Annotated in this window: 43 protein-coding genes and 1 pseudogene (1 of these 44 running past the window's edge); 24 read left to right on the forward strand and 20 right to left on the reverse strand. The window is 62.5% G+C overall.

The window, feature by feature from the left end:
- From mqo to ACK2SD_RS13245, 9 genes are all read left to right on the forward strand, one after another.
- Positions 1-580, forward strand: partial view of a malate dehydrogenase (quinone) gene (mqo, locus tag ACK2SD_RS13205; RefSeq protein WP_412459964.1) — the 3' portion only. Its footprint begins 1,070 nt before the window's first position; the window shows 580 of its 1,650 coding nt (coding positions 1,071-1,650); its start codon lies off the left edge, out of view; its stop codon occupies positions 578-580.
- Positions 581-777: 197 nt separating this feature from the next.
- On the forward strand, positions 778-1,284 hold the full coding sequence (locus ACK2SD_RS13210; protein ID WP_029612606.1) for a (2Fe-2S)-binding protein: 507 nt from the start codon (positions 778-780) through the stop codon (positions 1,282-1,284).
- Positions 1,281-2,282 (forward strand): FAD binding domain-containing protein, encoded by a 1,002-nt coding sequence (locus tag ACK2SD_RS13215; protein ID WP_412459965.1) that lies wholly within the window; start codon positions 1,281-1,283, stop codon positions 2,280-2,282. Before ACK2SD_RS13210 ends, ACK2SD_RS13215 begins: the two co-directional genes overlap by 4 nt.
- Entirely contained in the window at positions 2,279-4,480 is a 2,202-nt protein-coding gene (locus ACK2SD_RS13220; protein ID WP_412459966.1) for a xanthine dehydrogenase family protein molybdopterin-binding subunit, read from the forward strand. The genes ACK2SD_RS13215 and ACK2SD_RS13220 overlap by 4 nt, the downstream gene beginning before the upstream one ends.
- A 229-nt stretch (positions 4,481-4,709) precedes the next feature.
- Positions 4,710-6,605, forward strand: a complete 1,896-nt coding sequence (mrdA, locus tag ACK2SD_RS13225) for a penicillin-binding protein 2 (protein ID WP_295487070.1) — start codon at positions 4,710-4,712, stop codon at positions 6,603-6,605.
- Positions 6,606-6,734: 129 nt separating this feature from the next.
- Positions 6,735-8,087 (forward strand): pyoverdine-tailoring dipeptidase-like protein PvdM, encoded by a 1,353-nt coding sequence (gene pvdM, locus ACK2SD_RS13230; protein WP_412459967.1) that lies wholly within the window; start codon positions 6,735-6,737, stop codon positions 8,085-8,087.
- A gap of 171 nt (positions 8,088-8,258) precedes the next feature.
- Positions 8,259-9,062 carry a 2,5-didehydrogluconate reductase DkgB gene (gene dkgB / locus ACK2SD_RS13235; protein WP_412459968.1) on the forward strand — a complete coding sequence of 268 codons (804 nt, stop codon included), beginning with the start codon at positions 8,259-8,261 and terminating at the stop codon, positions 9,060-9,062.
- A gap of 75 nt (positions 9,063-9,137) precedes the next feature.
- Positions 9,138-10,319 carry an MFS transporter gene (locus ACK2SD_RS13240; RefSeq protein WP_412459969.1) on the forward strand — a complete coding sequence of 394 codons (1,182 nt, stop codon included), beginning with the start codon at positions 9,138-9,140 and terminating at the stop codon, positions 10,317-10,319.
- A gap of 142 nt (positions 10,320-10,461) precedes the next feature.
- Positions 10,462-10,926 carry a DUF1348 family protein gene (locus tag ACK2SD_RS13245; protein ID WP_412459970.1) on the forward strand — a complete coding sequence of 155 codons (465 nt, stop codon included), beginning with the start codon at positions 10,462-10,464 and terminating at the stop codon, positions 10,924-10,926.
- A 26-nt stretch (positions 10,927-10,952) separates the two neighbouring features.
- Here the strand turns inward: ACK2SD_RS13245 and ACK2SD_RS13250 are convergent, their stop codons facing one another.
- Complete coding sequence (locus ACK2SD_RS13250; RefSeq protein WP_412459971.1) at positions 10,953-11,873, reverse strand: LysR substrate-binding domain-containing protein; 921 nt, start codon at positions 11,871-11,873, stop codon at positions 10,953-10,955.
- 162 nt (positions 11,874-12,035) lie between these two features.
- Here ACK2SD_RS13250 and ACK2SD_RS13255 point away from each other — a divergent pair, with 162 nt between their 5' ends.
- The 5 genes from ACK2SD_RS13255 to ACK2SD_RS13275 all read left to right on the forward strand — a co-directional run bounded on the left by ACK2SD_RS13255 (position 12,036) and on the right by ACK2SD_RS13275 (position 16,414).
- Positions 12,036-12,812, forward strand: coding sequence for a YqcI/YcgG family protein (locus tag ACK2SD_RS13255; RefSeq protein ID WP_412459972.1), 777 nt, complete (start codon positions 12,036-12,038; stop codon positions 12,810-12,812).
- 2 nt (positions 12,813-12,814) lie between these two features.
- The gene (locus ACK2SD_RS13260) at positions 12,815-13,456 is read left to right on the forward strand and encodes a LysE family translocator (RefSeq protein ID WP_304484917.1); all 642 of its coding nucleotides are present in this window, start codon (positions 12,815-12,817) and stop codon (positions 13,454-13,456) included.
- A 25-nt stretch (positions 13,457-13,481) separates the two neighbouring features.
- The gene (locus ACK2SD_RS13265) at positions 13,482-14,564 is read left to right on the forward strand and encodes a hypothetical protein (RefSeq protein WP_412459973.1); all 1,083 of its coding nucleotides are present in this window, start codon (positions 13,482-13,484) and stop codon (positions 14,562-14,564) included.
- Between the two features lie 204 nt (positions 14,565-14,768).
- The gene (locus ACK2SD_RS13270) at positions 14,769-15,422 is read left to right on the forward strand and encodes a hypothetical protein (RefSeq protein ID WP_052192037.1); all 654 of its coding nucleotides are present in this window, start codon (positions 14,769-14,771) and stop codon (positions 15,420-15,422) included.
- A gap of 155 nt (positions 15,423-15,577) precedes the next feature.
- Positions 15,578-16,414 carry a bifunctional allantoicase/(S)-ureidoglycine aminohydrolase gene (locus tag ACK2SD_RS13275; RefSeq protein ID WP_412459974.1) on the forward strand — a complete coding sequence of 279 codons (837 nt, stop codon included), beginning with the start codon at positions 15,578-15,580 and terminating at the stop codon, positions 16,412-16,414.
- 76 nt (positions 16,415-16,490) lie between these two features.
- Here the strand turns inward: ACK2SD_RS13275 and ACK2SD_RS13280 are convergent, their stop codons facing one another.
- Together ACK2SD_RS13280 and ACK2SD_RS13285 are read right to left on the reverse strand one after the other, a co-directional pair.
- Positions 16,491-16,766: a DUF1652 domain-containing protein gene (locus ACK2SD_RS13280; protein ID WP_412462314.1), complete on the reverse strand. Its 276-nt coding sequence runs from the start codon at positions 16,764-16,766 to the stop codon at positions 16,491-16,493.
- A gap of 216 nt (positions 16,767-16,982) precedes the next feature.
- Positions 16,983-17,869 (reverse strand): annotated as a pseudogene (locus ACK2SD_RS13285) (pirin family protein).
- Between the two features lie 205 nt (positions 17,870-18,074).
- Between ACK2SD_RS13285 and ACK2SD_RS13290 the strand changes: the two are divergent.
- Together ACK2SD_RS13290 and ACK2SD_RS13295 are read left to right on the forward strand one after the other, a co-directional pair.
- Positions 18,075-19,133 (forward strand): tetratricopeptide repeat protein, encoded by a 1,059-nt coding sequence (locus ACK2SD_RS13290; protein ID WP_412459975.1) that lies wholly within the window; start codon positions 18,075-18,077, stop codon positions 19,131-19,133.
- Between the two features lie 109 nt (positions 19,134-19,242).
- Entirely contained in the window at positions 19,243-20,826 is a 1,584-nt protein-coding gene (locus ACK2SD_RS13295; protein WP_412459976.1) for a response regulator, read from the forward strand.
- Between the two features lie 6 nt (positions 20,827-20,832).
- Here the strand turns inward: ACK2SD_RS13295 and ACK2SD_RS13300 are convergent, their stop codons facing one another.
- A complete protein-coding gene (locus ACK2SD_RS13300) occupies positions 20,833-22,899 on the reverse strand; it encodes an ATP-binding protein (protein WP_412459977.1) in 2,067 nt (688 codons plus the stop codon).
- Between the two features lie 283 nt (positions 22,900-23,182).
- Between ACK2SD_RS13300 and ACK2SD_RS13305 the strand changes: the two genes are divergently transcribed.
- Positions 23,183-23,659, forward strand: coding sequence for a CSS-motif domain-containing protein (locus ACK2SD_RS13305; protein WP_412459978.1), 477 nt, complete (start codon positions 23,183-23,185; stop codon positions 23,657-23,659).
- A 353-nt stretch (positions 23,660-24,012) separates the two neighbouring features.
- On the opposite strand, the gene hppD is transcribed toward ACK2SD_RS13305, so the two are convergent.
- Positions 24,013-25,089 (reverse strand): 4-hydroxyphenylpyruvate dioxygenase, encoded by a 1,077-nt coding sequence (gene hppD, locus ACK2SD_RS13310; RefSeq protein WP_412459979.1) that lies wholly within the window; start codon positions 25,087-25,089, stop codon positions 24,013-24,015.
- Positions 25,090-25,393: 304 nt separating this feature from the next.
- On the opposite strand from hppD, the gene ACK2SD_RS13315 reads away from it, so the two are divergent.
- Positions 25,394-26,980 (forward strand): EAL domain-containing protein, encoded by a 1,587-nt coding sequence (locus ACK2SD_RS13315; RefSeq protein WP_412459980.1) that lies wholly within the window; start codon positions 25,394-25,396, stop codon positions 26,978-26,980.
- A gap of 34 nt (positions 26,981-27,014) precedes the next feature.
- On the forward strand, positions 27,015-27,899 hold the full coding sequence (gene rarD / locus ACK2SD_RS13320; protein ID WP_412459981.1) for an EamA family transporter RarD: 885 nt from the start codon (positions 27,015-27,017) through the stop codon (positions 27,897-27,899).
- On the opposite strand, the gene ACK2SD_RS13325 is transcribed toward rarD, so the two are convergent.
- Positions 27,865-29,433: a TerC family protein gene (locus ACK2SD_RS13325; protein ID WP_039577642.1), complete on the reverse strand. Its 1,569-nt coding sequence runs from the start codon at positions 29,431-29,433 to the stop codon at positions 27,865-27,867. The genes rarD and ACK2SD_RS13325 overlap by 35 nt on opposite strands.
- A 259-nt stretch (positions 29,434-29,692) precedes the next feature.
- On the opposite strand from ACK2SD_RS13325, the gene ACK2SD_RS13330 reads away from it, so the two are divergent.
- The gene (locus ACK2SD_RS13330; protein ID WP_412459982.1) at positions 29,693-30,277 is read left to right on the forward strand and encodes a LysE family translocator; all 585 of its coding nucleotides are present in this window, start codon (positions 29,693-29,695) and stop codon (positions 30,275-30,277) included.
- A 9-nt stretch (positions 30,278-30,286) separates the two neighbouring features.
- On the opposite strand, the gene ACK2SD_RS13335 is transcribed toward ACK2SD_RS13330, so the two are convergent.
- Entirely contained in the window at positions 30,287-31,066 is a 780-nt protein-coding gene (locus ACK2SD_RS13335) for an AraC family transcriptional regulator (protein WP_412459983.1), read from the reverse strand.
- Between the two features lie 208 nt (positions 31,067-31,274).
- Between ACK2SD_RS13335 and ACK2SD_RS13340 the strand changes: the two genes are divergently transcribed.
- Complete coding sequence (locus tag ACK2SD_RS13340) at positions 31,275-33,011, forward strand: hypothetical protein (protein ID WP_412459984.1); 1,737 nt, start codon at positions 31,275-31,277, stop codon at positions 33,009-33,011.
- 25 nt (positions 33,012-33,036) lie between these two features.
- On the opposite strand, the gene ACK2SD_RS13345 is transcribed toward ACK2SD_RS13340, so the two are convergent.
- From ACK2SD_RS13345 to ACK2SD_RS13360, 4 genes are read right to left on the reverse strand one after another with little or no spacing between them, the layout of a single operon-like run.
- Entirely contained in the window at positions 33,037-33,771 is a 735-nt protein-coding gene (locus tag ACK2SD_RS13345; protein ID WP_412459985.1) for an amino acid ABC transporter ATP-binding protein, read from the reverse strand.
- Positions 33,758-34,405 (reverse strand): amino acid ABC transporter permease, encoded by a 648-nt coding sequence (locus ACK2SD_RS13350; RefSeq protein ID WP_029612583.1) that lies wholly within the window; start codon positions 34,403-34,405, stop codon positions 33,758-33,760. The genes ACK2SD_RS13345 and ACK2SD_RS13350 overlap by 14 nt, the downstream gene beginning before the upstream one ends.
- Positions 34,406-35,071, reverse strand: coding sequence for an amino acid ABC transporter permease (locus tag ACK2SD_RS13355; RefSeq protein WP_116888185.1), 666 nt, complete (start codon positions 35,069-35,071; stop codon positions 34,406-34,408). It lies immediately after the preceding gene.
- 22 nt (positions 35,072-35,093) lie between these two features.
- On the reverse strand, positions 35,094-35,879 hold the full coding sequence (locus ACK2SD_RS13360) for a transporter substrate-binding domain-containing protein (RefSeq protein WP_317870408.1): 786 nt from the start codon (positions 35,877-35,879) through the stop codon (positions 35,094-35,096).
- A gap of 275 nt (positions 35,880-36,154) precedes the next feature.
- Here ACK2SD_RS13360 and ACK2SD_RS13365 point away from each other — a divergent pair, with 275 nt between their 5' ends.
- From ACK2SD_RS13365 to ACK2SD_RS13375, 3 genes are all read left to right on the forward strand, one after another.
- The gene (locus ACK2SD_RS13365; protein ID WP_412459986.1) at positions 36,155-36,838 is read left to right on the forward strand and encodes a FadR/GntR family transcriptional regulator; all 684 of its coding nucleotides are present in this window, start codon (positions 36,155-36,157) and stop codon (positions 36,836-36,838) included.
- A gap of 160 nt (positions 36,839-36,998) precedes the next feature.
- Positions 36,999-38,339 carry an MFS transporter gene (locus tag ACK2SD_RS13370; RefSeq protein WP_412459987.1) on the forward strand — a complete coding sequence of 447 codons (1,341 nt, stop codon included), beginning with the start codon at positions 36,999-37,001 and terminating at the stop codon, positions 38,337-38,339.
- 163 nt (positions 38,340-38,502) lie between these two features.
- Positions 38,503-39,363: a shikimate dehydrogenase gene (locus ACK2SD_RS13375; protein ID WP_412459988.1), complete on the forward strand. Its 861-nt coding sequence runs from the start codon at positions 38,503-38,505 to the stop codon at positions 39,361-39,363.
- Between the two features lie 71 nt (positions 39,364-39,434).
- Here the strand turns inward: ACK2SD_RS13375 and ACK2SD_RS13380 are convergent, their stop codons facing one another.
- The 9 genes from ACK2SD_RS13380 to ACK2SD_RS13420 all read right to left on the reverse strand — a co-directional run bounded on the left by ACK2SD_RS13380 (position 39,435) and on the right by ACK2SD_RS13420 (position 57,633).
- Entirely contained in the window at positions 39,435-39,989 is a 555-nt protein-coding gene (locus ACK2SD_RS13380) for a DUF4174 domain-containing protein (RefSeq protein WP_029612575.1), read from the reverse strand.
- Between the two features lie 179 nt (positions 39,990-40,168).
- Positions 40,169-44,956: an NEL-type E3 ubiquitin ligase domain-containing protein gene (locus ACK2SD_RS13385; protein WP_412459989.1), complete on the reverse strand. Its 4,788-nt coding sequence runs from the start codon at positions 44,954-44,956 to the stop codon at positions 40,169-40,171.
- A 91-nt stretch (positions 44,957-45,047) separates the two neighbouring features.
- Positions 45,048-46,538: an efflux transporter outer membrane subunit gene (locus ACK2SD_RS13390; protein ID WP_412459990.1), complete on the reverse strand. Its 1,491-nt coding sequence runs from the start codon at positions 46,536-46,538 to the stop codon at positions 45,048-45,050.
- Positions 46,535-49,645 (reverse strand): multidrug efflux RND transporter permease subunit, encoded by a 3,111-nt coding sequence (locus tag ACK2SD_RS13395; protein WP_317870414.1) that lies wholly within the window; start codon positions 49,643-49,645, stop codon positions 46,535-46,537. The genes ACK2SD_RS13390 and ACK2SD_RS13395 overlap by 4 nt, the downstream gene beginning before the upstream one ends.
- Positions 49,646-49,772: 127 nt before the next feature.
- Positions 49,773-52,868, reverse strand: coding sequence for an MdtB/MuxB family multidrug efflux RND transporter permease subunit (locus tag ACK2SD_RS13400; protein ID WP_412459991.1), 3,096 nt, complete (start codon positions 52,866-52,868; stop codon positions 49,773-49,775).
- On the reverse strand, positions 52,865-54,136 hold the full coding sequence (locus tag ACK2SD_RS13405) for an MdtA/MuxA family multidrug efflux RND transporter periplasmic adaptor subunit (protein WP_295487155.1): 1,272 nt from the start codon (positions 54,134-54,136) through the stop codon (positions 52,865-52,867). Before ACK2SD_RS13405 ends, ACK2SD_RS13400 begins: the two co-directional genes overlap by 4 nt.
- A 222-nt stretch (positions 54,137-54,358) precedes the next feature.
- A complete protein-coding gene (gene tpx, locus ACK2SD_RS13410) occupies positions 54,359-54,859 on the reverse strand; it encodes a thiol peroxidase (protein WP_029615159.1) in 501 nt (166 codons plus the stop codon).
- A 91-nt stretch (positions 54,860-54,950) separates the two neighbouring features.
- The gene (locus ACK2SD_RS13415) at positions 54,951-56,231 is read right to left on the reverse strand and encodes a serine/threonine transporter (protein WP_412459992.1); all 1,281 of its coding nucleotides are present in this window, start codon (positions 56,229-56,231) and stop codon (positions 54,951-54,953) included.
- A 202-nt stretch (positions 56,232-56,433) separates the two neighbouring features.
- Positions 56,434-57,633, reverse strand: a complete 1,200-nt coding sequence (locus tag ACK2SD_RS13420) for an aromatic amino acid transaminase (protein ID WP_412459993.1) — start codon at positions 57,631-57,633, stop codon at positions 56,434-56,436.
- Positions 57,634-57,671 lie beyond the last annotated feature (38 nt).

Here is a 57,671-nt window from a genome sequence, read left to right on the forward strand (position 1 = left end):
CGCCAGCATGAGCGTGCACAACACCTGGCCCATGGTTCGCGTCGGGGTCCGTGAGTTCGACCTGGTCAAGTACTTGGTCGGCCAAGTCATGCAGTCCGACGACGATCGTTTCGAAGCGCTGCAGACTTACTTCCCCCATGCCAAGAAGGAAGATTGGCGACTGTGGCAGGCCGGCCAGCGCGTGCAGATCATCAAGAAAGACCCGGACCAGGGCGGTGTACTCAAGCTCGGTACCGAAGTGGTCGCCTCCAAGGACGGCAGCATCGCCGGCCTGCTGGGCGCCTCGCCGGGCGCCTCGACCGCGCCACCGATCATGCTCGACCTGCTCAACCGAGTGTTCAAGGACAAGCTCGCAACACCTGAATGGCAACAGAAAATCAAGCAGATCATCCCGTCCTACGGCCTGCACTTGAACGATCACCCGGACAAGGTCCAGCAGGAGTGGGACTACACCAACGAGGTGCTGCAACTGTCTCCGGCACCGAACATCGACACGCGCCAGGACCCGCGTAACCCGGGCGACATCGATCCCATCGGTCAGAAAAACACCAAAGACACCAATCCAGACCTCAAACCCTGAGTATCGAGACCTTTCCGGCAGACCTCGCACAGGCTGCCGGAGCCCCCTCCAGCCGCTTCTGCGGCTTAGCCAAGCCCGTTCAACGCCAGCACCTTCAATCAGCGTTCCGGCAAACAGGCTGAACCTTCATCGGATCACGTCAGTCGCTGTTTAGAGACACAGTCCACTGTGCACGACCGTAACCGTGAGGAATTTCCATGAATGCCACCTCTGTCGAGGGCGCTACGGCGCACCCCGTTTCCCTGACCGTCAACGGTCAGGCCCGTACCGTACAGGTGCATCCCTGGACTACGCTGCTGGACCTGCTGCGCGAACAACTCGACCTGACGGGATCGAAGAAGGGCTGTGACCACGGTCAGTGCGGCGCGTGTACCGTGTTGCGCGACGGCAAGCGAGTCAACGCCTGTCTGACCTTGGCGATCCGCTGCGAAGGGGCCGATTTGGTCACCATCGAAGGATTGGCTGACGGCGATACATTGCATCCCCTGCAACGCGCCTTCATCAAGCAGGACGCGTTCCAGTGCGGCTACTGCACGCCTGGGCAGATCTGCTCGGCGGTCGGACTGGCCCGCGAAGGCCGTGCCCATACCCGGGAGGCCATCCGCGAGCACATGAGCGGCAACCTGTGTCGCTGCGGGGCTTACAGCAACATCATCGCGGCGGTCGAAGAAGCCCTGCCGCAGATGCGCGAGGTGAGCGAATGACGCCCTTCAGCTATCAGCACCCCACCTCCATCGCCGAGGCCCTGAACAGTGTCGGGCCGGGCGCACGCTTCATCGCTGGCGGCACCAACCTGGTCGACCTGATGAAGGAAAACATCGAGCGTCCCGAACGCCTGATCGACCTTTCCGGCCTGGGCCTGGACAGCATCCAGTCCACCGCCGACGGTGGCGTGCTGATCGGCGCTCTGGTGAGCAACGCCGACCTGGCCTGGCATCCGCTGATAGAACAGCACTATCCGTTGCTATCCGAAGCCATCCTGGCCGGCGCTTCGCCGCAGTTGCGCAACATGGCCAGCACCGGCGGCAACCTGTTGCAACGCACCCGGTGCTACTACTTCTATGACACTGGCACGCCCTGCAACAAACGCGAACCCGGCAGCGGCTGCCCGGCGCGCACAGGCCTGAACCGCATTCACGCCATCCTCGGTGCCAGCGAAGCGTGCGTTGCGACTCACCCTTCGGACATGTGCGTGGCCCTGGCGGCGCTGGAGGCCGTGGTGCACGTGCAGAGTCTTCGCGGCACGCGCTGCGTCGCCTTCAAGGATTTCCACCGCCTGCCCGGCGATGCACCTGAGCGTGACAATCAACTCGACAACGATGAACTGATCACCGCCATCGAGCTGCCCCCGGCGCGGTTCGCCGAACACGCTCGATACCTGAAGATTCGTGACCGGGCGTCCTATGCCTTTGCCTTGGTATCGGTCGCAGCAGCCCTGGATTTGCGCGGCGACGTCATCCAGCAAGCGCGCCTGGCACTCGGTGGCGTGGCGCACAAGCCCTGGCGCAACGAGGCGGCTGAGGCGCTGATGCAGGGACAGACCGTCTCGCCAGCACTCTTCGCCCGGGTGGCCAAGTTGGTCCTCGAAGACGCCGTTCCGCTCGATCACAACGGCTTCAAAGTCGAACTGGCCGAGCGCGCGATCATTCGCACCTTGACCGAAGCAGCGCTTGGTACCCCGCACAGAGGAAACACCCCATGAACAGTTTTACCTCCGCCATGGGCAAGCCCCTGGACCGCGTCGATGGCGTGGCCAAGGTCACCGGCCAGGCGCGCTATGCCGGCGAGTACCACGAAGACGGCCTGCTGCATGCCAGTGTGGTGTCGAGCACCATCGCCAGCGGCCGTATCCGCGCAATCGACATCGCCGCCGCCCTGCAGGTGCCTGGCGTGATTGCTGTGCTGCACCACCTGAACAGACCCCATGTCTCCAGTTACGACGATGATTACAGCGATGACGACTCGGCTGACGGGTCCCCTTTCCGTCCGCTGTACAACGACAAGGTCCTGTACAGCGGCCAGCCGATCGCGCTGGTGGTGGCCGACACGCTGGAGCTCGCCCGACATGCCGGGGCGTTGGTGACCGTGGAGTACGATCAGGATGACCATCGCACCGATCTGCTCGGTGCGCTTGCAGCCAGCCACGAAGCGCCGGCCGAGCTCCCCGAGCCGCGTGGTGATTTCGCCGGTGCCTATGCCACTGCGAGCACCACGCTGGACGCTACTTATGTCACTGCCAACGAATACCACAACCCGATGGAGCCACACGCCTCCACGGTGTTCTACAGAGCCGGCGATGCCCTGGAAATCCACGACAAGACCCAGGGCACGCAGAACTGCCAAGACTACTTGCACAACGTTTTCGGCCTGCCCAAGGACCGTATCCGCGTGCTGGCCGCGTTCGTCGGCGGGGCATTCGGCTCGGGTCTGAGACCTCAGTATCAACTGCCTCTGGCGGTGATGGCGGCGCTGCACCTCAAGCGATCGGTGCGACTCACCCTTACCCGCCAGCAGATGTTCACCTTCGGCTATCGCCCAAGGACTCAGCAGCGTGTACGGCTGGGTGTGGATGGCAGGGGCAAGTTACTGGCAGTCGGCCACGACGCAATTGGCCAGACCTCGCGCTTCGAAGACTTCACCGAGCACTTGGTGGAATGGAGCGGCATGCTCTACCAGTGCGACAACGTGGCACTGGGCTATCGCCTGGTGGACCTGGATGTTTACACCCCGCTGGACATGCGTGCCCCTGGGGCCGGATCAGGGATGATCGCGCTGGAATGCGCGATGGACGAACTGGCCTGCGCAGCGGACCTGGACCCGGTGGAACTGCGACGGCTCAACTTTGCCTCGCACAACGGCAATGAAGGCAAGCCCTACTCCAGCAAAGAACTGCTGGCCTGCTACGACCAAGGCGCCGAGCGCTTCGGCTGGGCCAAGCGCAACCCGCAGCCGCGCAGCATGCGCAGCGGCAAGCAATTGCTGGGCTGGGGCATGGCCACCGGCGTGTGGGAAGCCATGCAGATGAAAGCCAGCGCCAAAGCCCGGATGGATGCCTCCGGACACCTGACGGTCAGCAGCGCTACCACTGATATTGGCACCGGCACCTACACCGTCATGACCCAGATCGCGGCCGATGCCATGGGCCTGGACACGGCTGAGGTGACCTTCGAGCTTGGCGACTCCTCGTTGCCCACCGCGCCCCTGCAAGGCGGCTCGTTCACCGTGTCCTCGGTCGGCTCGGCGGTGCGCCAGGCCTGCCTGGTGTTGCGCGCCAAGGTGCTGGAATGCGCACGTCAGGCGTACCCGGCGCTGTCGGCAGTGGCGGTCGAAGACATTCGCTTCGCCGACGGCCATCTGCACGCCGCCGGCCAGCGCATCGCCCTGGCAGACATCGTTGCACGCGCCGAGCATGGCGTATTGCAGGTGCAGATCGACGCCGAGCCTGGGAGTCGACGCCAGGCCTTTTCCACCGCGACCCACTCGGCCGTGTTCGTCGAAGTCGCTGTCGATGAGGATCTGGGCTCGATCAAGGTGACCCGCGTGGTCAGCGCCGTGGCGGCAGGTCGCGTGGTCAACCCCAAGACCGCCCGTAGCCAGATCCTCGGCGGCGTGGTGTGGGGTTTGGGCATGGCGCTGCACGAGGAAGGCCAAACCGACCATGGGCTGGGTCGCGTCCTCAACCACAACCTGGCCGAGTATCACATTCCCGTGCACGCCGATATCGGCGACATCGAGGTGATTTTCGTCGAGGAGCAAGACGACATCGTCAATGAGCTCGGCTCCAAGGGCGTCGGGGAAATCGGCGTGGTCGGCGTCGCCGCTGCCATTGCCAACGCCATCTATCACGCCACGGGCAAGCGGGTGCGCGAGTTCCCGATCACCCTCGACAAAGTGCTGTAGACCGCGGCGGGTTGCGCCCTGCTTCTCTCAACGTCGAGGCAGGGCGCAACCCACGCTCCATCTGGCCGAATGAATAAATCTTCATGTTCTCGACAACCCCTTCCACAGCGGCTCGACAGCCCTGCGACACGGTGATCGCAGGGCAAGCCTGGGTTGAGACGCGCCGCGGCCTTGCGTAGCATCGCGAACCCCGCGCCGTTGCCCTCACCGATACGTCACCCGAGACCCCATGCCACAACCGATCCCCCTCAAGGACCACGAAACCGAAAAAGGCCTGGTCAACCGCCGCCTGTTGGTGTGCGCCGCGCTGACCCTGAGCCTGGTCGCGGTCCTGGTGGGTCGACTGTACGTGTTGCAGGTGCTGCAGCATGACCAGCAGTCGGCCGTTTCGGAGAACAACCGGGTGCACGTGCTGCCGATTCCCCCGGAACGTGGCCTGATCTACGACCGCAACGGTGTGGTGCTGGCCGACAACAAACCCAGCTTCAACCTGACCTTGACCCGTGAGCGCACCAACGGCCAGACCCCGGCCGTGCTCGATGCCCTGGCCCAGGTGCTGAACCTGTCCGAGGACGACCGCGCCCAGTTCGACAAGGACCTGCGGCGGGGGCGCAAGCCCTTCGAGCCGGTGACCCTGATGGTCGGTCTGAGCGAGGAGCAAATCGCCCAGATCGCGGTCAATCAGTTCCGCCTGCCAGGGCTGGAAGTCGAGCCACAGTTCATCCGCGAATACCCGTTGGCCGAGCACTTCGCCCATTCGGTGGGCTACGTGGGGCGGATCAACGAAAAAGAAGCCAAGAGCCTCGATAACACCGAGTACCGCGGTACCCAGTCGATCGGCAAGACTGGCGTAGAGCGCTTCTACGAGAACGAGCTGCACGGCCATGTGGGCTACGAAGAAGTCGAGACCAATGCCCAGGGCCGGGTGATGCGTGTGTTGCGCCATCATGACCCGATACCGGGCAAGGACATCGTGCTCAGCCTCGATGCCCACCTGCAGCAGGCCGCCGAGAAAGCCCTGGGCGAGCGGCGTGGCGCGGTGGTCGCGCTGGACCCGGCTACAGGCGATGTGCTGGCCATGGTCAGCAACCCCAGCTTCGACCCCAACCTCTTCGTCAAGGGCATCAGTTTCAAGCAGTATGCGGCCCTGCGCGACTCCATCGACCGGCCGCTGTTCAACCGCGTGCTGCGTGGTCTGTATGCGCCCGGCTCGACTGTCAAGCCGGAGGTGGCCATCGCCGGACTGGACAGCGGCGTCATCACCCCCGGCAGCCGGGTATTCGACCCGGGCTACTACGAACTGCCCAACTACGACCACAAGTACCGCAACTGGAACCGCAGTGGCGATGGCTGGGTGGACCTCTACGCCGCCATCATGCGCTCCAACGACACCTACTTCTATGACCTGGCGCACAAGCTGGGCATTGATCGCCTGCACGACTATATGGCCGAGTTCGGCCTGGGGCAGAAAGTCTCGCTGGACATGTTCGAAGAAGCGCCGGGCCTGATGCCGTCGGCGCAGTGGAAGCGCGCCACCCGCCGCCAGGCCTGGTTCCCGGGCGAGACGCTGATTCTGGGTATCGGCCAGGGCTACATGCAGGTCACCCCGCTGCAGCTGGCCCAGGCCACCAGCCTGCTGGCCAGCAAGGGCGTGTGGCATCGCCCGCACTTGGCCATGACGGTGGGCGGCGAGAAGCCGGTAGACCCCAACCCGATGCCCGATATCGTGCTGCACGACAAGCGCGCCTGGGACCAGGTCAGTCAGGGCATGCAGATGGTCATGCACGATCCGCGCGGCATCGCCCGCGCCGCCGCAGCAGGCGCGCAGTATCGGATCGCCGGCAAGAGCGGCACGGCGCAGGTGGTCGCGATCCGCCAGGGCGAGCGCTACAACCGCGACAAGACCTTGGAGCGGCACCGTGACAACGCCCTGTTCGTCGGCTTTGCCCCGGCCGATCACCCGTCGATCGTGGTGGCGGTGATGATCGAGAACGGCGAAGCGGGCGGCCGAGTTGCCGGCCCCGTGGTGCGCGAGATCATGGACGCTTGGTTGCTGGACGATCAGGGTCATCTCAAGGCGCAGTACGCCGGCACCCCCGACAAGCGCGCAACCCCGCACGGCTGAGGCCGGCACCGACAACCGCCTGCCACGTAAATCTGCGTCGACGCCATTCGTCCACCTGATACCCGAACCCTGTCCCGGCACGTCGTGCACCTGCCGGGCGGTTGCGATCAGCCCTGCACCGAGATGGCAATGACCAAGACCCGTTCCCGCAAAGCCTTGTACATCGGCCTGCCCTTGGCCCTGATAGTCGCCCTGGGCAGCGCTGCCGGCTATTTCTACTGGCAACACCGCACTGCCGGTTACCCGCAAAAGATCGTCGAGCAGGCCGAGGCGCTGCACGAGCACATGCTCTCGTTCGACAGTCACATCACGGTTCCTCTGAGCCTGGGCAGCACGGGCGAGGAAGTCGACAAGGACGGCCCTGGTCAGTTCGACCTGGTCAAAGCCAACCGCGGTCGGCTCTCCGGCGCGGCCCTGACCCTCTTTGGCTGGCCCGAGATCTGGAACGGCCCCAATGCACCGCACCGCCCGACGCCTGGCTTCGTCGACGAGGCCAGGCAGCAGCAAGAGGTGCGCTGGAAGATCATCAGTGGCATGGTTCGCGATTTCCCCAACCAGGTCGGCATTGCCTACACCCCAGAGGACTTCCGCCGCTTGAATGGCGAGGGCAAGTTCGCGATCTTCATCAGCATGCTGAACGCCTATCCGCTGGGCCACGACCTGTCGCAACTGGACCTGTGGACGGCCCGTGGCATGCGCATGTTCGGTTTCAGCTACACCGGCAACAACGATTGGGCAGACTCCTCGCGCCCGCTGCCGTTTCTCAACGACACCGCCGACGCGCTGGGCGGTCTGTCGCCGCTGGGCCAAGCGGCGGTGAAACGACTGAATGACCTGGGCGTGATCATCGACGTGTCGCAGATGTCCACCCTGGCTTTGGAGCAGGTCGCGCGCCTGAGCCGTGCGCCCATCGTTGCCTCGCACTCTGCGCCCCGGGCCCTGGTGGACATTCCGCGCAACCTGTCCGACAAGGAAATGCAGCTGATCAAGGACAGCGGCGGCGTGATCCAGGTAGTCGGCTTTGGGCAGTACCTCAAACCGCTGAGCAAGCCGGTATTGGAGAAGCTCGAAGCCCTGCGCGCGCGCTTCGACCTGCAGCCGTTGCAAGGCTTGGCCAACGCGTTGATGCCGGGCGATGCAGTGATCGCCATCTGGCCCGAATCACGCTTCGGCGAATACGCCAGCAGCCTCTACGCGATTCTCGAAGAAGAGCCCAAGGCGACGCTCAAGCAGTACGCCGACGCCATCGACTACACGGTCAAGAAGGTCGGTATCGACCATGTGGGCCTGAGTTCGGACTTCAACGATGGCGGCGGCCTGGAAGGCTGGAAAGACGTCAGCGAGATCCGCAACGTCACGGCCGAACTGCTCAGCCGCGGCTACAGCGAGACCGATATCGCCAAGCTCTGGGCCGGCAACTTCCTGCGGGTCTGGGAGCAGGTGCAGAGCGACGCACGCCCGCTGGCGGAGGCGCAGCCCTGATCGCATTCACCGTGCCGGGCGTGTATTTCGCGCCCGGCAGGCCAGACGGTCGGATTGATGATTTGAACGCAAAAGTGCTTGCCTGGCAGCGTGCTTAATCATTTGCGCTGCAACCTTCACACTGCTCCCGGCTCGAATGAATTCGATCATCCTTTGCGTGGAGCACCTTGCATGACTATCCCTGCCTTCGGCCTCGGCACCTATCGCCTGACCGGTCAAACCGTCATCGACTCGGTCAAGACGGCCCTGCAACTGGGCTATCGCGCCATCGATACCGCGCAGATCTACAAGAACGAAGCCGATGTCGGCCAGGCTCTCGCCGAGAGTGGCGTGTCTCGCGACCAGTTGTTCCTGACCACCAAGATCTGGACCCACAATTACGCTGCCGACAAGCTGATCCCCAGCCTGCGCGAAAGCTTGAGCAAACTGCGCACCGACCAGGTCGACCTGACCCTGATCCATTGGCCGGCACCGGGCAACGGTGTGGAACTGCGTGAATTCATGACCGCACTGGCCGAGGCCAAACGGGCAGGATTGACCCGACAGATTGGTATTTCCAATTTCAACATCGAACTGACGCGTCAGGCCATCGAGGTGGTCGGCAAGGGCGAAATCGCCACTAACCAAATCGAACTGAGTCCCTATCTGCAAAACCGTCGATTGGCCGATTTCCTCGGTGAGCAAGGCATCGCCGTGACCTCGTACATGACCCTGGCCTATGGCAAGGTGCTCAAGGATCCGGTGCTGGCCGAGATCGCCAGCAAGCACCAGGCCAGCGTCGCTCAAGTTGCTCTAGCCTGGGCCTTGCAGCTAGGCTATGCGGTCATTCCCTCCTCCACCAAACGTGAGAACCTGGCCAGCAACCTGCTCGCCCGCGACCTGCGCCTGGACGAACAGGACATGGCGCGCATCGCCGGACTGGAGCGCAACGGCCGTGAGGTCAGCCCGGCGGGGCTGGCGCCTGCCTGGGATTGATCCTGTACCACCCGGCGCCGGCGTGACCGGCGCCCTCCTCCTTTGTCGTTCCACCGCCATCACCTGGAGTTCTCGATGAGCGTCCTGCATCCCAAACGTGTCTTGTTTGCCTTGGCTATCGGCGCCTTCGGCATCGGCACCACCGAATTCGCCCCAATGGGCCTGCTGCCGGTCATCGCCGAAGGCGTCAACGCCAGCATTCCCAGCGCCGGCATGCTGGTCACCGCCTATGCGATCGGTGTGATGGTCGGCGCGCCGATCATGACCCTGCTGTTCAGCCGCTTCGGCAAGCGCGCGGCGCTGATGCTGCTGATGAGCATCTTCACAGTAGGCAACCTGCTGTCGGCATTGTCGCCGGATTACTACACCCTGCTGATCTCCCGCCTGATCACCAGCCTCAACCACGGGGCATTTTTCGGCCTCGGCGCGGTGGTCGCCGCCAGCGTAGTGCCCAAGGAACGGCAGGCGAGCGCCATCGCCAGCATGTTCATGGGCCTGACCATCGCCAACATTGGTGGGGTGCCTGCTGCCACCTGGATCGGCCAGCAGATTGGCTGGCGCATGGCTTTCGCCGGCACCGCCGTGCTGGGCCTCATCGCCATCGCTGCCTTGTGGTATGCCCTGCCCAAAGGTGAACGCGGCAGTGTGCCGCCTGTGCGCAAGGAGCTGGCGGTGATCGGCCGTGCAAATGTGCTGCTGGCCATGGCCACCACCGTACTCGGCGCCGGCGCGATGTTCACGCTGTACACCTATGTCGCGCCAGTGCTCACGGCGCTCACCGGCGCCTCGGCGGCGTTCGTGACCCTCGGGCTGGTGCTGATCGGCGTGGGCTTCACCCTGGGCAACAGCCTTGGCGGGCGCCTGGCCGACTGGTCGCTGGACGGTGCCGCGCGCATCGTGCTGGCCATTCTGGCGGTGATCATGCTGTCGATGCCGTTGGTGCTCGGCACTCACGTCGGTGCGGCGCTGGCGCTGCTGGTGTGGGGCGTCTTCACCTTCGCCGTCGTCCCGCCGCTGCAGATGCGGGTCATGACCGCCGCCGCCGAGGCGCCTGGGCTGGCGTCGTCGATCAACGTCGGCGCGTTCAATCTGGGTAACGCACTCGGCGCGGCCTTGGGCGGCGCGGTGATCAGTCTGGACCTTGGCTACGCAGCCGTGCCGATGGCCGGTGGATTGCTCGCCGCCAGCGCGCTCCTGCTGGTGTGGCTGGGTGGACGCACTCACGTAGCGCGACGGGGAATGGGCGAAGCGCTCTGACGCACCACAGGTAACAATCGGCGATTGTTCCGCCCGGCGAAATGATGAACTGACACGCGGGCGGATTCTCGTGCTAGCCGTGAAAGCTTAGGCTTCACTCCATCAGGTCGCCTACTCGATCTGCACTCAGAGGAGTTTCGCCATGTCCCGTCCACCCCTGCCACCGTTCAGCCGTGAAACCGCCATCGAGAAAGTCCGCCTGGCCGAAGACGGCTGGAACAGCCGCGATCCGGCAAAAGTCGCCCTGGCCTACACGCTCGACACCCGCTGGCGCAATCGAGTCGATTTCGTCAGCAATCGCGACGAGGCTCAGGCTTTTCTCACCCGCAAGTGGAACCGCGAGCATGACTACCGGCTGATCAAAGAGCTCTGGGCCTTCACCGACAACCGCATCGCGGTGCGCTATGCCTATGAGTACCGCGACGACAGCGGTCAGTGGTATCGCGCCTACGGGAATGAAAATTGGGAGTTCGCATCCGACGGCCTGATGCAGCATCGCCACGCCAGCATCAATGAGATGCCGATCAACGAAGAAGACCGCCAATTCCGCTGGTCACTGGGGCGCCGACCGGACGATCACCCAGGCCTGAGCCATTTCGGCTTCTGAGGTCAGTGCCACGATCCAGGGACGGATCAGCCATACAGGTAGGTGATGTCCTTCAATGCCAGAGGCGGCACCTGACCGATGAGATAATCGCGCAACTTGGCCATCTGCTTGGCCTTGGGGCTGGCCTTGAGCCAAGTCATGTAATAGCCGTCACCCGTCGACACCGCCTGCCTGAACGGGGTGATCAGGCGCCCGGCATCAAGGTCGGCGCTGGCCAGTACCAGATCGACCACCGAAATCCCCAACCCTTGCTGGGCAGCGGAGATGCCCTGGTCCAAGGTATCGAACACCTGGCCTTGGTCGATGCTGATGTCCGGGGCATCCACCCGCGCCAGCCAGCGGCGCCAATCGCGGCGGTCGGATGACGGGTGCAGAAACTCACATTCGCGCAGCACCGACAAGGGCGGTGCCGGGTCGCTCAGATAGTCCGGATGACACACGGGGATCAGCCATTCGTCGAACAGCTTCACGCTTTCGACGTCGGCTGCAAAGCGGCCATTGCCCAGCAGGATGGCGCAGTCATAGGGCTCGGAATAGAAATCCACCGTGTCGATATCCATCCACACGCTGGAGAGTTGCACGCTGCAACTGTCGTCGGCCCTCTTGAAGCTGTCCACCGCCCTGAGCAACCAGCGTACGGTGAGGGTCGATGCGGCCTTCAAGCGCAGGCCGTAGCGGTCCTGACGCAACAGCGCACAGGCGTTCTCGATGATTTTGAACCCGACCTTGAGCTCTTGGGCCAGCAGACGGCCGTGCTCGGTGAGGCGCAGCTTGGGGCCTCGGCGCTCGAACAGGTCGCAGCCGAACAAGGCTTCCAAGGTCTTGATGTGGTGGCTGACGGCACCCTGAGTCAATGCCAGCTCTTGCGCTGCACGGGTGAAGGATCCGTAGCGCGAGGCCACCTCGAAGGCACGCAAGGCGTGCAAAGCCTGAATCCGTTCTGACATCTTCGCCGCCAAACCATGAGTGAAACTAATAGTTACTCATAGTTCCAGGCGTTTTACAACCGAGTCCTGCTTCCAGAAAATGCAGGTAAATAACAATTACATTCAGCCAATACGCCGCGATAAGGCAGAAAAACCACTTCATAGCATTCTTCTGGGGAAAACATGTTTACGGGTTATGGAAACTGCTATCGCCTGGATGCGCTAGAGCTGGCCGACGAACATGTCCAGAGCAAACAGCATTGGACGTACACCACGTTGCAACACTTCAAAGCCATTCTTGCCAATCCTGGCTTTCCCTGCCTGTTCGGGCGCAAGGCGGTGGCCGCCGGCACCTGCCATATCCTGTTTGCCCGCGCCGAGGATCCGGCCAACGATATCGCTCGCGGGCTGGCCGACTACGTACAGACCATTGCGCCGATCCCGCTCAAGCAGCGGATCGGCTGTCCACTGCTGGTGTTTCTCGAAACCCGCGAACACGGCACGCTGGCAGAACAGCAGGCGCTTGCGTGGAAGATTCTGCAGCAAGTACACGCTCGCGACCCTCACCCCTGGCCCCAAGACGTGCCACGTGATCCTCACGACACGCAATGGTCGTTCTGCTTCGCCAGCATGCCGCTGTTCATCAACATGAGTTTTCCGGCTCACCGGCAGATGAAAAGCCGCAATTTGGGCCATAGCATCGTTTTCGTGATCAATCCGCGTGAGAGTTTCGACGAGGTGGCCAGCGCCACGACCCAGAGCGGGCAACGGATTCGCGCTCGAATCCGCGAACGGGTCGCGCGCTACAACGATGGGCGAGTGCCCCAGAGCCTGGGGTTCTTCGGCGAGCCCGACAACTACGAATGGACGCAGTACCAACTCCAGGAAACCGGCTCACTCAACCCCGCGCGCTGCCCTTTCAATCCTGGCCCCCCTATCGAACATAAGATCGAGAACTGAACGTGAATACCGCACTGACCGCCACCTATGCCTTGACCGTCTTGCTGCTGATCGCCACCCCTGGCCCAGTAGTGGCGTTGGTCGTCAACACCGCTGCCGCGGCAGGCGCACGCAAGGCACTGTTCACGGCAGTAGGCACCAATTGGGCATCGCTGGTACTGATTGGCGCCGCCGCCTGGATCATCATGACCAGCGCGGCCATCGACAAGGCCTGGCTCAGCGGCATGAGCCTGCTGGGCTGCCTGTTCATCGGCTACATCGCCTCGGGCACCTTGCGCGAGGCCCTCAAGCCCCCAGCGAGCTCCGCTGCTGCTGCCGAACAGAGCGCGATGGCGACGAGTGGAGGCCGCGGCGGGTTATTGCAGGGTTTCATGGTCGGCATCTCCAACCCGAAGGACATCATCTTCTTCATTGCCTTCTTTCCGCAGTTCATCCAGATCACCGAGTCGTTCGGAAAAAGCATGGTGGTGCTGTCGCTGCTGTGGATTGCCATCGATTTTGCCGTGCTGAGCCTGTACATCTTCGCGATCGGCAAGATCGCCTCGCAGCGCAGCAGCCGGATGATCAGCCTGGCCTCAGGCATCGCGCTGCTGCTGATTGCTGCAGGCGGCCTGCTGTACAACCTCAGGGAGCTGGCCGGCTGAACAGGCCCGGCCCACAGGAGCGCCTATGGCACCGATCGACCACACGCTGGAGATGAACTGCGGCCAGGCGCTGCGCGAAGACTATCAGCGCTTCCTGCTGCTGGGCGGACGCCGTGCCCCCCTCACGCTCTACGTTCATGAGCGAGGCTATCGCTCAGACATCATCAATACCGATGCGCTGGGCCTGCGCTACAGTCACCTCGGCGGCAAGCGCTATTCCCTGGCCGAGCGTGGCGGCTCGGCACGCGTCAACCTGCTGGTGGGCGGCTCGACCGCATTGGGAATCGGCGCGAGCTCCGACCAGCAGACGGTGGCCTCCTGCCTGGCCCTGCTGACTGGCGAGGTGTGGCTGAGTCTGGCAGGTTGCGGGCTCGACGCCACCCAGGAGTTACTGCTGTTCCTGAGCCACCAACCTCGACTGGGGCGGATCGGTCATGTGGTGATCCTGAGCGGACTCAATACGCTGGCACACGAGGGCATGTGCGAAATGCTTGCTGACGATCAGCAAGCGAATATGCGTGTCGATGCGCCCGAACACCGAACCTCAGATGCGCAGCCACAGCAGGCGACGACACACCGCCCGCCGTGGCCGCATTGGCTGCAGCGCCTTTTCCGGCGCCGTCAGCAGCCCCTACCGCCACCGGTATTATCGTCACCTGAAAAGCGCTTGATCCGCGCCGCCGATCGCATTGGCCGCACGTTGCTGCAATGGGATCGCTTGCTCGCTGACAGCCATACCTCGCTGACCTTCATCCTGCAGCCGCTACTTCCATGGTGCAGAGAAAAACTACCGCCTGGAGAACAGGCAATGCTGAAGCTGCTGCTCCAACGGTCGGACCATTACGATCGGTTGCTGGACGGCGTGTACGACGATCATCTGCATTCGATCTTTTTCCGGCGGATAAAAAGCCAGGCGGAGCCAGTGCCTTGCTATGACATGAATGGCATGCTCAGCAGCTCACCCGTATTCGGCCAGGATCTGTTCATCGACCGTCTGCATCTCAACGACCTCGGCAACAATGCACTCGCCAAAGTCATCACCGCCAAGCTCGGCTTGGCGCAGGAAAAATACGCCAGCCGCAAGGCTTCGCCCTTCAAGCTCGTCTGATTGCTGTTCGCGGCCCTTTCGACAAGCACCCGGTGATGGCTAGAATAGCCCGTCACCGCTCCCGGTCGCTCGAGGCAAACGCGTACTCGCCATGAACTCCCAAGCACTGAATTCCGCGCTGGTCCTGCTCCAGTGCCCCGCGCTTACCCGCGAGGCGTATTTGTGAGTCGAGCTGTCTTTTTCTCGGGACTGCTCGCAACGCTGATGCCGGTTGCGGCCTTGGCGCTTGAAGTGCGCATCGACCCTCACGCCGATCTTCTCTACCGCCAGGCCTTGCCATTGCTGGAGCAGGCCGACGCAGAAAATGACAGCGCCAGTCCGCTGCGCACTGCCGACCTGCGCGACCCAGAGCTTAGCCGGCAGGGCCAGGCCATGGCGCGCACGCTGCCGAGCGCGGTCGCACTACTGGAGAAGTCAGTCGAACTGGGTCATCCGGTTGCCCAGTACCGCTTGGCGTTGTATTACATGACCTACCTGCCAGCCGGAAAAATCGCCGAGGCGGCTTGCCCTTTGCTCGAATCCAGCCTTCGGCAGGGCTTCGCTCCACCGGCCACGGCCATCGCCAACTGGTGCCCTGCGTTCAGTACCAGCCCTGCCTACCAAGACGCTCTGGAGGCCATTGCAGGTATGGCCACCCTTTATGCCCCCTACTATCCTCAACCCGCCCCGCGCCTGGCATGCAACCGCAACCGCCCGCAGGGACTGGAGCTGCAGTGGGGACGTCAACGTGACTACCAGGCAGAAGTCTACCGGTTGCTTGGCGAGCTCGACCCACAACGCAGTCAGGCCATGCTGCAGAAAGCCGTGGAGATCAACGGATGCGTGGCCGCTCAACAGCGTCTGACCAGCAATCGCTGAGAAGCGGAAATTGCATTTGAAAGATGAATGCCGATTATTCCAACATTTAATTTGTGGATAGCCTCGGACGCGCCCTATGCTGGCCTCGCATCCCCTGCGGCGCACCGGACGGTGCGGCTTACGGCACGGGGCAGAACAACAAATCGAGACCGTCCATGTCGAATCACTCCTACTTCGCCCCTCACGGAGGGCACCCGGCTCAGACCGAGTTGCTGACTGACCGTGCCATGTTCACCGAAGCCTATGCCGTCATCCCAAAGGGTGTGATGCGTGACATCGTCACCAGCCATCTGCCGTTTTGGGACAAGATGCGCATGTGGGTCATTGCCCGACCGCTGACCGGCTTTGCCGAAACCTTCTCCCAGTACATTGTCGAAGTCGCCCCTGAAGGCGGCAGCGAGCGGCCCGAGCTGGACCCCAATGCCGAAGCGGTGGTGTTTGTCGTTGAAGGCGAAATCGACATCACCGTCGAAGGCAAACGTCATACCTTGGTGCCCGGTGGCTACGCGTTTCTCGCCCCCGGGGCCGAATGGAGCCTACGTAACAACAGCAAGGCCAACGTCACCTTCCATTGGCTGCGCAAGCACTATCAAAAGGTAGAGGGCCTAGCCGCGCCTGAATCCTTCGTCACCCACCGTGACAACGCGACCGTCATCGAAATGCCAGGAACCGAGGGCCGCTGGGTGACTACGCGCTTCGTCGACATGGCTGACATGCGTCATGACATGCACGTCAACATCGTCACGTTCCAACCCGGCGGCGTGATTCCGTTCGCCGAAACCCACGTGATGGAGCACGGATTGTATGTGCTGGAAGGTAAAGCGGTGTATCGCCTGAACCAAGACTGGGTAGAGGTCGAAGCCGGCGACTTCATGTGGCTACGCGCTTTCTGCCCACAGGCCTGCTACTCCGGCGGTCCAGGTCCGTTCAGCTACCTGTTGTACAAGGACGTGAACCGTCATGTGCACCTGACGCTGAACCCGCAGCGTTGACGCACTGATCCCATTTGCGGCCGATCACCTTGAGTGGGGTTGGGTGTGCACCAACCCCACCCGCATCCGCCCAAAGTCAGGCCCGTAAACGAGGCGACGCCTTTTGCGGCGCTAGGTGGCCCAGACGCTGCCCTTCCTTGAGTTTTCCAAGCAGGCCAATCAGATCGCGAGAACTGTTCAGGCTGTCCAGTCGCACGTCGGTCAGTGTCACGCAGTCGACAAGGCTTGAGCCCGTGCCAAGCCGGATGGTCAAGCTCACCCCATCGCGACTACTGACCTCGCAACGATCTGGCAGGCAGGCTTGCTCGATCAGTTGACGCATTTCCAGCATCGAAACGCCACTCAGAGACATTGTCAGACCCTCAAAACGGTGGATAGCCAGATGAGGGATTACGCCATTCACCTGTCCTTCGCCAATGGATATTGCCTGTGAGCTAACACGTGATTATCAGGGCGGCTAATTGAGCCGCGCGATCACACGCTACGCCTTAACTGATGAGCATCACGCGATCCTGTTAGTTCGAGCATTCTTCCCGGCCAGGTGACGGACGGCCGTACAGGACTCAGTTCACCGCTCCGGCGTCGATGTCGACGCGGGTATCTTGCCGAAGCGCCCAGCGTGAAAATCGTCGAATGCTTCGGCGATCTGCGCTTGCGTATTCATCACGAACGGCCCATAGCCAACGATGGGTTCGTCAATGGGTTCACCACTGAGCAGCAATAGCGAAACATCCTGCTGCGCCGCCACACGAACGTTTTCGCCCTCACGCGTGAGCAGCACAAGCTCGCCGTCGGCGGCTCGCTGTGAATCGTTGACGGTTAGCGCACCGTGTAACACGACCAGTGCAGCGTTGCGCCCGGTGCTGATCGGCAACTGCAGGGAAGCGCCTGCATCAAGACGGATGTCCCATACATCCATGGCGGTGAATGTCCGCGCCGGGCCGCTGTACCCTTCATACTCGCCGGCAATCACGCGTAGGCTGCCGGCGCCGTGCGCCAATGACACGCGGGGGATGTCTCGGTCGAGCAATGTCTGATAGCCCGGCGCTGCCTGCTTGTCGCGGGCGGGCAGATTGACCCACAACTGAACCATTTCCAGTGTGCCGCCCTGCCGAGCGAACGCCGGTGAATGAAACTCTTCATGAATGATCCCATCAGCCGCGGTCATCCACTGCACGTCGCCCGGGCCGATCAGTCCGCCAGCGCCCGTGGAGTCGCGGTGCTCGACCTCGCCCTGATAGACGATGGTGACGGTCTCAAAGCCGCGGTGCGGGTGCTGCCCGACACCGCGACGCGCCTCAGTGGGGCAAATACGTGGGGACCGGCGTAATCGAGCAGGAGAAAGGGGCTGACATGCGCTGCCTGCCGATCATAGGTAAAAAGGCTGCGCACGGGAAAGCCATTGCCTACCCAGTGCGGCTGTGGGCTTCGTTGCACACTCAGAACCTGTTTCATGGGAAAACTCCTCATTTGGCTGCGGATCAGTCTACCAACCCGGGCAATGGGTAATTAGCCGCTCAAAGCAGCTTTATTAGTCCTATCAGCAGGACAATGGGCGTGAAAGTGTTTCCCATATCGATCGCGAGCTCGAGCCGCGACACCGTTGCAATTGACCTCCACCTGTCCCAAGCTCTGCACTCCCGAGTTCACGGAACAGCTGATGTCCATCCGTCACCGTTACCTGATCGCGCTGCCGCTCGCGCTGGCGGTTCTGGCCGCGGCCATCCTTGTCGTGTGGCGAACTCCCGCATCCTCGCCTCCCGGCCCACCTGCCGAACGCTACGCCAAAGCGTTACGGCAGGCCCATGCCGGACTGCCAGGCGCCGCTCGGGTGCTCTATCAGCAACTCCAGCGGGACGATCTCACCCCGATCCGTCGGGCTGCGCTGTACAACGAGTTACCCAATTACCCTTCCCCCCAAGCGCTCAAGCTGGCCAAGCAAGACCTCGAGCACGGTGATCCTTTGGTTCGGCGCGCAGCCATTGCCAGCATTCGACGCCTGTTGCCACCAGCCCAGCGCAGCCTGGTGCTGGGGCCGTTGCTCGAGGATGAAGAGCAAAGCGTGCGCTTCGCCGCCGTAGACGCGTTGATGGGCCTGGATCCGGACGCCATCGGCCTGTATTTCCGCCCTTTGCAATCAGCGCTCGAGCAGTACCAGCAAGCCCTCGAGCAACAGCCAGACGATGCCCAGGCCCAGGTCCATCTGGCGCGGCTGTACTTGCACGAGCGAGACTTCCCAAGTGCCGAAGCCGCCCTCGCCCGCAGCCTGAGATTGGCGCCGCAAGATCCGGACGCATTGGCAACCCAGGTGCGACTGCTAGAGGCCATGGACCGGCACGATGCCTCCCGCGAAGTACTCGCACAGGCGTTGGCACTGCGTCCAGACTCCGCATTTCTGCAGTATGAGCTCGGTCTCTGGCTGTTACGCCACGGACAACGCGAGTATGCCCTGCTTGCACTATCGCGAGCAGTCGAACTCGAACCTGACAACGCCGACTACCGCTACACCTTGGCCATTACCCTGCATGACCTTGAACAGGTAGAGGCCGCGCAAAAGCAGCTGGAAAACCTGCTGGATCGCCAACCCGCCAATCGCCGTGCGCGGGTGCAACTGATCCACTACTGGAAAGAGACTGGGCAATTGCAGAACGTTCAGGTATTGCTCGCCGAACTTGAGCGGCAAAATCCCGACGATCCTTACCTGCAACAGGGCTTGTAGCCCTTTCTTACAAGCACTTTGAACCCTGGCGGAAAATAGGCGGTCCAGTGAGTATCGGCTCGCTGAATGCCCCATCGCTTCAGGCCGCCCCACGCTCGGGAGATTGGTCTTGTCAGGTTCACTGCCCTACGACGAAAGGGCGCTCATTCTGGCGCCACAGCACGTTGCCGCTAAGGCCTCGAAGATGCTTTCGGGCGGGGGCATCACGTGCTTGTGCACCACTGACAACCAACGTCTTGGGGTATGGCTCAGTGAGGGCGCAGCGCTGGTCTTGGTCGATGAGCAGGTGCTGTCCACTGATCAGAAATCCCCACTGCAGCAGTTTGTCGACGCCCAGCCAAATTGGTCTGACTTGCCAATCTTGATGATGATGAAGACAGGCAGCGGCTCGGCGCTAGCACAGAGCCTTGGCAATCTGTCTTGCTTGTACCATCCCTTCGATGAGGCACAGTTACTGAGCTTGGCTGAACAGGCAATGCGCACCCGAAAGCGTCAATATCTTGCCCGTGAGGCATTGCGCGAACTCACCGATCGGCTTGAAACCTATGCGGCGCGTGACGACAACACTCTCCAGCATAGGCGCAAAATGGATGCCATTGGTCAGCTCGCTGGTGGTTTCGCCCATGATTTCAATAACTTGCTGACCAGCATCGGGGGGAGTTTCGAACTCATCGAGCGACGATTACAAAAGGGCCGCCTCGAAGACCTGGACAAGGTTGTGCGTATGGGTCGTGACTCAGTGGCGCGCGGCGCCAAGCTGACACACAAGTTGTTGGCATTTTCCTCTCGCCAATCGTTGCAGAAGCAAACACTCGAGCTTAAGACGCTGCTTGATCCTCAGCGACTGCGTGCAATCGTGCCCGAGTGCGTTCAGCTTATGCTGAACGTGCCGGAGGATTTATGGGCCCTGCAAGCAGACGCTCAACAGTTGCGGGAATCGTTGGACAGCCTGTTATGCAACGCCTGTGAGGCCATGCCCAATGGTGGCAAGCTTACTGTCCAGGCGTGCAACGAGCACATCGATGCGCTGTGTTTTCCGCAAAGCGGTCTGAGCACCGGCGATTACGTCCGTTTGAGCGTCATCGACACTGGCCAAGGCATGTCACAGACCACCCTCGATCATGCGTTCGAACCGTTTTTCAGTACTAAACCTGTTGGCCAAGGAATAGGTCTGGGCTTGTCGATGGTGTATGGGTTCAGCCGGCAATCCCATGGATATGTCACCCTGCGCAGCCGAGTAGGCCATGGCGCTCAAATCGATCTGTACCTGCCTCGGAGCCTGGCAGCCCCCGCTCCCGCCCCATTGCTCCGTCGCCCTGGCAGCACCGAGGGACCCATACTGATCGTCGAAGATGACCGCGATGTCCGCGCATTGCTCTATCAGTCCTTGACCGAAGACGGGCTTTCTTGCCTGACTGCCCAGGACGCCACACAAGCGCTGCAGATGCTTGGCTCCGGCACGCAGGTGTCCCTGCTGCTCAGCGATGTTGGGCTGCCGGGGATGAGCGGCCGCCAATTGGCAGAAATCGCGCGGACGCTACGCCCAGGCCTGCCGATCTTGCTGATCACCGGCTATGCAGAGACCGCCGTTTCTCGAGATGATTTTCTCGATCCGGGAATGCATCTGATGTGCAAACCATTCGAACTGCAGCATCTTCGTGATCAGATCCTCAAAATGCTCGCTGACCACTGATACAGGCTATTCATCCAGCATCTGGTAGACCTTGCCGACCAGGTTTTCCAGCGAAAACGGCTTGAGCATCAATGCAGTACCCGGTTTTCCAAGCAAACTGGACTCCAGCGGTTGCTCGGTGTAGCCGGTAATGAACAGCATTTTTTGCGTTGCCCTGGTCTGGCGGATCGCCTTGCCAACCTGCCGCCCACTCATGCCTCCCGGCAGACCTATATCGGTAATGACCAAGTCGTAGGGGCCGTCCTGTTCATAGCACGCCAATGCCTGCGCCGCGTCACCCGCCTCGCGCACCTCGAAACCGTTATCTACCAGCACCTCTCGCATCAATGCCCTGAGATTGAGCTGATCGTCGACCAACAGTATCCGTTCCCCGTTCCCAAGCTTGCGTTCACAAGCGCGTATATCGGAGTCGCTGGCCGGCAAATCACCCGGATACCGGGCAAATAGCAAAGTCACTACGGTACCGTCACTGGGACTGGACTCGATCCACACATGACCGCCTGACTGGTGGACGAACCCGTAAACCATCGCAAGCCCCAGCCCAGAGCCCCGACCTTTCGGTTTGGTGGTGAAAAACGGCTCGAACGCGCGGCTGAGGATCTCTGCCGGCATGCCGGTACCCCCGTCTTTGACAAGAATGGCGACATAGTCTCCGGCCGGTATGCTTTCTCCATGCAGCGTCCGAGCCGGCAAGCGCTCGTTCGACGTGCGAACGGTCAGCACGCCCTGCTCAGCCGCCGCATCCCGCGCGTTGCTGCACAAATGCAGCATGGCGATCTCCAACTGGGCACAGTCCACCCGTATTGGCCAGGGCGCGACATCCAGTTGCCAGTGAACTTCGAAATCCGGGCCTAGCGCCTGATGCACGAGCGGTTTCAATTCCAGCAGCAGGGTATTGACGTTCACCGGGCGCGGCTGCAACGGCTGGCTTCGGGCAAAGGCCAGCAGCCGGTGCGTAAGGGCCATGGCACGCTGCACCGAGTCGCGCGCGACGTGGACGTACTCGTCGATGCGCTCCATTCGACCTTGGCCCATCCGTCGCTGGAGCAACTCCAAGCTCCCTCCGACGCCGGCCAGCAGATTGTTCATTTCGTGGGCCATTCCACCTGCCAGTTGGCCCACGATTTCCATGCGCTGATTGTCACGGAGCAGGCCTTCGGCCTCGCGTACGATACTGGAGCGCTCCTGGGTGATATCACGTCCAACTGCCACCAAAACGTCGCCTTGTGAGCGGGCGCTCCAGCACATCCAGCAATAATGCCCATCTCTGTGCCTGAGTCGGGACTCGACTTCATGGACCGCCTTTCCCTGTAGCAAGTCGGTGATGGCCAACCTGACTTCCGCGCGATCACCGGGATGAACCAGGTCCACCAGGGCAACGGTATCCATGCCCTGCACGTCCCATCCCAGTACCCGTTGCCAGGCTTCATTTGCAGCCAGAAGCGTAAGCTCACGGCTGACGACGACCATCGCATCGCGCGCCATTCGCCAAAGATGATCGCTGCTGGGCAGATATTGCCCCACTTGATGCTCGAAACCCTGCGCCTGCTCGCGCCACTGCCTGACCTGCTCCATGCTGGCGGTGTTGTCGATCGCCGTGTGCAGGAGCCCGGCCACTGCACCTTGCTCGTCACGCAGTGGAGCGTAGCCAAAGGCGAACCAGGCAGGCCCATCATGTTCATGGCTGTTCAACTGAATGGGTGCATCAATGAAATTCGCACGCCCCTCCAGTGCCTGGAAGACCCAGGGGCCGATACGCGGCCACTCCTCGTGCCACAAGAGATCAAAGCGCATGCCGAGTGATTGCTTGACACCGGGCAGAAGCGCCATGTAGCTGCGGTTAGGTATCAGGGTGAGCGCTCGACCCCATACCAATGCACACGGAAATGGCGACAAAAGCATGATATCCACCGCCACTCGCAGTGACGGCGGCCATTGCGTCAAGGCACCGAGCGGTGTCGGCCCCCAGTCGAAACGCGTGATGTGTTCGCCCGCCATTTGTGCAGAACAGGAAGCTGCCGCTAGGTGAATCACCTGTGTAGCACCCATACGAGCCGCTTTGCCAGCGTTCACGGAACAGACTCCCGTTCTAGCATGACGACGAAGATGGGGTAGCGGAGCAGAGTTTCCGGGTCCATGGCAACTCCTGGGCAGTATTGAGGTGGTTTTGAGCCTAGCACATGGATCGCCAGCGCCGTCTGGCAGGCGCGCGTCCACCGTTGGCTCGGGGGGGTAGGCGTAATCAATCCCACGCATTGAGCATGCCTTGCTTCATACGCTACAGATATGACCTACAGCGTGGCCCCAGACACAGCCTTAGGCTCTTGGAGTCCTCCACTATCGGATTAGGAAATCAATGAGCATATCAAGGCATCCAAAGCATCAAAGCCGTCGCATGGTCACTCTGGCGATCGCACTGCTGATCGGTGCTGCGCCACTGATCTCTGGGCTGCTCGTCATGGACTATCAATTGAATAAACGCTTGGAGCAAAGCGCGAAGATCGCCGTAGACGAAGCATTGTTCACGTTCGACCGTCTGTTCGATGGTCTGCGCGCCGCAGCAGTACTCGCCCTGCCGTCAGGGACAAGACCCTGCCAGGACATTCAGAACAGACTCGCCGCCCAGGTCGCAGGCAACCCTAGACTGCAATCGCTGATCGTCAATCAGGGCGCGGGGCGAATATGCCGCAGCATGGAGACCATGGAACTTCCCGACTTTGCCCCGGACCAGACCCTCCGGTTGATCTTCGATTCGACCGCGATACCCGATGGCGCACTGGTGGCCTATCGCTTGGTCAACGGCGACCGCTCAGTCGTCGCCACAACCTATTGACTGGAAATACGCAACGAACTACGCGCCTTCAAAAATGGCCTGCGTCTGATCGTTGAAGTCGGCGATCAGTACATTTGGACAGAGGGCGACAGCCGTGAGCAAATACGCCCCTCAATGTCGGAGTTCTTGGAAGGCGGAGTTTCCAAGAAGTACGGATACCGAATAAAAGTCGGCTATCCGCAAGGCTTCACTGCCGCGGAAGCACGCCAGGCAAGAAACAGCGTGCTCCCCTCACTGGTGCTGATCAGTGCACTCACTTCTGCCGTCGTGATCTGGAGCCTGCGTAATCGAAGGGTCAACACCGACGGTAAAACCGCCAGTCGGCGACCGGCGGCTTGACCCGACACGTGTGATCACTCGGCGCTCAGCACGCCTCGACGAACCTGATCACGCTCGATGGATTCAAAGAGCGCTTTGAAGTTTCCTTCTCCGAAACCATCATCTCCCTTGCGCTGGATGAACTCGAAGAACACGGGCCCCATCAGGGTTTCGGAGAAAATCTGGAGCAACAGGCGCTTATCCCCCGACACCGATGCGCCGTCGAGGAGAATACCTCGAGCTTTGAGTTGATCGACCGGTTCGCCATGCCCTGGAAGACGCTCCTCGAGCATTTCGTAGTAAGTCTGGGGAGGCGGCGTCATGAAGCGCATGCCAATACCTTTCAGGGCATCCCATGTTTGGAGCAGATCGTCGGTGAGGAAGGCAACATGCTGAATGCCCTCTCCGTTGAACTGCATAAGGAACTCCTCGATCTGTCCGGAGCCCTTGGAGGACTCCTCGTTGAGCGGAATGCGAATCATGCCATCAGGTGCGGTCATGGCCTTGGAAGTGAGGCCGGTGTACTCGCCCTTGATGTCGAAGTAGCGAATTTCCCGGAAATTGAACAGCTTTTCGTAAAAACCGGCCCAATAGGCCATGCGCCCGCGATAGACATTGTGAGTCAAGTGATCGATCACCTGCAGTCCCGCCCCAACCGGATTACGATCGACACCCTCGATGAAGTTGAAGTCGATATCGTAGATCGAGCTGCCCTCTTCGAAGCGGTCGATCAGGTACAGCGGTGCACCACCGATTCCCTTGATCGCCGGAAGGCGCAACTCCATGGGGCCGGTTTCGATCTCAACCGGCTGCGCGCCGAGCTCCAGCGCTCTAGCGTAAGCGTCGTGCGCGTTGCGCACACGAAACGCCATGCCGCATACCGACGGGCCATGCTCGGCCGCGAAATACGAAGCGATACTCTTAGGCTCATTATTGAGAATCAGATTAATGCCGCCCTGGCGGTACAGGTGCACCTCTTTGGAACGGTGAGTAGCCACCTTGGTGAAACCCAATGCTTGGAACACGGGCTCAAGAACGCCTGGGGTGGGGGAAGCGAACTCGATGAACTCGAAGCCCATCAGGCCCATCGGGTTTTCGAAAAGATCTGCCATGTCGTTATCCTCAGCTGCAACAGAATGAATATGCTCGAATGCGTGAGATGTCAGACAGGACAGGCGGCGAGCAGGGAATTCCCCTGACGCTGCGGGCGAGAAAATCACCGATGAGAAGCTTGAACCCGTGATACGCCATAGCAATGTTCTCGGCTGGGTCGGTTCCCCAAAACGGGAAACCTTATTCTTGTATTCGTAACTTGATTCTACAGGGCGTAATTTCCTTTGTCGCGCACTCGTTCAGTGTGCGGGCGCATCACCGACTATTCTTGTGCTGTCGGCAGCCACTCACCTCAAGACTCACATGCCTCTCACGCTTGAACGTCAACGTCATCGAACCTGGCGGGCTCTACTACCTTGGACGGTTGGCGCGCTGCCGCTGCTGTGCGGATTAGTCCTGCTAGAGTGGCAAGTCGAGCGTAACCTGCACGAGCGCAGCGTGGCCACGGCACGACAAGTGGTCAATCACGTCGAACGCATTCTCGACAGCGTGTCGGCGGCAGCGAAGATCCTGGCGCCGCTGGCAGGCCGCCCTTGCGCAGAGGTGACGCTCGCACTGCGCGAGCAGGTGACGCGCAACGCGTTCATCCGCTCGACCAACCTGTTCGCCAACGACATACTTTATTGCTCGTCCCTGTTTGGCGCTATTCATGAGCCGGTCGAAGCCCAGCGCTACACTGAAGGTCAACTGTGGTTGATGGATGGAAACACGGTCACGCCCGACCACGCGCTGCTGGTCTATCGAACCCACCAGGCTGGGCGTGGCGTTCTGCTCACGGTGGATGGGGATCACCTCGTTACCGCCTTGCAGTTGATTGCCAATGACGAAGCCCTGCAGATTCAGGTCGGCACGCACTGGATGGGTGCCGACGGTCGGGTGCACATCTCAAAGCCGCCTTTGACAGGCAGCACGCCAATATCGCTGTATTCCTCCCGCTATCCGTTCGGTGTACATGGCGGCTATCGCGCACATCAATCGCTGCGCACGCTCTACAGCCACTATCCAGCGCTGCTCGCCCTGCTGTGTGTCATCGGCGCATTTATCGGCATGACCTGCCATTGGCAACTGCGCCGGGCGTCCTCGTCACGCAGTGAATTGGACAGGGCGCTGCAGGCCGACGAGTTCATCCCGTATTTCCAGCCCGTGGTGCGCACAAGCGACTATCGCTGGGCCGGGGCTGAAGTGCTGATGCGCTGGCAGCACCCGCGCGAGGGGCTGGTCTCCCCTGACCTGTTCATCCCTTATGCCGAGCACAGCGGGCAGATCGTACCCATGACTCGCGCGTTGATGCTGCGCACCGCCCAAGGTCTGGCCCCCTATGCCGCCTTCATGGATGAAGGCTTTCACATCGGCATCAACATCACCGCCGATCATTGCCAGGACTTCACCCTGCTCGACGAGTGTCGCGCCTTCCTCGGCTTCTTCCCCCCCGGACGGGTGCTGCTAACGCTGGAACTGACCGAACGCAAGCTGCTCGAAGTCACGCCGATGACCCTCGAACTGTTCGAGAAACTCCACCAGATGGGCGTAAAGATCGCCTTGGACGACTTCGGTACCGGGCAATCCAGCCTGAGCTACCTGCGTCAGTTCAACATCGATTATCTGAAAATTGATCAGAGCTTCGTCGCCATGATCGGCGGCGACGCGCTCTCGCAGCACATCCTCGACACCATCATCGAGCTATCGCGCAAGCTGGATCTGGCGATGGTCGCCGAAGGGGTGGAAACCGAGGTGCAGCGCGACTACCTTGCACGGCATCAGGTGGACTTCCAGCAAGGCTACCTGCATGCCAGGCCCATGCCACTGGAGGCCTTCATCCAGGCACTCGCCGCACGTTCCTCAAGCGGCCGGTTGCCCCCGGACACCCCCGCTGCCATCATGCCCGGTTGATCGGTCCGTTCACTCTCCAGCTATCGAGGCTTTCGTGTCAAAAGGCATCATCTCGTCCGTCATGGCGTCCTGTCTGTTCGCCGTGATGTATTTCTACACCTCCCTGCTTGCTCCGCTCGACGGCGAGGAAATTTTTGGCTGGCGAACGTTGCTGACCCTGCCGTGCCTGACCCTGTTCATGCTACTGAGCAAGGACTGGCGCCATGTCGGCGAACTGTTGACACGGATTCGCCAGACACCCGTCCTGCTGCTCGGCATGATCGGCACTTCATCGCTGCTGGGCATCCAGTTGTGGCTGTTCCTGTGGGCACCGCTGCATGGGCGCAGTCTGGAGGTATCGATGGGCTATTTCCTGCTGCCCCTGGCAATGGTGCTCACGGGCAGAGTGGTCTATGGCGAACGTCTCTCACGCCTGCAAAAACTGGCCGTGGGCTGCGCGGCCCTAGGCGTTGGCCACGAGTTGTACCAGCATGGCAGCTTCGCCTGGGAAACCTTGGTGGTGGTGGTGGGCTACCCGATTTACTTCGTCCTGCGCCGACGCTGCCGCACTGACCACCTGGGCGGTTTGTGGTGCGACATGTGCCTGCTGCTGCCCTGGGCCCTGTACTTCGTGATCGAGGGACCGCTGACAACGGCCGACCTGGCCGCCCATCCTGGACTGTATGGGCTGATTCCCCTGCTCGGTGCGATCAGCGCCTCGGCGCTGATCGTCTACGTGCTGGCCAGCCGCTTACTGCCCTTTGGCCTGTTCGGTTTGCTCAGCTACGTCGAACCGGTGCTGCTAGTTGGCGTGGCACTGCTGCTGGGCGAAACCATCACCTCGGACCAGTGGCTGACCTATCTGCCGATCTGGGCTGCCGTACTGGTCCTGGTGCTGGAGGGCATCAAGCACCTGCGTCAGCGTCGGCGGGCGGTGTAAGGCGCACCTGGCGCACCCGGCGCTCCTGCACCGCCATCACCGTCATGCGCCAGCCATTGCAGTCGAGCTGATCGCCGACCATCGGCAGGCGGTCGAGCAGGCTCATCACCAGTCCGGCGAGGGTCTGGTAATCCTCGGTGGCGCGGGCGGCGAAGCCGGTTCGCGCCTGCACCTGGGTCAGGTTCAGCGCCCCGTTGACGACGAACCCATCGACCTCCTGGACGATCTCCGGCCCGGCCACCTCACTGGCATCGGGAAGCTCACCGGCGATCGACTCAAGAATGTCGGTCATGGTCAGCACGCCGGTGAAATCACCGAATTCGTTGATCACGAACGCAATGTGCGTCGACTGTCCTCGCATCTGCTCCAGCGCATTGAGAATGCTGAAGCTCTCCAGCAGGTTCAGCGGCTGGCGCACCATACGCTCAAGGTCCGGGGTGCTACCGGTCAGCAATTCCTTGAGCAACTCCTTCTTGTGAATGAAGCCCAGAGGCTCGTCGATGCGACCGTCACGAATCAGCGGCAGCCGTGAGTAAGGCGAGTTGATCAGCGTCTGCGTGATCATCTCGGCCGACTGCGCCAGGTCCAGCGCATCGACTTCGGTGCGCACGGTCATCACGGTCCGGATCGGCCGCTCGGCGAGGTTCAGCACACCGCTGATCATCACGCGCTCGCGGCGGTCGAACAGCACCTGTTCTTCACCGCCTTCGACCAGATCGGCGATCTCCTCGCCCAGTTCGTCAGCCTCGACCCGACGCCCGCCCAGCAGGCGCAGCACCGCATGGGCGGTGCGCTCGCGCAGCGGGCGGTGCTGTTGCAGGCTGCGCTTGCGACGAGCCCGGGCCAGTTGGTTGAACGCCTCGATCAGGATCGAGAAACCGATCGCCGCATACAGATAGCCCTTGGGAATGTGGAACCCCAGGCCTTCGGCGGTCAGGCTGAAGCCGATCATCATCAAGAAGCCCAGGCACAGCATGATGACTGTCGGGTGGGCGTTGACGAAGCGGGTCAGCGGCTTGCTGGCCACGATCATGATGCCAATGGAGAAGATCACCGCGATCATCATCACCGACAGATGCTCGACCATGCCCACGGCGGTGATCACCGCATCCAGCGAGAACACCGCGTCCAGCACCACGATCTGCGCGACGATCGGCCAGAAGGCCGCGTGACGAGCGCCAGCACTGCTTTGGGCGACATGCCCTTCAAGGCGCTCGTGCAGCTCCATGGTGGCTTTGAACAGCAGGAATACGCCGCCAAACAGCATGATCAGATCTCGACCTGAGAAGCTCTTACCCCACACCTCGAACAGCGGCGCAGTGAGCGTCACCATCCACGAGATCGAGGCCAGCAGGCCAAGGCGCATCACCAATGCCAGCGTCAAACCAATCACCCGGGCGCGGTCACGCTGATGCGGGGGCAGTTTGTCGGCCAAGATGGCAATGAACACCAGGTTATCGATACCCAGCACCAGTTCCAGCACGATGAGTGTCAGCAGGCCCAGCCAGGCCGTGGGGTCAGCTAGCCATTCCATCAGCAGGTACTCTCGGGGAACGCGTCAGAACGACGCATGAAGGGCGGCCGGGACGGCCAGGGACTGGGGGGCTCCGCGAAGGTGCTCATAAGGGCCTTAAGTGTAATTTGGGATGTCGATCCTACAATCGAAGCAGGTTTTTCTGACAGCGGGAAACTATTACAAAAACTGTAACCGGTCGCTGAGCACTTTCGTTCAATACGCCGCAGTGCCCCCTGCAAGAGCATGGCCGCTTCATAGAACAACGAGGACGCCCTCCATGAGCCTGTCACTGTCCATGGCCGCTTTCGCCTTGGCCGCTTCGATTTCTCCAGGTCCTGTCAACATCGTCGCGCTGGGCAGCGGCGCGCGACACGGTCTGCGCGCCAGCCTGGGGCACGCCGCCGGTGCCAGCCTGGGCTTTTGCCTATTGCTTGTGCTGATCGGCCTGGGCCTGCACGAACTGCTGCTGCGTTGGCCACTGCTCAATCGTCTGCTGCACTGGGGCGGCGTGCTGTTCTTGCTGTACATGGCCTGGAAGCTGGCCAGCGACAGCGGCGAGTTGCACACCGGACATCAGAGTCAGGCGCCGTCGGCTTGGCACGGCGCGGTGATGCAGTGGCTCAACCCCAAGGCATGGCTGGCCTCGGTAGCCGGTATCGGCGCCTATACAGGCGGCGATCACCAGTTGCTGTGGCTGTTCACTTGGCTGTACGCGCCCATCTGCTTCGTGTCGGTCGCCAGTTGGGCTTGGGCGGGCAGCATGATCAGCCACTACTTGGGCAATGCCCGGAACATGCGGTTGTTCAATCGGGTACTGGCGGCCTTGCTGGTGATCAGTGCGGCATATCTGATGTTGGCCTGAAAGTCTAGATCAGCAACCGCTGCGGTAGTGCCCGGGCGTTGCCGCCAAATGTTGCTTGAAAGCGCGCTGTAAATGCGCCTGATCGGCGAATCCGGCCTCCAGCGCCACTTCTGCAATGCCCCGCCCCCGACGCAACTCGGCGCGTGCGTGCTGCACGCGTTGATCGATAAGGTAACCATGGGGTGTAAGGCCGAAGCGATGGCGGAAGGCGCGAATCAGGTAGCTGCGGGAGAGTCCAGCAACAAGACAGATATCGTCCAGGCTCAAAGGATCGAGACGGTGGGCGCGGATGAAGGCCGCAGCGGTATCCAAACGCGGATGATCTGATCGAACCACCTCGCCAGGCATCTGCAGATAGCTTGGCAACATTTTGAAGAACGCTTTCAGAAAGACGTCCGCCCCAGAGACCTGCTGCTCGAACACGTTTGTGAAGACCTGCAACAGATGCGCGTACAGCGCAGTGCAGTCGCTGTAGGTCGCCTGCGGCAGAACGAACCCCTGAGCCTGCAGCCAGGGCAAGTCGACGTACAGCATCAGGTAAGACCACGGCTCCCCCTGGAGAGGATTGCAGGCATGCACCACGCCTGGGTTCATCAGAACGGTGGCACCTGCGGTCAGCTCGCGCAATGTGTTGCCGTTGAGGTAGGTGCTACGTCCACCTGTGACCACGCCTATGGAAAAGCTTTCGTGAGAATGAGGCTCATAGCAGACCCTGCGCCCATCGATGACCCACCGTGCCTCGACAAAGGGCAGTTCTGGGTTTCGCCAGAATCGTGATGCTTCGTTCATTACTCTTCTCTCCTGTTCGGCGCTGTCAGCGCTTTTCCCACTCAACGCACGAAGAGCCGAGATTAAATGATTTCATAAGGCCCCAACCTGTTTGCCGAGGTTTTTCTTCAGGAGTAAACGGTCTGCCTCAACTGATACATTTACCAGTTGGCAGTGCGCGCCGCCCCGCCTAGCGTTAGCACAAAGACTCACCGATGAGGGCAGCGCCATGTATCGCAAGACCGCCTTACTCCAGCTGGTGGTTCTGATTGTCACCCTTGCATGTCATCCACTGTTCGCTTTCGGCGTCCAGGCAATTCCTCAGCAACAGGGCGAGCCAGGCCCCAGCCAAGCGGCTCCAGCGACCATCATGGATCAGTCATTACTGGCGCTGAACGATCAACCCTCGCTTATCGACCGACTTAACGCGCGCTACAACAGTGCGGTGGCGGAATGTGAACATGGTGCCCCGGCGCTGCACTGTAGCGGCATCCTGTTGCGTCGCGCCACGCACAATCCCGGGTATGCCTTCTGGACCCATAGCCCAGCGAGCCAAGCGCTGGGTTCGGTCACTTTCTCCTGGCTGCGAGTAGACGGGGCAAGCAACAGTAATGATCTGACCAGCGGTTTCATTTTCATGGACAACACGACAGCGATGAGTGCTGGCTATACGCTGCAGTCGCCACGCTGTATCTACCCATTTCTGGCTGGCACCCAAAACAATGGGCGAAGTCTGCACGGCTGCGGAATGCGAGACGTCGCCGAACCGCCGCGCAAGGATGAAAGTGTGTGCGCGACGCAAATTCCCCCCGCCATCACTGTCACCAGTTGGAGCGCACACTTCAAGGCGAAGGAGTTTGCGCGCGGTGATCAGTGTTCGCTGAGCACCCAAGTGCCCGAGCAACTGATCACCAGCCTTCAGGCGCGAGTGGCTCACGCCGATATCGCCAAGACCGCCGGCAATGAGTTGCTGATACCCACATGGGACGATACGCAGCCCAAGCAACTGCCGATCGAGGCGTTTTTCTTCAACGCCAACAGAAGTGGCGCTTTCGAAACAGCACTGGAATTACGCAATGCTTTCCTCCAGGAAACTTCCAGGGATGTACCAATCGTTGCGCTGGATCCAGGCGCAACCGATAACCAGATTTTCAAGGCGCCGACCCATGATCAACAAGGGCGAGCCACAGCACAGGCGCTGACCCTGCGCTACACCAGTACAGCCAGCCGGTGCGATGGCAGAACCTCCCTGTTCTGCAATGGGGTGATCCTGCGAACGACAACCTTTTCCCCGCAATTCAAGGTATGGAATCCCAGCCAGCGCTCAGTAAACTCCGGTAGCGTATCGTTTTCATACCTGCGTGCAGACCTCGGGATCAAGGTGCTGGCATGGAGTACGCTCTATCAGGGTCTAATCGTTCGCGAGCTCGATGCTGGGGCCGCGCCAGACCTCTACCCGCTCAAGCCTCTGTGCATGTATGCCACGGACGCAGCGAGTTGGGATCGCCAAGAAAGCGGATGCGGCGCCCACCGTAACTACAGCCAAGCCAGCGTGCGCTGCGCCGCTCAAGGTATTTTCGATCTCGCCACACTCAAGGCCCACTTCCAATCCATTGCGGGCAACGACAAGCACTTCAACGATCGCAATCAACATCAGTGCAGCCTGGCTGTAGACGCTGTCGCTTTCGATATTTCGCTGAAATCGCGCGAGGCGATGCTCAATCCCGAGCAGTATCTACACCACAACGAATTGCTGATCGAAACTTGGCCCCAGAACATCCCACAATTGCTGCCACTGGAGGCTTTCTTCTACCAGAGCGGGCATCTCGATGCGATCACGCAGGCCAAAGCGATGCAGCAGGATTTGAGCGACAGTGCCGCAGGCCTTTGGAAGCCGGTCATTCGCGTTGATCTTCAAGCGGGGCCAGAGCAGGTCTTCACCTATTGGCCAGAGGATCAAAGCTGACAAGCAAGTCTGCCGCAGTGCTGGATCATGCCATCAGGGTGCTTCCAATGAACTGAGCCAGCTCTGGCGTTCTTGGCGCGACAAACAGCGCTTCGGGATCGCCCACCTCGTGCACCTTGCCCTGATGCATGAACACCAGTTTGTCACCAACTTCCCGGGCGAAGCGCATCTCATGGGTGACCATGATCAGCGTCATCCCCTCGCGGGCCAACTGGCGCACCACACCCAGCACCTCGTTCACCAACTCCGGATCCAGCGCCGAGGTGATCTCGTCGCACAGCAGCACCTTGGGCGACATCGCCAGGGCCCGGGCGATGGCCACCCGCTGCTGCTGCCCGCCGGAAAGACGGTCCGGATAGGCGTCGAACTTCTCGGCCAGGCCGACCCGAGCCAGCATCTGCCGGGCCAACGCCTGCGCCTCGGCGTTGCCGGCCTTCTTCACCACTTGCGGTGCCAGCATCACGTTTTCACCGACCGTCAGGTGCGGGAACAGGTTGAACTGCTGGAACACCATGCCAACCTTCTGGCGCAGTGCGCGCAAATCGGCGCGGCTGGCATCGAGATATTCGCCATCCACTTCGATCACCCCGTCACTGATCGATTCCAGACCGTTGAGGGTGCGCAGGAAGGTGCTCTTGCCCGAGCCGCTGCGGCCGATGATGGCCACCACTTCACCTTCATCGATGCTCAAGTCGACGCCCTTGAGCACATGATTGTCACCGTAATACTTGTGCAGCGCGGACACTCTAAGCAGCGGCATGCAGCCTCCTTTCCAGGTAACGGGCGCTCAGCGAGAGCGGATAACAGAGGATGAAATAGCCGAGCGCGACCAGGCCGTAGACCATGAACGGCTCGAAGGTAGCGTTGGCGATCATGCCGCCGGTCTTAGTCAGCTCGGTGAAGCCGATGATCGAGGTTACGGCGGTGCCTTTAACCACCTGCACCGAGAAGCCCACGGTCGGCGCAACGGCGATACGCAGGGCCTGCGGCAGGATCACGTGGCGTAGTTGCTCCAGACGGCTCAGCGCCAGGCTTTCGCTGGCTTCCCACTGCCCTTGCGGGATCGATTCCACGCAGCCGCGCCAGATCTCGGCGAGAAATGCACTGGTGAACAGGGTCAGGGCGATAGCCGCCGCCGCCCAGGCCGACACATCGACACCGAACAACGCAATGCCGAAGAACACCATGAACAGCTGCATCAACAAAGGCGTGCCCTGAAACAGTTCGATGTAGGCACGCGCCAGCCGCCGTGGCAGGGCGCGCTCGGAGATCCGTCCGATCAGCACCAACAGTCCGGCCAGCCCGCCGCAGACGAAGGCCACCAGCGATAACGCCAGGGTCCACTGCAACCCCACCAGCAAGTTGCGCACGATGTCCCAGAAGGTGAAATCCATTCAGCGTTTCCCCATCAGCAGACGCTGGCCGAGCCAGTTGAGCAGTTGGCGCACGACGATGGCCATCAGCAAATACAAGGCGGTGGTCAGCAGGTAAGTTTCAAAGGCGCGGAAGTTGCGCGACTGGATGAAGTTGGCGGCGAACGACAGCTCCTCGGTAGCAATCTGCGAACAGACCGCCGATCCGAGCATGACGATCACGATCTGACTGGTGAGCGCCGGCCAGACCTTGGCCAGGGCCGGGCGCAGCACCACGTGCCGGAACGCCTCGAAGCGACTCATGGCCAGCGCTGCCGCGGCCTCCAACTGCCCCTTGGGGATCGCCTGGATACCGGCGCGAATGATCTCGGTGCTGTAGGCGCCGAGATTGACCACCATGGCCAGCACCGCGGCTTCCCACTCGTTCAGGCGAACACCCAGTGCCGGCAGACCGAAGAAGATGAAGAACAGCTGAACGATGAACGGCGTGTTGCGGATCAGTTCCACGTACACACCGAACAGCAGGTCGAACGGGCGCAGGCGCCAGGCCCGCACGCCTGCACCGACCACACCGATGGCAAGGCCAAGCACCGTGCCGATGGCGGTCAGCTCCAAAGTGAACAGTGCGCCCTTGAGCAGCAGGTCGCTCTGGGCGAGCACGGGCGCGAAGTCGAATTGATAGGCCATGGTCCGAGAGTCCGCCTAGTGCTTAAAGGTCGGCTGGCAGCGGTTGCTTGAGCCACTTCTCGGCGTTGCGGTTCAGGCTGCCGTCGGCCTTGGCGGCAGCCAGTGTGCTGTTGACCTTGTCCAGCAATGCCGGCTCGTGCTTGGCGACGCCGACGTAGACCGGCGAGTCCTTGAGCTTGACCTTGACCACCGGCACCTTGGCCGGGTTCTTCTCGGCGATGGCCGCCATCACCACGCTGCCACTGGCGATCAACTGTACTTGGCCGGACAAGTAGGCGGCGATGGTCGAGTTGTTGTCCTCGAAGCGTTTGATCACCGCGTCTTTGGGTGCGACGGCGCTCAGCGCCATGTCCTCGATCGAGCCGCGGGTGACGCTGATGGTCTTGCCGGCCACTGCGCCGATGTCGTCGATCGCCGCGTCGGCCGGACCGAATACCGCCAGGTAGAACGGCGCGTAGGGCTGGGAGAAATCGATCACCGCTTCACGTTCGGCATTCTTGCCCAGGCTGGAAATCACCAGGTCGACTTTACCGGTGGTGAGAAAGGGAATGCGGTTGGTGCTGTTGACCGGCGTCAGCGCCAGCTTGACGCCCAGTTTGTCGGCCAGCAACTGCGCGGTGTCGATATCCAGCCCGCGTGGCTTCATGTCGGGGCCAACCGAGCCGAAGGGCGGGAAATCCTGGGGCACGGCGACCTTGAGCACGCCACGGGCAGCGATGTCGCTCAGGGCATCGGCCTGGGCGGGTGTGAGCGTAAGGCCCGCACTGCAGAACAGGGTGGCCAGGAGCAGGGAGCGGAACGTCGTCATGGAAGGCCTCGCGGAAAGTCGAATGGGTGTGCGCTGCAGGCCATTGCAGGCAGCATGCCAGCTCGTCCTGAAATCCACCGCGAGTGCGCGGGGCGCGGGTTCTACAAGGTCTTACTGGTCTGAACAGTTGAACTCTAGATCTCACTCGGTCGACCTCGTGCGCCCTGCTTTCGTGCGCTGTAATCCGCGCTGCGCCAGCTTGGCGCAAGGCTTGCCAGCACCGGCAGATCGCCGTACAACGTCAGCGTCATCGCCCTCCTACCGGTCTGAACAGCATGCTCGACACCCTCCCCCGCGCCGTACCGGAACTGGCCCTGCAGGCCATCCGCAAGCTCATCGACGAAGGCGGCTATCAACCCGGCGACGCCCTGCCCTCGCAACGCGACCTGGCCGATCGCCTCGGCGTCAGCCGGGCCTCCCTGCGCGAAGCGCTGTCCTCGTTGAGCGCCATGGGGCTGATCAGCGTGCAGGCCGGCAAAGGTGTCTTCGTGCAGAGCCCGGCACCGGGTGGATTCGCCTGGCCCTATGCCGAGCAAGTGTCGGCGGCCGATACCTTCCAGATGCGCTATGCCCTGGAGGGATTTGCGGCCGGCCAAGCCGCGCTGGCCCTGACCGCCGATCCGCTGGACCGGCTACGGGCCAACGTCGAGGCCATGCGCCTGGAACTGCGCGCGGGCCGCTTCGAGGCGGCGGCGCGACTGGATTTCGAGTTCCACCAGGCGCTGCTGCAGGCCTGCGGCAATCAGGCGATGCTGCAGGTGATCACCAGCAGCCGGGAGATCTTCCTGGAAAGCCAGAAGCTGCCGTTCATTCGTCCCGAACGGGCCATGGAAACCTGGCAGGAACACCGCACCATCCTCAAGGCCCTCGAGCGCCGCGCCCAGGCCGCCGCCCAGCGGGCCATGCAAGCGCATATCCGCAACGCCGCCTCGCGCACCGGGGTAGTGTTCACGGTTTGAATAGCGTTGGCGCCCGGATCGGTCCAAACGGATATCTGGGTGTCGTGCTCAAGGATGCGGCGGTCGTTGCGCTGAGGTGTACTGCACCTGATAACCAGACGACAGGGCATGATCCTGTCCGCCCCCACCAGGCTGCCTACGCCAACCGGAGCACGTGCCCATGTCCGCATCCCATGAGGTATCCCCCGCCACCCTGCGCCGCGTGATTGCCGCCTCGGCCATCGGCAACTTCGTCGAGTGGTTCGATTTCGCCGTATACGGCTTTCTCGCCACACTGATCGCCAGCCAGTTCTTCGCCAGCGAGGACGCCAGCGTCGCCTTGCTCAAGACCTTCGCCGTATTCGCCGTCGCCTTCGCCCTGCGCCCGCTGGGTGGCATCGTCTTCGGCGCATTGGGCGACCGTCTGGGACGCAAGCGTATCCTCTCGCTGACCATCCTGTTGATGGCCGGCTCCACCACACTGATCGGCCTGTTGCCGACCTACGCCAGCATCGGCATCGCCGCCCCGGTATTGCTGACGCTGGCGCGCTGCCTGCAAGGTTTTTCTGCCGGAGGCGAGTATGCCGGCGCTTGCGCTTACCTGATGGAGCACGCCCCACGCGAGCGCCGGGCGTTCTATGGCAGCTTCGTGCCGGTCTCGACTTTTTCCGCGTTCGCGTGTGCAGCCGTGATCGCCTACGGCCTGGAAGCCAGCCTGAGCAGCGATGCCATGAACGCCTGGGGCTGGCGCGTACCGTTCCTGATCGCCGCGCCCCTGGGTCTGGTGGGCCTGTACCTGCGTTGGCGCATGGAGGAAACGCCGGCCTTCCGCGAGGCGCTGGCCGAGGGTCGCCAGCACGAGCACTCGCCGCTGAAGGACACCCTGCGCCACCATGGCCGAGCTATTCGCAACCTGGGGGCCTTCATCTCGCTGACGGCGTTGTCGTTCTACATGTTCACCACCTACTTCGCCACGTACCTGCAGATGGTCGGTCATCTCAGCCGTGCCCAGTCGCTGCTGGTGACCACGGTGGCACTGCTGTTCGCTGCCGCCGGATGCCCGCTGGCCGGCGCGTTGTCGGACCGCATCGGCCGGCGTCGGACCATCGGTTTCACCTGCCTGTGGGTAATGGTCTGCGTATTCCCCGCCTACTGGCTGGCAAGTTCCGGCTCAATGTCCGGCGCCCTGTTAGGGGTGATCCTGCTGGCAGTCGGCGCCTTGTCCAGTGGTGTAGTGACCGCTGCCTTGCTGTCGGAGAGCTTCCCGACCCGCACCCGCTACACTGCGTCGGCGATTACCTACAACGTGGCCTATACCCTGTTCGGCGGCACCGCACCGCTGGTGGCGACCTGGCTCATCACCCAGACTGGCAGCAGCTTGGCGCCGGCTTTCTATCTGGTGGTGATTGCTTTGGTTGCGCTAGTCGGCGGATTGGCGCTGCCGGAAACCTCACGCGTTGCACTGGATGACGAAACACTCGGCGGCCCATCGACGGCCCGTGGGCGAGCCAACGCGTTGTAACCGACGACAGGGGGCGTTGGCTACGCCCCCTGTTTGGGTAACGACGCCTAAAGCTGCGGGCGATTACCGCCCCAAATCCCCAAGGCGAAGCAGGTCTGCGTTTACAAAACTAACCAGATGGTACAAAAATAATCGCATCCAATAACAAAAGCGATGCACTGTCATGACCTCCCCCCTTGCCGCCCACGGCATTCTCGCCGGCCTTGTCGGTCGTGGTATCCAAGCCTCCCTCACGCCAGCCTTGCACCAAGGCGAAGGCGATGCCCAATCCCTGCGTTATCTGTATCGTCTGATCGATGCCGATCAGCTCGGCCTGGACGATAGCGCTCTGCCTGCGCTGGTGGAAGGTGCGCAGCGCAGCGGCTTTACCGGCCTGAACATCACCTTCCCGTTCAAGCAAGCCATCGTGCCGTTGCTCGACGAACTGTCAGAAGAAGCGCGTGGCATCGGCGCCGTGAACACTGTGGTATTCAAAGATGGCAAGCGCATTGGCCACAACACCGATTGTCTGGGCTTTGCCGAAGGTCTGCGCCGTGGTTTGCCCGATGTGGCGCGCCGCCAGGTGGTGCAACTGGGCGCCGGTGGTGCAGGTTCGGCGGTGGCGCATGCACTGCTGGCCGACGGCGTGGAGCAACTGACCCTGTTCGAGGTCGACGCCGCTCGCGGGCAAGCCCTGGTAGAAAACCTTGCACAGCGTTTCGGTGCTGGCCGGGCGCTGCTCGGCAATGATCTGGCGGCTGCGCTTGCCGCAGCTGACGGCCTGGTCAACACCACGCCGGTGGGCATGAGCAAACTGCCCGGCACTCCGCTGCCGGTGCATTTGCTGCATGAACGGTTGTGGGTAGCGGAAATCATCTACTTCCCGCTGGAAACCGAATTGCTGCGCCATGCCCGAGCGTTGGGCTGCCGTACCTTGGACGGCGGCACCATGGCGGTATTCCAAGCGGTGAAGGCGTTTGAGCTATTCAGCGGCCGGGCGGCCGATGCCGCGCGCATGCAGGCGCATTTTGCGCGGCTGGGCTGAGGATCAAAGGCAGATCGAAGGCAAAGGCCGGATGAGCACCATCGCCCAGACCTGCGCATCGCCGAGCGCAATCAGTCGTCCAGTGGTTTGGGCGCCGCAGCGGGCTTGACAGGTTTGGTCCCCTTGTTCGGCTTCTCCGGCTTGCCGGCTGGCGCCACAGCCACCGGTTCAGGCGCAGTTACGGCCTTTTCGCTGGCCGGCAGTTCGTCGACTGCCTTGAACACCGCTTGCGGGTCGAGCTTCTCCGGGGTGTCGTCGTCCTTGAGTACATGACGCTCGCCATCCTTGCCGATCAGGATCACCCGGGTGCCTTTGCTCGCCCCGAGCTTGAGCTCGCGGATCAAGGCCATGGTGGTCTGCTGCTCGAGGTTCTTGTCTTCGCGTTTGCCCATCATGCTGGCCACGCTGAACAGCACCAGATTGCGCTCCTTGAACCCGGCTTCGGTGGCAGGATCCTTGATGGCCTGCTCCAGGCCGCGCAGCGTCGGGTCGGCGCTGCTGGGCGCGATGACGACCAATGGCCGTGCCTTGCCCAGTTCCTTGGCCAGTGGAGCGTCGCTGTCGGCGGCGAACAGCGGGCCGCTGACGGCGAACAGGGTGGCGAGGGTCAGTGACCGGACGAGCATGAGCATCTCCTTGTTTTCTCGATTAACCAGGGACTACAGATCAGGGAGAAAGATCCGAGCCAGAGCCTAAACCAAGGGATCAGGCACCGGCTTAGACTAAAGGTAACGTGGGATTTCGGAAACGGCCCCGAACGTCTCAGAAGCTTCCTACACATCTGCAAGCATAGTCGATCAAGGCATCAGGGACGCCTGTGGCTGGGCCCCGGTTGCGGTTCGGGCCTGGCCTGGGCGAGTGCTGCACGGGTGTATGCCAATATGCGTGCATCCCACGCCGCCTCTCGGTCCCGACCAATGCTGCGCAGCCAGTTTTCATAGTCATCGGCGGACACCGTCAGTGCCCTGACCTGTTCGGCAAACGCCGAATCGTCCTGTATTGCTGCCAATTCACTCTGGCTCTCTTGCAACTGGCGGGCGTTTTCGGCCAAAGCCGCTGCATTGCGCACCCGCGCCTCAGAACCCTCGCCCAGCGCCTGGGCTTCATCGCCCAACACCCGCGCCCGTTGCTGCAAGGCATCGATCTGTGCGGCGCGATCGAGCAGCACCTGGTCATAGCTTTTGCCCTCGGCCATGTCCTCGATCACCTGCAGGCGGCTGTGGAAACGTTGGTCCAACCGCTCGAAGCCTTCTGGATCGCTGCGCAGCAGATGGGTGCGCCAGAAGGACTTCCAGACCATCGACTGCGCCACCGCCTCGTCGGTCTCGCTCTCATGCAGCCGCGCCCGCGCGTCGTCCAACTGATCCGCACCCACACCAGCCACCTCGCGGTAACTCATGGTCGCCGGTTGCCCCGGCAGGTCGAACTCGTCACGCAGGCCTAGCCGGTAGGCCAGTCCTACCTCGACTTCATCCGGATGCCCACCGTCCTGGCGCCGACCCTGCAGGTCTTCGGCGATGATGCGATCGAGTTCGTCCAGCCGCCACAACTGTCGACCCAGGTACAGCAGAGCGGACTCTTCGGCACCGCGCTCGGCCTCACACCGTGCTCGCCACACCAGCAGATGGACTTCCAGATCGCTGAAGCGGCCAATCACCGCGTCGTCACACCCCTCCAGCCCCCTGGACAGGTCGAACAGCTCCTGACGCAGTTCGGCATGGTCCTGGGCAGCCTGCAGGGTGGCCGCGACTCGGCTGCCCAGGCCGGTAGGGTCGGTCCGGTAATCGCGGGTCTCGCGCAGACGAGCCAGCAAGGCCAAGTAGTCCTGACTGCCCGGCTCGGCCTGCAAGGCGTCCCAGGCTTCGCCGAAACCTCTGGCCTCACGCGGCGCGATGCTGCGCATCCACCCCTCGCGCGCATAGTCCAAAGCCTGAGCAAGATCGAGCGACTCGGGTTCCTCGACCCCTGAGGCAGGGTCGGTTTCCTCCAGCCAGCCGTTCACCCTCATGAAACTGCGCAGCCGGTTGGCCGAGCCGGACTCCAGCGGGTTCTCGGCTAGCAGGATGGCACCCGAAACCCACAGCGGGACTCGGTAATAGTCGTCCGGCACCCGTGTAATGAGATTGTTGCGCAGGTCCACTTCTTCCAGCAGGTGGTGGTCGAACAGACCGCTCGGCAGTTCGCTGATGCTCGTCGCACGCACCTGCAGCGAGATCAGGCGCGGCATGGCAGCCACCGAGAACACCCGCCCCAGCGGATTGAACGACAGGTTCAGCCGCTGCAAACGGGTACAACGACCCAGACGCTCGGCCTGTTCAGGATCGAGCACAATCTGGTTACCGTACAGGTCCAGCTCGCGCAACTCAGGCAAGTGCTCGATGTTGGCCGGTAATCGGCTCAACGCGTTGTTGTTCAGCGCCAGGGACTGCAAGCCGGTGAAGGCGTTCATGAACGAATCAGGGATCTCTTCCAGGCTCATGCTGGTCATGTTCAGCGACACCACATGACTGAAGCGCACCTGCGCCGGGATGTCTGGTAGCCGACGCATGGGCAGTCCCCAGAGGGCCAGGCGATAGCCGATCGGCTCGCCGACCTGATTGGCCACGCGCTGAGACTGGCGGCGCCAGGCAGCCATCAGCGCATCCCTCATGGCAGAGCGCTCGGCACGGGCCATCAGCCCCGGCGCTTGCTGGGTCCAGGCAGCGAGGTGTTCGCGCAGCGTGTCGAGCTCTGCCCCCAGGCGCTGCAGCTCGAGGTTATGGTCGAGACCTTGTGCGCGTACGGAAATCAGCCAGTTCTCCACTTCGCTGTCGCTGAAATTGGGGTACAGCGCCCGAACCCGTGCATACAAGGCGCGGGCCTGGTGTCGCACGCCGCGCCCACTGAGTGGATAGCCCAGGCGTCCGTCAGCCAGGCGCTGGGGCGATCGGAACACGCTAACCGGCGAGCGCAGCCCCAGGGCCTGCTGGATTTCGCCAGGCTGACGGGCAGCCAGTCGGGCCATGCGCACGCGCAGGTTGTGCGGCAGTGGGTCGCTCAGTCCCATCGCCGTACAGCGCGAGTCATCCAACGTGTGCGCGATGACTTCGAACAACTCGCCCCGCTCGCCGAGTGCATGCCCCCCCTGCGCCAACTGAAACCTGCCATTGAGATGAACCAGGTCGAAGCTGGCCGCGCCCTCCCCGGCTTCGATCGACAGCAGCGTGGGCCCCGACAATGAATGCTCGTACAGACGCCATCCGCTAGCGGCGGCCGGCCCAGACGATCGGCCCAAGAGGTGCAACACCACCCGCGCCAGATCCGCGTCCTGGCTGGCATCCAGGTACAACGCCTCCAGCACCCGGGCGACACGTATCTGCCGCACCATTTCACGCGCCGCCTCCGCCAGGGCCAGCGGCACGCGTGCGCCTTGCAACAAGCGTTCGCGATCCGCAGCACGGGCATCGTTCAGCACCTGGGCTGCGCCCCGTGAATGCAGCGAGGTGAACTGCCGTCGCACGATCTGCGCCGCGGGCGCATCACTGGGCTGCGTGGCCTCATACAACTGCTCGAACAGTTCTCGACGCTGTGCCCAGATCCGCTCGGCCAGGGCTTGATCGCTGACGTCGGCGGCACCCGGCAAGCGCCGTGCATGGGCGAGCACCAGACCGTCGCTCGCCGGCTGGCCGCTGCGCAACTGGCTGACGGTGCCCCGAATGCGGCGGTCCAGATCATAGCGCTCGACGCTGTCGTGCCAGACTGCAGGAGGCTTGCGTCCATCGGCATGCAGCGCGCGCAATTGCGCGGCATCCAGGCCGTGAATCTGCATGATTTCGTCCAACTGCTGGTCATCCAGCCGCGCCCAGGCCCCGCCCAGGCGGCGACACAGCCGATACGGGTCGTCCCAGGCCAGCGGCTGCTCCCACCACAAACGCCAGGCACCGTTGTGTTCGAGCAGCGGGCCGTGACCGTTGTGCGGCAAAAGCTGCCAGCGCAGATCGGCGCGCTGTCGCACCGGATAGTGATGTTCATCGATCTGGACCCAGGTACGGTCGCCGTGGCGCCAGAGGCCCTGCTCGTCGCAGCGCGCTTCGGCCGGCGGTGCGTCGCGCCAGGGCGAAAGGTCTTCGTGCCACAGGCGTGTACTGCCATCCTCCAGGGTGGCCGGCAGCAGCTCGTCGACCCAGCGTGATCGACTCCAGGCACCGCGCACCACACCCACGCCGGCGGCCGTGACCGCGAATGCAGCGACATCGCCCGCCACATTGAGCAGGTGGTCCAACGCCTCACTGGTATCGCCTTCTCGCCAGGCCTCGACGCCGTGGTAGACCTCGCCCAGCAGCTCCCAGGCGGTCACCGCCAGCAACCCCAGGCCGATCACCGGCACGAAGAATCCCGCCAAATTCAGCAATGCCCAGCCTTCGCTGGCCAAGCGTTGATCGTGCTCGCGCTGCACTTGCTCATCGACTGCACTGACCGGTACCGCGATCATCGCAGCATCGTCCTTGATCTGTGCGATGCGTGCCTGCGCCAACTGGTCGAACAACGGCTCAGGCAACGGCAGCATGTGCTCTTGCAGCGCGATATTGGCCAGATCTGATACGCCCGCATAGCCACTGACCAGTTGATTGAAGAAGGCATTGGCCTGCCGCCTGCGAACCAAGCGACTGAAAAATGCTTGATAGTCGGCCGTACGCAAGCGCTTGCCCAAGTCGTTGGCAAAGTAGCGCAAGTTGGGAGATGCACTCCAAGGGGTGTGCGGATCGCCTGGAATATGCACCAGCACACGTTGACTGGAGGTATAGAGAGGGCTGAGGCTTTCGTCGCGCACATCCAATACCACGATGCGCTCCAACGCAGTGCCGAACAACTGCAGGCGCTTGGTCTGAACCGGGCAACCTTGGAAGGTTGGCTTGGCGGTCAAGCTGCACACCTGCACCACCAGTTGTAACTCCTGCTCGCTCAGGTGGCCTTTCAGGCGCGCCACATGAGCATCGGCGAGCATCCCATAGCGGTGTGCGCGGGCCAGAAGGGACAAGGTCCGGCGCTGCGCTGCGCCGGCCGGCTCGTCGGCGTGGTCGTCAGGTTGCAGCACCTGGTCCACATGCGCCTGATACTGCCCACCCACATCCACCTCGCGGCACAGTTGGGCGAACTGCGCGGCAGTGGGCAGTACAGCCTGTTCGTCATCGGGCCGGAGCAGCCGATTGCCTTCCAGCTGTCCTCCCTCCTCAGCCTGCTCGGCGCTGAAGTTGCGCAGAGCTGCCTCCAAGAGTGATATCTCGCGATACACCGCTTTGGTCACTGGGTAACCGATGGGTTGCGAGGTCAGTACAGGTTCGCGGGTGCCGACTCTGAACCGCAAGGCATCCAGATCGACAGCCCTGCCCATCTGCTGTTCGAGCGCTGCGCTCAGCAAGGGCGCGGCGTAAGCATCCGGGGACTGAAGTCCAGCCAACAGCGCTCTGGCGCGCTCATGAAAATACAGGCTCAAGCTCAACGCATCCTGAAGTGCCTGAACCTGTTCAAGGCTGGCGGTCGCCAGCCAATTGGGCAAGCGCCGACCGATGATCCAGTCCTGATGCGCTGCCGAGGGAGGAATAGCGTGAGTCACGATGGCATGCTCCTGGGAAAAGCCCTGAGGCTAAGGAGCAGGCGGTGCGCTCAGGCGCTAGATAGTTGCCACGTAGAATGCGTCGACTCGCTCAGTCCTCGACTGGCGATAAGGCCTGCTCGGCGTCCCAGCCACCGCCCAGTGCTGCGATCAACTGCACACTGGCCACCAGCCTCCCTTGCAGCAGGTTCAAGGCGCTGCGCTCATTGCTCAGGGCGGTAGTCTGCACGTTGACCACGTCCAGATAGCCGATTAACCCAGCGCGATACTGGTTCTCGGTCAAACGCAACGACTCGCGCGCCGAATCCAGGGCTTCCTGACGTACCACAGCCTCATCGGCATAGACCTTCAACTGCACCAGGTAGTTTTCCACCTCTTTGAAGCCATCGAGTACCGTCTGGCGATACTGCGCGACGGTCTGGTCATACACCGCTACGGTGCGATCGACCTCGGCGCTGCGTTTACCGGCATCGAACAGAGTCAGCGCGAGTTGCGGGCCGACCGACCAGTAGCGATTGGGCAATTCGATCCAGTTGCTGAAGCTACTGCTGGAATAGCCGCCATTCATGCTCAGCGATAGATCGGGGAAATAGGCGGCGCGCGACACGCCGATGTTCGAGTTGGCGGCCATGACCTTGCGCTCGGCAGACGCGATATCCGGACGACGCTCGAGCAACTGCGACGGCAGGCTCAACGGAATCTGCGGCAATGCAGGGATGTCGCGGGTTTCGGCCAAGGAAAATTCGGCCGGCGCCTTGCCTATGAGCACGGCGATGGCGTTTTCGTACTGGGCACGTTGCCAGGCCAGGTCGATCAGGTCGGCTTGGGTGCTCTTGAGCTGGGTGCGCGCCTGGGCCACGGCATCGGGCCCGGCGACGCCGGCGCGGTACTGGTTCTGGTTCATCCGCAGCGAGCGTTCGTACGCGGCCACCGTGGCCTGAAGCAGCCGCTTCTGCTCATCGATCACACGCAACTGCAAATAGTTCTGCACCAGCTCGGACTGCTGGCTCAGCCGAATTGCCGCCATGTCGGCCAGACTGGCCTGGGCGCTGGACGCATTGGCATTGAGGGTTTCGCGCAGCTTGCCCCACAGGTCGATCTCCCAGCTCACCCCCAATTGCGCGTTGTAGGTGTTGCGAATGCCACTGCTGTTGTTCGACAGACTCGAACTCGAACTCCCCGCCCCTTGGGCCGAACGGTTCTTGCTGGTGGTGAGGTTCAGCGATGGAAACAGCGACGCACGGCTGCTACGTACCAGGGCCTGGGCCTGACGGTACTGCGCTTCGTACTGGGCCACGGTCTGATTGCTGCTGTTGAGGGTCTCGACCAAGGTATCGAGCTGGCGGTCGCCGTAGATTTCCCACCAGGCGCCACGGGCAATGGCATCCGAGGGCTTGGCCTGGGTCCAGCCCTCGGCCTGCTTGAACTGCACCGGCGTGCTGACCTCGGGACGGTGATAGTCGGGGCTGAGCGTGCAGGCACTGAGCAGCGCCACGCACAGCCCGGCACCTAGCAGGCGTGAGCCGCGGCCACGAGTCAGCAGTTGCAGGGCACGGTGCAGCGGGGTCTGGGCAAAATTCATAGCGGAGTATCCAGGGCGGCGTCGGTACGCACGCCGCGCCAGCGGTTGAAACGATGGCGCGCGCGGTCCAGGTACAGGTAGACGACAGGAGTGGTGTAGAGAGTGAGCACCTGGCTGAACACCAGGCCGCCGATGATGGTCAGGCCCAGCGGCTGGCGCATCTCCGCGCCTTCGGCCTGGCTGAGCAGCAGCGGCAACGCGCCCAGCATCGCGGCGAGCGTGGTCATCAGAATCGGTCGCAGCCGTAGCAGGCAGGCGCGGCGGATGGATTCTTCAGGCGTCAGGCCTTCGTGGCGCTCCAGTTGCAGCGCCAGGTCGATCATCAGAATGGCGTTCTTCTTCACCACGCCGATCAGCAGGAACAAGCCGAGCAACGAAATCAGGCTGAACTCCCCGCCGGTGAGGTACAACGTGAGCAAGGCGCCCACCCCAGCCGAAGGCAGGGTCGAGAGAATGGTCAGCGGATGGATGTAGCTCTCGTAAAGAATGCCCAGCACCAGATACACCAGCACCAAGGCGCCGAGGATCATGAATGGCTGGCCCTGGGCGGTCTTGGCGAAAGCATCGGCGTCGCCGCCGAGCTTGGCGATCACCGATTCGGGCAGCCCCAGCTTGGCCACCTCACGCTCCACCGCCGCCAGCGCCTGATCCACGCTATAGCCTTCGGCGACATCGAAGGAGATGTCCTCTGAGGCGAACTGGTCTTCATGGCTGACCCGATCGTTGGCCAGGCTGTTTTCGTAGTGGGCGATGGTCGATAGCGGCACCCGCGCGCCATCGGCGGTGATCACCTGCACCTGTTCCAGTGTGCTCGGGTCCCAGGCATAGCGCGGGTTGATCTCCATCACCACCTGGTACTGGTTGAGGCTGTCGTAGATGGTCGAGATCTGCCGCTGGCTGTAAGCGTTGTTCAGCACCGCGGTGATCATGTCCATGTCGATGCCCAAGCGCTTGGCCTGGTCGCGGTCGACCACCAGCGTCACCTGCTGGGTGCCGGCACCGTCACGCGCATCGATGGCGGTGAGCTGCGGCAGCTTGCGAAACGCCGCCGCTACTTTCGGGAACCACTCACGCAGGGCTGCCAGATCGCCACTCTGCAGGGTGTAGAGGTACTGCGAGGAGCTCTGGTCACGCCCGCCGCCGCCCAGTTGCAGGTCTTGGTCGGCCATCAGGTACAGCCGCCCGCCCGGCACTTTCGGCAGCTCCTTGCGCAGCCGGTCGATGACTTTCTGGGCGTTTTCCTTGCGCTCGCCGATGGGCTTGAGGCGCACCAGCACGAAGGCGTTGTTGGTGCCGCTATTGCCGCCGATGAAGCCGGCCACGCTCTGCACGGCCGGGTCGGCCAGCAGCGCGCGTCGATAGGTTTCCATTTTCGGCTGCATGACGCTGAACGACAGGCCATCGTCGCCGCGCACGAAGCCCTGCAACTGACCGGTGTCCTGCTGCGGCATCAGGGTCTTGGGCACGATCACGTAGAGGGCAACGTTGAGCACGATGGTCGCCAGCAGGCTGAGCAACGTGAGGCGCCGATGGCGCAAGGCCCAGCCCAGGCTGCGGTCATAGCCAGCGACCATGCGCTGGTGCTGACGGTCGCTCCAGCGCTGCAGGCGTGTCTGCTGGCGCGCGGTGTGGGGCTTGAGCCAGCGCGAGCACAGCATGGGCGTGAGGGTCAGCGACACCAGCAGCGAAACGAGGATCGCGGCCGCCAAGGTGATCGAGAACTCCTGGAACAACCCGCGCACGATGCCACCCATGAACAGGATGGAAACGAACACCGCCACCAGCGAGACGTTCATCGACAGCAGCGTGAAACCGACCTCCTTGGCGCCGAGAAATGCCGCACGCATGGGTTTCTCGCCGTTCTCGATATGCCGTGAGATGTTCTCCAGCACCACGATGGCGTCGTCCACCACCAGTCCGGTGGCGAGGATCAGCGCCATCAGCGACAGGTTGTTGAGCGAGAAGCCACACAGGTACATGACCGCGAACGTACCCACCAACGACACCGGCACCGCAAGGCTGGGAATCAACGAGGCGCGCAGGTTGCCCAGGAACAGGTAGACCACCAGGATCACCAACACCACGGCGATCAGCAGGGTGTGTTCGGCTTCCTTGAGCGTCGCCTTGATCACCGGCGAGCGGTCCATGGCCACGTTGAGCTTGACGCTGGCCGGCAGCAGCGACTGCAAAGCCGGGAGCTGGTCCTTGATCTGCTGCACGGTCTCGATGATGTTGGCGTTGGCCTGGCGGTTGATGACCAGCAGCACCGCCGCATCGTTGTTGAAGAAACCACTGTTGTAGCGGTTCTCGACACCATCGCGGACCTTGGCCACATCCCCCAGGCGCAGGATCGCGCCGTTCTGCTGGCGGATCACCAGGGGTTTGTAGTCATCGGCCTTTTCCAGTTGGTCGTTGGCACGCACCTGCCAGTTGCGCTGGTCATCCTCGACGAAACCCATGGGGCGGCGCTGGTTGGCATTGGCCACCGCGGTGCGTACTTCGTCCAGGGACAGCCCGTACTGGTTGAGCAGTTGCGGTTCCAACTCGATGCGCACCGCTGGCAACGAGCTGCCACCGATTTGCACCTCGCCCACCCCGGTGACCTGTGACAGGCTCTGGGACAGGATGGTGTCCGCCAGGTCGTACAGCTGGCCTTTGGACAGGACGTCGGAGGTCAGCGACAGCACCATGATCGGCGCCTGCGACGGATTGACCTTCTTGTAGGTCGGCATGCTGCGCATGCCGCTGGGCAACAGGTTGCGCGTGGCGTTGATCGCAGCCTGGACCTCGCGCGCGGCACCGTCGATGTCGCGGCCCAGCTCGAAGCCGATGATCACTCGCGTGGAGCCTTGGCTGGAATTGCTGGTCAGCACGTTGACCCCGGCAATGCTGCCCAGCTTGCGTTCCAGCGGCGTGGCCACGGTCGAGGCCATGACCTCCGGGCTGGCCCCCGGCAGGCTGGCCTGCACCACGATGACCGGGAAGTCCATCTGCGGCAGCGGCGAAACCGGCAGCAGACCGAAACTCACGCCGCCAAGCAGCATGATCGCCAGGCTCAGCAGCATGGTCGCCACGGGCCGACGAATGAACGGGCCGGACAGGTTCATCGAGCGCTCCCTGCCGGTCGCGGCGTGCTGGAAGCCTCAAGTGGCAAGCGGCAAGCCGCGGCGTCTGCGCGTGTCGGGCCCGAGCACTTCGCAATCAGCTCGCCGCTCGCCGCTTCGCACTTGCCGCTCATGCCTGAGTCTCCAGCGCGGGGCTGCGCCGCCAGCGGCGCGAGAGGCGGTCGAAGTACAAGTAGATGACCGGGGTGGTGAACAGGGTCAGCACTTGGCTCACCAGCAATCCACCGACCATCACCAAGCCCAGGGGCTGGCGCAGCTCGGCGCCGGAGCCCGTGGCCAGCATCAGCGGCAAGGCACCGAACAGCGCGGCCAAGGTGGTCATCAGGATCGGCCGGAAGCGCAGCAACGCGGCCTGGTAGATCGCCTCCTGCGGGCTCATGCCTTGGTGACGTTCGGCCTCCAGGGCGAAGTCGATCATCATGATCGCGTTCTTCTTGACGATGCCGATCAACAGGATGATGCCGATGATCGCGATCATGCCCAGGTCATTGCCGCTGATGAGCAACGCCAGCAACGCCCCGACCGCCGCCGAAGGCAGCGTCGACAGAATGGTCACGGGATGAACGTAGCTCTCATAGAGCACGCCGAGCACGATGTACATGGTCACCACGGCGGCGAGAATCAGCAGCAAGGTGCTCGACAGCGAGGCCTGGAAGGCCTCGGCGGCGCCCTGGAAGCGCGTCTGCACCCCCAGCGGCACGCCGATGTCGTGCTGCACCTGTTCGATCACCTGCACCGCTTCGCCCAGCGAGACACCCTGGCCGAGGTTGAAGGACATCATCACCGCCGGGAATTGGCCGATGTGGGAAATTGCCAACTGCGCTTGGCGCTGCTCGATCCGGGCCAGCGCCGACAGGCGTACCTGTCCGCCATCGGCGGCCTTGACGTGGATCGATTCGAGCATCTGCGGACCGATGTTGGCGGCCGCCTGGGCCTGCAGCACCACGCGGTACTGGCTGGCCTGGGTGTAGATGGTGGAAATCTGCCGCTGACCGAAGGCGTCGTACAACGCGTTGGTGATCTGCGCCACGCTGATGCCCAGGCGGCTGGCCATGTCGCGGTCGATCGCCAGGTACACCTGCAGCCCCTTGTCCTGCAGGTCGCTGGCCACGTCGGTCAGCTCGGAGCGCTGCTGCAGCGCGTGCACCAACTTGCCGCTCCATTCGGCGAGCATGTCCGGATCGGGCGACGACAGGCTGAACTGGTACTGGGTGCGGCTGACGCGGTCCTCGATGCTCAGGTCCTGCACCGGCTGCATGAACAGGCGGATGCCGACCAGGCGCTCGAGTTGCGGCTGCAATCGGGCGATCACCTGGCTGGCGGTGACGTCGCGCTCGGCATGGGGCTTGAGGTTGATCAGCAGGCGACCGCTGTTGAGGGTGGCGTTGTCGCCGTCCACACCGATATAGGACGACAAGCTCTGCACCGCCGGATCCTGCAGAATCACCTGGCTCAGCGCCTGCTGACGCTCGCTCATGGCGGCGAACGAGATCGACTGCGGCGCCTCGGAGATGCCCTGGATGACGCCGGTGTCCTGCACCGGGAAAAAGCCCTTGGGCACGATGACGTAGAGCACGACGGTGAGCGCCAACGAGGCCAGCGCGACCAGCAGCGTCAGCGGTTGATGCCGCAGTACCCAGCGCAGGCCATGGCTGTAGCGCTCGATCAACCAGTCGATCCAGGCACCGCTGGCGCGGTAGAAACGGCCCTGTTCCTCTTCCCGGGGCTCGCGCTTGAGCAGCCGTGCGCACATCATCGGTGTCAGGGTGAGCGACACCACCAGCGAGATCAGGATCGCCACCGCCAGGGTAATGGCGAACTCACGGAACAGCCGGCCGACCACATCGGCCATGAACAGCAAGGGGATCAGCACCGCGATCAACGAGAACGTCAGCGAAATCAAGGTGAAACCGATCTGCCGCGCGCCCTTGAGCGCGGCCTGCAGCGGCGTTTCGCCTTCCTCGATATGGCGCGAGATGTTCTCCAGCATGACGATGGCATCGTCCACCACGAATCCTGTGGCGATGGTCAGGGCCATCAGCGTGAGGTTGTTGATGGAGAAGCCGGCCAGGTACATCACACCGAAGGTGCCGACCAGCGACAGCGGCACGGCGATGGAAGGAATGATCGTGGCGCTGAAGCGGCGCAGGAACAGGAAGGTGACCATCACCACCAGGGCAATGGCGAACAGCAGTTCATGCTGGACGTCGCGTACGGCGGCGCGGATGGTCTGGGTGCGATCGGTGAGCACGCTGACGTCCAGGCCCGCCGGGAGGTTGTCGGTGATCGACGGCAACATCGTCTTGATGCGGTCGACCACATCGATGACGTTGGCCCCAGGCTGACGCTGGATGTTCAGCAGCACGGCGTGGTTTTCATTGGCCCAGGCGGCCAGGCGTTCGTTTTCCGCGCCATCGACGATCTCGGCGACGTCCTTCAAACGCAGCGGCGCGCCGTTGCTGTACTTGAGAATGAGGTTGGCGTATTCCTCAGGGGAGCGCAGTTGGTCGTTGGCGTCGAGCATCGACACCCGCGTCGGTCCGTCGAAGTTGCCCTTGGGCTGATTGACGTTGGAGGCGCCGACCAGCGTACGCACGTCGTCCAGGCTCAGGCCGTTGGCCGCCAAGGCATCGACATTGACCTTGATGCGCACCGCCTGGCGCTGGCCACCGGCGATGCTGACCATGCCGACGCCGCTGATTTGCGCGATCTTCTGCGCCACCCGGGTATCGACCAAATCGTTGAGTTTGGGCAAGGGCAGCGTGCGCGAACTGATGGCCAGGGTCAGCACCGGCGTGTCGGCCGGGTTGACCTTGTTGTACACCGGCGGCGCCGGCAAGTCGCTGGGCAGCAGGTTGCTGGCGGCATTGATCGCCGCCTGCACCTGCTGCTCGGCGACATCCATGTTCATGTCCAGGTTGAAGCGCAGGGTCAGGACCGAGGCGCCGCCGGAGCTGGTCGAGGCCATCTGGCTCAGCCCCGGCATCTGACCGAACTGACGTTCCAACGGTGCGGTGACCGCGCTGGTCATCACTTGCGGGCTGGCGCCGGGGTACAGGGTCATGACCCGGATGGTGGGATAGTCCACCTGCGGCAAGGCCGCCACCGGCAGCAGGGTGTAGGCGATCAGGCCAGCCAGCACGATGGCCAGCATGGTCAGCGTGGTGGCGACCGGGCGCAGGATGAACAGCCGCGAGATGTTCATGCGCCCGCCTTGCTCGACTCACCGGCCTGGGTGGCGTCCTTGGTTTCCTGGCCTTGCAGGTGCTGACCCGGAGTGGCGGGCACCTGTGAACTGTCGTCGACGATCTCGACCTGAGTGCCTTCGCGCAGGCGGTCGGTGCCTTCCAGGACCAGGCGCTCGCCATCCTTGAGGCCATCGAGAATCACGCTGTTGATGCCATCGCTGGCACCGACCTTGAGCTTGCGCACATTGACCTTGTCGTCGGCGCCGACCACATAGGCGAAGGTGCCGTCGTTGCCGAACTGGATCGCCGCTGCCGGGGCCAGCACCACCTGCTTGAGGGTGTCGGCCAGCAGGCGCACGTTGACGAACTGGTTGGGGAACAGGGCCCGGTCCTTGTTCTCGAACAGACCCTTGAACTTGAGGGTGCCGGTACTGGTGTCGATCTGGTTGTCGAGGCTGCCGAGCACGCCGGTGGCCTGCAGCTTGCTGTCGCCCCGGTCCCAGGCTTCGACGGTCAACCGTGCGCCGCTGCGATAGCGCTCCAGCACGGTGCCCAGTTCGGTTTCCGGGAGGGTGAAGACGACGTTGATCGGCTCGGTCTGGGTAATCACCACCAGCGCCGTGGTGTCGTTGGCCGCCACCAGGTTGCCCAGGTCCAGTTGACGCAGGCCCAGACGCCCGCTGATTGGGGCACGGATCTGGCTGAACTCCAGGTTCAGCCGCGCATCGTTGACCGCCGCCTGGTTGGTCTTGACCAGCCCCTGGAACTGACCGACCTGAGCCTCGGCGGTGTCCAGGGTCTGCTTGGCGATGCTGTCTTCGGCGTAGAGGCCTTTGTAGCGGGCCACATCGACCTGGGCATTCTTGAGCTGCGCCTGGTTCTGCGCCAGGGTGCCTTCGGCCTGTTGCAGGGCGATGCGATAAGGCCGCGGGTCGATCTCGGCGAGCAGGTCACCGGCCTTCACCTGCTGGCCCTCCGTGAAGTGAATCTTCACCAGCTCGCCAGCGACGCGGCTGCGTACGTTGACCGTGCTGGTCGCCGTCACCGTGCCCAAGGCCTTGTAATACAGCGGGAAATCACCGACGCGGACCGGCTCCACGCGCACGGGCACTGGATCGCTGGACGCGCCGAAACCCGGTCGCCCGCCCTTGCCCATGCGTACCGCCGGGTCCGTGTGCTTGGGCGCAGCCGCAGGCCACAGCCACCAGGCCAGCAGGGCCACCAGCAGCAGGATCAGCAGGCCGATCAGCCAGCGACGGGGGGAGCGGGAAACGGAAGCTTGCATGGATTGAACGAACCTTGTTCAGAGAGTGGCGGCCGGAGAGGCTGAACGATAAGCACTGGCATCGGTTTAGCAAAGGAGCTTTACCAGGGATTTACCATTGGCTGACGTTGCTAAAACAATGAACTTTAAATGAAAACGGCCCGGAAAGGCGTCCGGGCCGTATTGCCGCGTATTTTCAGCGAGGCTGCCGCGTGCACAGCGCGCAGCGGCGTTGACCCAGGCTTACTTGAGGACAGCCAGCGCCGCGTCGTAGTTCGGCTCGTCGGCGATTTCCTTGACCAGTTCGGCGTGCAGGACCTTGTCCTGTTCGTCCAGCACTACCACGGCACGGGCGGTCAGGCCCGCCAGCGGACCGTCGGCAATGGCTACGCCGTACTGCTCGATGAACTCACGTCCGCGCAGCGTGGACAGGTTGTGCACATTGGTCAGGCCCTCGGCGCCACAGAAACGGGCCTGGGCGAACGGCAGGTCGGCCGAGATGCACAGCACCACTGTGTTGGGCAGGTCGTTGGCCTGGGCGTTGAATTTACGCACTGAGGTGGCGCACGTGGGGGTGTCGACACTGGGGAAGATGTTCAGCACTTTACGCTTGCCGGCATAGTCCTGGAGCGACTTGTCGGCCAGACCTTCGCCAACCAGGGAGAAGGCCGGCGCCTGGGCACCGACCTTGGGCAGCTCGCCGTTGACCTGAACCGGGTTGCCTTTGAGAGTCACTTGAGCCATGGCGCGAATCCTTATGGGTTTGAAAAGGATCCCGAGTTAATCGTTTTTAGCGCCAGGCTGCAAGCGGGCAAGCCCGCAGGCTTTGACTCACTCAGGCCAGCAGGCCGTAGACCACCGAGCTCAGGGCTACCAGGCCGATCGCCACGACGAAGAGGTTCGACAGCGCGCCGCTGTATTTGCGCATCGACGGCACGCGGCGAATGGCATACATCGGCATCAGGAACAGCAGCACCGCCAGGATCGGACCACCGAGCGACTCGATCATGCCCAGGATGCTCGGGTTGAGCGTGGCGACGATCCAGCACACCACCAGCATCAGCGCCGCCACGACACGATCCAGGGTCTTGGCGCCCGGGCGAGCGCCGGTCTTGGCGATGATGCCTTTGAGGCCTTCGCTGGCGCCGATGTAGTGGCCCAGGAACGACTTGGCGATGGCCACGAAGGCGATCAGCGGCGCGGCGAAAGCGATGGCGGGATTGCTGAAATGGTTGGCCAGGTACGACAGGATCGACAGGTTCTGCGCTTTGGCTTCGGCCAGTTGCGCACTGCTCAAGGTCAGAACACAACTGAACACGAAGAACAGCACCATCGCCACCATCAGCAGGTGCGCCCGCGCCAGGATCTGCCCGCTGCGCTCATCGGCATGGGCACCGTAGCGGCGTTTCTGGTCCACGGCGAACGCCGAAATGATCGGCGAATGGTTGAACGAGAACACCATCACCGGAATCGCCAGCCACAGGGTGTGCAGCAGCGCCGAGCCGGACGGCACCTGGTGCGCGGTATCGAGGATGCCACCATTCCAATGCGGCACCAGGTACAGCGCCAACAGCGCCAGGGCGACGATGAACGGATACACCAGCAGGCTCATGACCTTGACCGTGGCCTGCTCGCCGCAGCGCACGATGGCCAGCAGGCCGAGAATCAGCACGAACGACAGGATCGCCCGCGGTGGTGGGGTCATGTGCAGTTGGTGCTCCATGAAGCTGGCCACGGTGTTGGTCAGCGCCACGCTGTAGATCAGCAGGATCGGGAAGATGGCGAAGAAGTACAGCACGGTGATCAGCGCGCCAGCAGTGATGCCGAAATGCTCTTCGACCACTTGGGTGATGTCGCCTTCCTTGCTGCCGGAGAGCACGAAGCGGGTCAAGGCCCGGTGTGCATAGTAGGTCATGGGAAATGCCAGCACAGCCAAGACCAGCAGCGGCCAGAAGCCACCAAGACCGGCGTTGATCGGCAGGAACAGCGTACCGGCACCAATGGCCGTGCCGAACAGGCCCAGCATCCAGGTGGTGTCTTGACGTGACCAGCTGCCGAGGGCGGCGTGTTGGGTCGATTCGAAGCGTTGCTCGACGCTTTGGGCCTGCTCATTCATCCGGGTGCAACTCCACTCGCAAGACTGCAACAGGCTGAGCATGGCGAGACACGAGACTCACGCCACCCCCAACCGAAAAAGAGGGGCGCGATTGTGCACTGAATGGGGGCGAATGCGAAGCCCTGTTGGCATGAGGGACGGGTGTTGCAGGGAAACGCTGCCCTCTGGAACGGCGTGGAGCCGCTTCCAGAGGGCGCCCAGATCAGCCCTGCTGCACCGCCGCGAAGGCCTCGGCGACGCGCTGCAGGTTATCCTCGCGCAGCCCGGCCATGCACACTCGACCGCTGTCGAGAATGTACACACCGAACTCGTCACGTAGACGACGCGCCTGCTCGGGGCTGAAGCCGGTGTAGCTGAACATGCCGCGTTGGCGCAGGAAGAACTGGACGTCCTGGCCTGGCAGGTGTCGGGCCAATGCCTCGACCAGGCCTTGACGCATGGCCAGGATCCGCGTGCGCATGGCGCCGACTTCCACTTGCCATTGCGCGTTCAACTGCGCGTCGCCCAGCACGCCGGCGACCAGCAGCGCGCCATGGCTGGGCGGGCTGGAGTAGTTGCGGCGCACGGTCGCCTTGAGCTGACCCAGCACGCTGTGCGCGCTGGCGATGTCGTCACAGACCACCGACAGCCCCCCTACCCGCTCGCCGTACAGCGAGAAGATCTTCGAGAAGGAATTGCTGACCAGGCAAGGTACGCCGGCACGGGCCATTTCGCGGATGGCGTAGGCGTCCTCGACCAAGCCCTCGCCGAAGCCTTGGTAGGCGATGTCGAGGAACGGGATCAATTGGCGCGCCTTGACCACTTCGACCACCTGCTGCCATTGGTCCTGGCTCAGATCGACGCCCGTCGGGTTATGGCAGCACGGGTGCAGCAGCACGATGCTCTGTTGCGCCAGCGCCTGCAGGCTCGCCAACATGCCCTCGAAGTCGAGGCCACGGGTGGCTGGGTCGAAATACGGGTAGGTATGGACCTTGAATCCGGCGCCTTCGAAGATGGCGCGGTGGTTGTCCCAGGTTGGATCGCTGACCCAGACCTCGGCCTGCGGGAAGTAGCGCTTGAGGAAGTCGGCGCCGACTTTCAGCGCCCCCGAACCGCCAACCGTCTGCACCGTGGCCACTCGGCCCTCGATGATTGCGGGGTGGTCTGCACCGAACAGCAGCGCCTGGATCGCCTGGCGGTAGCTGGCCAGGCCTTCCATCGGCAGGTACAGCGACGCCTCGTGCGGCTGGCCGGCCAGACGCTTCTCGACTTCGCCCACCGACGCCAACTGTGGCACCACGCCGGCTTCGTCGTAATACAGGCCGATACTCAGATTGACCTTGTCGGTCCGCGAATCGACCTTGAAGGCCTCCATCAACGAGAGAATCGGGTCGCCGGCATAGGCATCGACATGTTTGAACACAGCGCGCAGCTCCTTGGAATCAGGACAGTCGGAAGGAC

Source organism: Pseudomonas sp. SC11 (genome assembly GCF_047039205.1).
GTDB lineage: Bacteria > Pseudomonadota > Gammaproteobacteria > Pseudomonadales > Pseudomonadaceae > Aquipseudomonas > Aquipseudomonas boreofloridensis.

What these genes read in the sequence shown, in the direction of transcription:
- ACK2SD_RS13360 (WP_317870408.1), bottom strand. Translation starts at nt 35,879, where the DNA reads ATGACGACGTTCCGCTCCCTGCTCCTGGCCACCCTGTTCTGCAGTGCG.
- ACK2SD_RS13240 (WP_412459969.1), top strand. Translation starts at nt 9,138, where the DNA reads ATGAGCGTCCTGCATCCCAAACGTGTCTTGTTTGCCTTGGCTATCGGC.
- ACK2SD_RS13350 (WP_029612583.1), bottom strand. Translation starts at nt 34,405, where the DNA reads ATGGATTTCACCTTCTGGGACATCGTGCGCAACTTGCTGGTGGGGTTG.
- ACK2SD_RS13405 (WP_295487155.1), bottom strand. Translation starts at nt 54,136, where the DNA reads ATGCAAGCTTCCGTTTCCCGCTCCCCCCGTCGCTGGCTGATCGGCCTG.
- ACK2SD_RS13245 (WP_412459970.1), top strand. Translation starts at nt 10,462, where the DNA reads ATGTCCCGTCCACCCCTGCCACCGTTCAGCCGTGAAACCGCCATCGAG.
- ACK2SD_RS13305 (WP_412459978.1), top strand. Translation starts at nt 23,183, where the DNA reads ATGAGCATATCAAGGCATCCAAAGCATCAAAGCCGTCGCATGGTCACT.
- dkgB (WP_412459968.1), top strand. Translation starts at nt 8,259, where the DNA reads ATGACTATCCCTGCCTTCGGCCTCGGCACCTATCGCCTGACCGGTCAA.
- ACK2SD_RS13365 (WP_412459986.1), top strand. Translation starts at nt 36,155, where the DNA reads ATGCTCGACACCCTCCCCCGCGCCGTACCGGAACTGGCCCTGCAGGCC.
- ACK2SD_RS13275 (WP_412459974.1), top strand. Translation starts at nt 15,578, where the DNA reads ATGTCGAATCACTCCTACTTCGCCCCTCACGGAGGGCACCCGGCTCAG.
- ACK2SD_RS13415 (WP_412459992.1), bottom strand. Translation starts at nt 56,231, where the DNA reads ATGAATGAGCAGGCCCAAAGCGTCGAGCAACGCTTCGAATCGACCCAA.
- ACK2SD_RS13250 (WP_412459971.1), bottom strand. Translation starts at nt 11,873, where the DNA reads ATGTCAGAACGGATTCAGGCTTTGCACGCCTTGCGTGCCTTCGAGGTG.
- ACK2SD_RS13215 (WP_412459965.1), top strand. Translation starts at nt 1,281, where the DNA reads ATGACGCCCTTCAGCTATCAGCACCCCACCTCCATCGCCGAGGCCCTG.
- ACK2SD_RS13265 (WP_412459973.1), top strand. Translation starts at nt 13,482, where the DNA reads ATGGCACCGATCGACCACACGCTGGAGATGAACTGCGGCCAGGCGCTG.
- mrdA (WP_295487070.1), top strand. Translation starts at nt 4,710, where the DNA reads ATGCCACAACCGATCCCCCTCAAGGACCACGAAACCGAAAAAGGCCTG.
- ACK2SD_RS13390 (WP_412459990.1), bottom strand. Translation starts at nt 46,538, where the DNA reads ATGAATTTTGCCCAGACCCCGCTGCACCGTGCCCTGCAACTGCTGACT.
- ACK2SD_RS13375 (WP_412459988.1), top strand. Translation starts at nt 38,503, where the DNA reads ATGACCTCCCCCCTTGCCGCCCACGGCATTCTCGCCGGCCTTGTCGGT.
- ACK2SD_RS13220 (WP_412459966.1), top strand. Translation starts at nt 2,279, where the DNA reads ATGAACAGTTTTACCTCCGCCATGGGCAAGCCCCTGGACCGCGTCGAT.
- ACK2SD_RS13290 (WP_412459975.1), top strand. Translation starts at nt 18,075, where the DNA reads ATGTCCATCCGTCACCGTTACCTGATCGCGCTGCCGCTCGCGCTGGCG.
- ACK2SD_RS13345 (WP_412459985.1), bottom strand. Translation starts at nt 33,771, where the DNA reads ATGCCGCTGCTTAGAGTGTCCGCGCTGCACAAGTATTACGGTGACAAT.
- ACK2SD_RS13335 (WP_412459983.1), bottom strand. Translation starts at nt 31,066, where the DNA reads ATGAACGAAGCATCACGATTCTGGCGAAACCCAGAACTGCCCTTTGTC.
- ACK2SD_RS13210 (WP_029612606.1), top strand. Translation starts at nt 778, where the DNA reads ATGAATGCCACCTCTGTCGAGGGCGCTACGGCGCACCCCGTTTCCCTG.
- ACK2SD_RS13340 (WP_412459984.1), top strand. Translation starts at nt 31,275, where the DNA reads ATGTATCGCAAGACCGCCTTACTCCAGCTGGTGGTTCTGATTGTCACC.
- ACK2SD_RS13325 (WP_039577642.1), bottom strand. Translation starts at nt 29,433, where the DNA reads ATGGAATGGCTAGCTGACCCCACGGCCTGGCTGGGCCTGCTGACACTC.
- ACK2SD_RS13330 (WP_412459982.1), top strand. Translation starts at nt 29,693, where the DNA reads ATGAGCCTGTCACTGTCCATGGCCGCTTTCGCCTTGGCCGCTTCGATT.
- hppD (WP_412459979.1), bottom strand. Translation starts at nt 25,089, where the DNA reads ATGGCAGATCTTTTCGAAAACCCGATGGGCCTGATGGGCTTCGAGTTC.
- ACK2SD_RS13255 (WP_412459972.1), top strand. Translation starts at nt 12,036, where the DNA reads ATGTTTACGGGTTATGGAAACTGCTATCGCCTGGATGCGCTAGAGCTG.
- ACK2SD_RS13355 (WP_116888185.1), bottom strand. Translation starts at nt 35,071, where the DNA reads ATGGCCTATCAATTCGACTTCGCGCCCGTGCTCGCCCAGAGCGACCTG.
- ACK2SD_RS13380 (WP_029612575.1), bottom strand. Translation starts at nt 39,989, where the DNA reads ATGCTCGTCCGGTCACTGACCCTCGCCACCCTGTTCGCCGTCAGCGGC.
- ACK2SD_RS13400 (WP_412459991.1), bottom strand. Translation starts at nt 52,868, where the DNA reads ATGAACATCTCGCGGCTGTTCATCCTGCGCCCGGTCGCCACCACGCTG.
- ACK2SD_RS13270 (WP_052192037.1), top strand. Translation starts at nt 14,769, where the DNA reads ATGCCGGTTGCGGCCTTGGCGCTTGAAGTGCGCATCGACCCTCACGCC.
- ACK2SD_RS13370 (WP_412459987.1), top strand. Translation starts at nt 36,999, where the DNA reads ATGTCCGCATCCCATGAGGTATCCCCCGCCACCCTGCGCCGCGTGATT.
- ACK2SD_RS13315 (WP_412459980.1), top strand. Translation starts at nt 25,394, where the DNA reads ATGCCTCTCACGCTTGAACGTCAACGTCATCGAACCTGGCGGGCTCTA.
- tpx (WP_029615159.1), bottom strand. Translation starts at nt 54,859, where the DNA reads ATGGCTCAAGTGACTCTCAAAGGCAACCCGGTTCAGGTCAACGGCGAG.
- ACK2SD_RS13395 (WP_317870414.1), bottom strand. Translation starts at nt 49,645, where the DNA reads ATGAACCTGTCCGGCCCGTTCATTCGTCGGCCCGTGGCGACCATGCTG.
- pvdM (WP_412459967.1), top strand. Translation starts at nt 6,735, where the DNA reads ATGACCAAGACCCGTTCCCGCAAAGCCTTGTACATCGGCCTGCCCTTG.
- ACK2SD_RS13280 (WP_412462314.1), bottom strand. Translation starts at nt 16,766, where the DNA reads ATGTCTCTGAGTGGCGTTTCGATGCTGGAAATGCGTCAACTGATCGAG.